Genomic DNA, 57,671 nt, shown 5'->3' with positions numbered 1-57,671 from the left:
GCTGCTGGGAGATACCCAGCAGCAGCCGGCGCGCGAGGAACGCTATGCGCAGATGCTGCGCCGGAACGAGGCCGATGGGCTGATCGTGCTCGGCCACCGGCTGCCGCCGACCGCGCGGCAGATCGTCAAGCAGCTGGGCGCCGCGGCACCGGTGGTCAACGGCTGCGAGTTCGATCCGGCGCTGGGCATCCCCAGCGTGCACATCGACAACGCCGCGGCCGCGCGCGCGGCGATGGAGCATCTCTATGCGCTGGGCCACGCGCGCATCGCCGTGGTCGGCGGTCCGCCGGACAATCCGCTGCACCAGCAGCGCCTGCAGGGCGTGCGCGCGGCGGCCAAGGCGCGTGGCCGGGTGCGCCAGCTGCGCCTGGTGCCGGGGGACTTCTCGGTGGAATCGGGGCATGCCGCGGCCAGCGCCTGGCTGGGCACCGACGATGCGCCGACCGCGGCGTTCTGCTTCAGCGACCAGTCGGCGCTGGGCGTGCTGGCGGCCTGCCGCGAACGCGGCCTGCGCGTGCCGCGCGACCTCTCGGTGGTCGGCTTCGACGACCTGGCCTCATCGCGCTATCTCACCCCGCCGCTGACCACCGTGGCCCAGCCGATGCGCGAGATCGGCGTGCGCGCGGTGCAGCTGCTGCTGGACATCCTCGCCGCGGCCGACGTGCCGCTGCAGCAGACGCTGACCTTCGAACTGATGCTGCGCGGCTCGACGGCTGCGCCTAAGGCGTAAGCGCTGCGGTGTCCAAGGGCCGCTAACCTCAGCCGCTAAAAATCTCTAGCGTTATCCCCGCGAAGGCGAAATCCGCCCCTCCCCTTTCGCGCAGCGAAGGGGGAGGCTGGGAGGGGGTTGCTCTTGCCTTTGCCTTTGCCGCGAGAAGCAACCCCTCCCCATCCCTCCCCTTGGCCTTCGGCCAAAGGGAGGGGGCAAAAACGCCCGCCGCTTCGAGACGGCTGGCGTTCTTAGACCGGGCAGGCCGCCGCCGGGGCGGCGTCGGCGGCGGTGCCCCAGCCCTGCGGGTCGGGCTGCGTGCCCAGGGTGTAGTCCAGCGTGCCGCCCTGCTTGAGCGCGTCCACGTCCATCCACACCGCCGACTGCGGCTTGCCGTTGAAGCGCACGCCCTGCACGTAGCGCGGTCCGGCCTGCGGTGCGGCGTTGCCGCGCACGGTCAGGGTGCGGCCGTTGCCCAGGTTGATGCGCGCGTTGGTGAAGCGCGGCGGGTGCAGCAGCATCTGGCCGGTGCCCGGCATCAGCGGCGAGAAGCCCAGCGTACTGAACAGATAGAACGCCGACATCGTGCCCAGATCGTCGTTGCCGGTCACGCCGTTGGGCGCGTTGGTGAACAAGGTCTGCACCGAGGACAGCACCGTGGCCGTCTTCCACGGCTGGCCGATCAGGCTGTACAGCGCCGGCACGTGCATGGTCGGCTCGTTGTTGGGGTTATAGCGGTACTGGCCGTAGTAGCTGTAGGGCCCGCCGACCCAGGCCTTGCGCGCCGCGCCCTGCGGATCGGCCACGAGCTGGTCGTAGGCGAAGAAGTCATCCAGCCGCTTGCCCATCGCCTCGCGTCCGCCCATCGCCGTGGCCAGGCCCGGGATGTCCTGCGGCACCAGCCACTGGTACTGCCACGCCGTGCCCTCATGGAAGCCGTAGTGCGAGCGCGGGTCGTAGGTGCCGGTGGGCGGAGTGAACCATTGGCCATCGGCCAGGCGCGGACGCGGGAAGCCCTGGTAGCCCGAGGCCTGTTCGTGCAGGTCAGCGTCCCAGACCTTGTGCCAGTTGCCGCCGCGCGTGCGCAGCGCGGCCGCATCGTCGCCGTGGCCCAGCCTGCCTGCCATCAGCGACAGCGCGCAGTCGCCCAGCGCGTACTCCAGCGTGGCCGAGCCGCCGTTCTGCGGGTCCACGTCCATGCCCTTGGCCGGGAAGGTGCGGTCGAAGAACACGAAGCCATTGCGCAGATAGTTCACGTTGCCCGCGCGGCCCTCGTGGCGCGAGGCCAACGGCGGCACGCCCCAGGCATTCTTGCGCAGCGCGGCCCAGGCCTGCGGCTCCAGGCCCTTGAGCGCGCCGTAGCGCCACAGGTCCACCAGGAAGGGCGTGACCGGATCGCCGGTCATGGTGTTGGTGTCGAAGTTGGCGTAGCCCCAGCGCGGCAGCCAGCCGCCCTCCGCGTCGATGGCCAGCAGCGAGCGGCCGATGTCGCGCGCGCGCTGCGGCTCGATCAGCGCCAGCAGCTGGTTCTGCGAGCGGTAGGTGTCCCACAGCGAGAAGAACTCGTAATAGGTCCAGTCCTTGGCCTCGTGGATGGCGTCGTCGTAGCCGCGGTAGCGGCCGTCGGCGTCGTTGCCGGTCATCGGCTGCAGCAGCGCGTGGTAGAGCGCGGTGTAGAACACGGCGCGGTCGTCCTTGCTGCCGCCGTCGATGCGGATCTTGGACAGCGCCTGCTGCCACAGCGCACGCGCGTCTCGGCGCATCGGCTCGAAGGCGCGCAGCTTGCCGCCCTGCATGCCCTCGCTGCGCAGGTTGACGCGCGCGCCCTCGGCATCGACGTGCGAGATCGAGGTGATCGCGGTGACCTGCTTGTTCTTGCTGGTGTCGAAGCTGACCCAGGCGCCGTTGAGCGGCTCGTACTCGCTTTCCATGCTGTCGCGCGCGCCCGGCGTGCCGCCGGCCTGGCCCCACACGCCGAAGGCCTTGAACGGGCGGTCGTACTCGATGCGGAACCAGGTCGCGTACTGATGCCCGCCGCAGAAGCTCAGCGTGGTGATCTTGCCCTCGACCACGCGATCGCCGACCACATGCACCTGGCTGCCGATCACCCGATGCTTCTGGTTGGCCTGGCCGACGTTGATCAGCACGTGGCCTTCGCCGGCGGAGGCCGGGTAGGTGTAGCGCTCGCCCGAGGCGCGGGTCAGGGCGGTGGTCTCCACCTCGATGCCGCCGTAATCGGTCAGGCGCACGCGGTAGTCGCCGGCCTGGCCGGTCGAGCCGCCCTGCGTGTAGCGCGCGCCGTACTTGGTCTGGTCGAAGACATCGTTCTTGGACGTGTCGAAGTCGCCGCCGGGGCCGATGCGGCCGGTCACCGGCAGCACCGAGACCTGGCCGCCCTGTTCCCAGCAGCCGGCGCCGGAGATGAAGGAGTGGCCGAAGCCGCGGATGCGCTCGTCGCCATCGCGCCAGCCGGCGTAGTGCGAGCCGATCGGGCTGACCTGGATCATGCCGAACGGTGCGGCGGCGCCGGGGAAGGTGTTGCCCTCATCGCGCGTGCCGATGAAGGTGTTGACCTGCGCGGCCAGGTCGTCGTCGGCGGCGCGCGCCAGCGTGCCGGTGACGGGCAGCGCCAGCAGCAGGGCCACGCAGACGGCGCGGCGGCCATGGCGCAGCAGGGCGCGGCGGCGCGCGTGGGGGGCGGCGGCCGACAGCGGCGCGCGGGTGGGGTGGTCCATCGTGCTTCCCTCGTGATCGATGCAATGGCGGCGCGCCGCGGCGGCGGAGCCAGCCAGGCGTCGGCCGGATTTAGAACGATCCAAATCGACATTTCAAGCCGATTCGGCCACAGGCGACGCAAATGTCAGCCACGCCTGCGAAAACCGGCGATCGTGTCGAAGGATGCACCGCGTCGATGCTGCGGACGCACATGGATCCAGCGCGCGTCATGCCGTCCGGCCATGGCGACGACGCCATCGCCATGCCTGACGCCGCGCCACCGACGCGGCGACTTGCGGCCGGCACCGGCCATCGCGCAGCATGGCCGGTGCTGGGCCGTTCCAGCCAGGCCCAGGGAATGCGACACATGGCCGATACCCCCCGCAGGATCACGCTCAACGACATCGCTCATGCCTGCGGGGTGTCGCGCGCCACCGTCTCGCTCGTCCTGCGCAGCAGTCCGCTGGTGCATGCCGACACGCGCGAGCGGGTCGAGGCCGAGATGCGCCGCCAGGGCTACGTCTACAACCGCGCCGCGGCTAACCTGCGCCAGCGCGTGTCCACCGCGGTGGCGCTGGTGGTCAACGACCTGGCCAACCCGTTCTTCGCCGAGTTCGCCGCGGGCGTGGACGAGGCGCTGGGCGCCAAGGGCTATGTCACCCTGCTGGGCAGCAGCGGCGAATCGGCGCAGCGCCAGCGCCAGGTGCTGGGCTCGCTGATGGAGCACAACCCGGCCGGGGTGATCCTCTCGCCGGCCGAGGGCAGCGCCTTCGCCGACCTGGAGACGGTGATCGGCCGGCACACGCCGCTGCTGGTGTTCAACCGCGAGGTGGCCGGCAGCGCGTCCAAGGGTTTCCTCTACGATTTCATCGGCCTGGACAACCGCGCCGGCGCGCGCGCGGCGACCGAACTGCTGCTGGCGCAGGGGCACCGCCGCATCGCCTTCTATGGCGGGCATGCCGACTCGAGCTCGTGCCGCCAGCGCCGCGCCGGCTATCGCGAGGCCATGGCGGCGGCAGGGCTGGACGTGCCCGATGTCTGGATGATCGAGACCGCGCCCACGCGGCTGGAAGGCAATGCCCGCGCCGGCCTGCTGTTCGCCGATGGCGCCACGCCCACCGCGGCGGTCTGCTACAACGACGCGGTCGCGCTGGGGCTGATGCTGGGCCTGGTGCGCGAGGGGCGCCAGCCGGGCGTGGACTTCGCGGTGACCGGCTTCGACGATATTCCCGAGGCGGCGGTAGGCGTGCCGCCGCTGACCACCATCAGCACCGATCCACGCGAGCGCGGCCGGCAGGCCGCGGCGATGGTGGTCGAACGCGCCGCCCACCCGGGCATGGCCCGCCGCAACAGTGTGGTGCCGGCGCTGTTGACCCAGCGTGCGAGTACTTACGGCAATGCGAAGGGGCGGCGCTGAAGCAGGGCGTACGGGATCGCCATTGGCGATGTGCGTTGCCTACAACGATTCGAAGATGCGCGAAGACGTTTCTTCCCGCCGGCCGCAGCCGTGGCCGCACGCGCTTGCGCATCAACCGGCCGCAGATGCAGTTGCACAGCGCTCCGCACCTGTGGAAATGACAGTCACTGCGCGACACTTGTAGAGCGGAGCTTGCTCCGCTGCGTTTCGGCCGGATCGTCGGGAAGGCCCAGCAGAGCAAGCTCCGCTCTACAAAGAGGCTGCGATTCGATCTGAGGGACGGTTGCTCCCACGGGGAACTTCTGCGCCACCGCCGGGCTTGCGCGACATGCGCGCGATGCACGCCTTTCAGACGAAACCCACGCGCCACGGACGTGGCAGCGTTTTCAGACCGCGGGCCTGTCCGGTGTTCGCTGCAGGGCAGCATGCCTTTTCGGAAGCGGCGTGATATTTCTACGCCGCGCCAGTTAGATCGATCCAAATGCGGGTTTCATGAACGGGCCATCGCCAGGCCTGGCTGCCCCGTCGTGGATGCGACCGCCTGGTACACGCCACCGCATCGTCGTGAAGTTCATTCAACGAGAGAGAGACGCAATGAACGACAGCTCATTCCCCAAGCGCCAGCTGCTGGCGCTTGCCATCGCCGCCAGCTGCGCGGCGGCATCCGCGCCAGGTTGGGCCCAGCAGGCCGCCACGCCCGCGCCCGCCAATGCCGCCCCGGCCAACGCGCCGCAGACCGATGCGTCCCAGACCGGCGCGCCGCAGCAGGCGACCGACCTGGACAAGGTCACCGTCACCGGCTACCGCTATTCGATCGAGCAGAGCCTGGATCAGAAGCGTGAGGCCAATGCGGTGGTCGAGGTGGTCACCGCCGAGGACGTGGGCAAGTTCCCCGACAAGAACGTGGCCGACGCGCTGCAGCGCGTGCCCGGCGTGATCATCACCCGCGACGGTGGCGAGGGTAAGAACGTCAGCGTGCGCGGCCTGTCCTCCGAGCTGACCCTGACCGAGCTCAACGGCAACTACGTGGCCAGCGCCGAGACCAACGGCGATCCCACGCGCTCGTTCAACTACACGCTGCTGCCGTCGAACATGCTCTCCAGCGCCGAGCTGTTCAAGACGCCCGAGGCGCGCCTGGACGAGGGCGGCATCGGCGGCACGGTGATCCTGCACACGCGCCGTCCGCTGGAGCAGGAGGCCAACACCGGCTTCGTCTCGGCCGAAGGCACCTGGGCCGACACGACCAAGAAGACCGACGGTCAGTTCTCCGGCTCCTACTCCTGGCACGACAAGGACGACCGCTTCGGCGTGTTCGTCGGCTACACCCAGCAGAAGCGCACCGTGCGCACCCTGGGCGTGGATACCAGCGCCTGGAACTGGTACAGCGACGACAATGAGGCCCACCCGGCCACCGACGTCAACGGCAAGCCCTCCAACTTCGACAGCTACTGGTGGGGCGAGTCGGGCTTCTACGACCAGAACGGCAAGTACTACACGAATTTCATGATGCCCAACGTCGTGAACTTCAAGTCGGAGAAGGAGGAGCGCGAGCGCAAGGGCGGGCAGATCACCCTGCAGTTCAAGCCGACCGACGATCTGACCTTCACCGCCAACTACTTCCGGTTCGACATGGACCGGAACTCGCAGACCAACACCTTGTCGGTGCCGGAGTGGAACCTGGCCCGCTATTCGGGCGACGGCAACTGGCCGGGCGGGCGCCTGCTGGACGGGCTGACCATGGACCCCAGCGGCACCGTGGTCACCGGCGCCCAGTACAGCGTGCACCCGAACAAGACCTACTACTGCAGCGAGGCGGCCGCCGCGGCCGGCGGCATGCGGCCCGGCGGCTGGGGCCCCGACGACTGCACCATCCCCACGCCGTGGCTGACCGGTTCGTACAACCGCGAGAAGGCGCGTTCGCAGATGGCCGACTTCGAGCTGGCCTGGACCAGCGAGCGGCTGGACATCGCGGTCAAGGCCGGCCGCACCTGGGCCGATGGCGGTCCGCAGGTGCAGATGACCATGCCGGTCAAGCCGCGCCTGCCCACCACGGCCGGCAGCAACGGCACCACGGTCAACGGCACCGGCGCCTACACGCTGGGCAACTACTACACCGCCTGGGATCTGACCGGCACGCCCTCGCTGCAGGTCTCGCCCGAGCTGATGAACAACCTGCGCAACGGCATCGGCGAGATCGACCTGGGCTCGACCGGTTCGTCGTGGACGCGTAACAGCACCTGGCAGAAGTTCGCGCAGAGCGACTTCACCTGGCGCGGCGAGACCGGCAGCGTGCTCGATTCGATCCAGTTCGGCATGAAGTACCGCGACGGCGGCACGCGCCGCAGCACCGGCAACAACTACTGGGTCTGCCAGGGCGCCGATCCGTCCGACTACGACAGCCGCTTCCAGAACGGCTGCGATCCGGCCGCCTCGGTGTTCCAGTCGCAGTTCCTGTATCCGGAGCAGATCGGCAACATCGCCGGTGCGTTCAACACCAACGCCTTCCCGGCGATCAACTACCCGGCCTACATCGACTATCTCAACAAGACCTACGGGCCGATGCAGACCCGGCAGGAAGACAACTTCGTCTTCAACGTCGGCGAGAAGATCTATTCGGCCTATCTGCAGGCCAACTTCCGCACCGAGCGCCTGCGCGGCAACATCGGCCTGCGTCTGGTGCACACCGACCAGCATGCCGATTCCACCGACCGGGTCGATTACTACAACGACTACTTCTTCGACGATGCGGCCGGCAATCCCGCGCCCTGCCTGCCGGGCAACCTGCCGGCGGCCGGCGCGCCGGCGGGCTCGGGCTGCGTCAGCGGCTTCACCACGCTGCCGGACAGCCAGACCAACCCGGCCAGCGGCCACATCTCCTCGTTCGTGGTCAGCTCGCTGGACCGCAGCTATGTGGACCGCCTGCCCAGCTTCAACATCGCCTACGACCTGACCGACAACCTGGTGTTGCGCGGCGCGGCGTCCAAGGTGATGGCGCGACCGAGCTACGGCGACATCGCCGCGCCCGGTGGCCTGCAGTACTACAGCCAGGAATACGTCAACGACCGGCGCCTGATCGGCGGCGGCGACGTGACCGGCTGGTACGGCTCGGGCAGCAACAAGGCGCTGGAGCCCTACAAGGCCAACCAGTACGACCTGGGGCTGGAGTGGTACTTCCATCCGGGTTCGGTCGCCGGCGTCGGACTGTTCCGCAAGGACGTGAGCAACTTCCTGCTGCCGGTGGTCCAGGACGTCACCCAGAACATCGGTGGGCAGAGCGTGGTGGTGCAGAACTACTCCACCACCGCCAGCGGCCGCGACGCGGTGTCCGAGGGCGTGGAGGTCTATGCCCAGCACACCTTCGATTTCGGCCTGGGTCTGCAGTTCAACTACACCTACAACAAGACCAACGAGGCGCCGGTCACGCTGGAGGATGGCACCGAGATCGGCAAGTCGCCGCTGGTGGGCAGCGCCAAGAACCAGACCAACCTGACGGTGTTCTACGAAACCGAGAAGCTGCTGCTGCGCGCGTCCTACAACCGGCGCGGCCAGGTGGTCGACGGGCTGGTCAGCGGTCTGAACGTGTACGAGGAGCCGTATCAGCAGATCGACCTCAACGCGGCCTACAACTTCACGCCGGCCTTCAGCCTGACCGCTTCGATCCTCAACCTGACCAAGGAAGAGACGCGCACCTACCTGGGCAACGACACCAAGGCGCGCTTCAACTCCAACGGCTATGCCGGTCGGATCGCGTTCCTGGGCCTGACCTACAAGTTCTGATGCGGGACTCCCCGCGCCTCTCCCCGGGGGCGCGGGGCTTTTTTTGGTTTTCTCCGGATTGAGGCATCTTGGTTTGGGGTGTTGCGGCTTCCTTCGGAGGGCGGATTCTCCGGCTTCGGAAGGGCAGCGGTCCGGCGGACGGTGGCCGCTTGTCCCTCAATCAGGGCATCGGCGCCCTGATTCGGGCGCTCGGCGTCCTGCCTCGCTAGGCGCGGCCCCCGCCCGCCGGCCCGCTGCCTCGTGCGTCGGGTTAGAGGGCTTCGGTTTGAGCCCCCTCCCTTGCGCGCAGCGCAGGGCAGGGATGGGGAGGGGTTGGGGCTTTACCGGGCAAGCCACAGAAGCAAAAGCAACAGCACCCCACCCCCTCAGTCGCTAGTTCGCGACTTCGAACTCCCCTTCACCTGCGGCGAAAGGGAGGGGGCAAGGCGCTTGGGCGCACGTCCGCCTAGGCCGGCGAAGAGGCCCGCTTCTTCGAGCATGATGCGGAACAGTGTCTACAGCCTCACCAACGGATACACGCATGGGTGACAACCGCATCGGCAGCGTGGTGGTGGTCGGCGGCGGCAGCGCCGGCTGGATGGCCGCCGCGGCGCTGGCCACGTATCTGGGCCGGCAGGCGCGCGTGCGCCTGGTGGAGTCCGAACAGATCGGCATCGTCGGCGTGGGCGAGGCCAGCGTGCCGCATATGCGCACCTTCAACGCGCAGGTGCTGGGCCTGGACGAGCGCGAGTTCGCCCAGCGCACGCAGGCCACGGCCAAGCTGGGCATCGCCTTCGAGGACTGGGGGCGGATCGGCGAGCGCTATGTGCACGGCTTCGGCACGATTGGCCAGTCCAAGGGGCCGCTGCCGTTCCACCAGTTCTGGCTCAAGCAGTTCCTGGGCGGACGCGCGGAACCGATTGGGGCGTATTCGCTGCAGACGGTGATGGCACCGCTGGAGCGCTTCGTGCCGGGCGTGGCGAATGCGCCGGCCGGTTCGCCGCTGGTCGACATCGCCTACGCCTATCACTTCGATGCCGGGCTCTATGCGCAGTACCTGCGCCAGGTGTCCGAGGCGCGTGGCGTGGAGCGCATCGAAGGCCGCATCGTGCAGGTGCACCAGCATCCCGAGACCGGCCACGTGACCTCGCTCACGCTGGACGGTGGGCAGCAGGTGGAGGGGGAGCTGTTCATCGATTGTTCGGGCTTCGTCGGCCTGTTGATCGAGCAGACCCTGCAGGCCGGCTACATCGACTGGTCGCAGTGGCTGCGCTGCGACCGCGCGCTGGCCGTGCCGTGTGCGCGCAGCGGGCCGATCGTGCCGTACACGCGCGCCACCGCGCGCGGCGCCGGCTGGCAGTGGCGCATCCCGCTGCAGCACCGCACCGGCAACGGCTACGTGTATTCCAGCGCCTATGTGGACGACGACCAGGCCGCCACCACGCTGCTGGGGCATCTGGATGGCGCGCCGCAGGGACAGCCGCGCCAGCTGCGCTTCACCACCGGCATGCGCCGCAGGTTCTGGCAGGGCAATGTGGTGGCGCTGGGGCTGGCGGCCGGGTTCCTGGAGCCGCTGGAGTCGACCAGCCTGTACCTGGCCCAGTCCGGCATCAGCCGCCTGCTGGCCTTGTTCCCCACGCGCGATTTCGACCCGCTGCTGGCGCAGCGCTACAACCGCGAGTCGGCGTTCGAATACGAACGCGTGCGCGATTTCCTGATCCTGCACTACCACGCCACCACGCGCGAGGACACGCCATTCTGGCGCGACTGCCGGACGATGCAGGTCCCGGAGAGCCTGCGCGAGGCGATGGAGCTGTTCGCCGCCGACGGGCGCTACTTCCGCAACGGCGAGGATTTCTTCGCGCTGCCCAGCTGGGTGCAGGTGATGCTGGGCCAGGGCATCGTGCCGCGTGGCTACCATCCGATCGTGGACGACATGCCGCAGGAGGCGCTGGCCCGCTACGTCGAAGGCACGCGCGAACGTTTGGCCGAAGCGGTGGCGGCGATGCCGACCCACCAGCAGTTCTTGGATCGTTACTGGAAGGCGGAAGCACCATGATCGAACGTGTGATGGCGAGCGCCCGGCCCGGCCTGCGGTGGTCGCGTGCCTGGCTGGCCGTGTTGCTGTGGCTGGTCGTCGCGCCCCTGCAGGCCATGAACGTGCAGGACCTGGGCGCCACGGGCCGCTGGCAGCTGCGTCTGTTGCCTGGCAGCGCGCAGGCCGCGGCGCATCCGCGGTTCACCGCGTGGCAGGCGGCGCAGGTGCCGGGCACGGTGCATACCGATCTGTTCAAGGCCGGCCTGATCGCCGACCCGTACGTCGGCGCGCCCGAGGCCGGGCTGCAGTGGATCGGTCTGGGCGACTGGGAGTACCGCCTGGTGTTCGACGCCGATGCGGCCGCGCGCCAGGCCGCGCGTACCGAGCTGGTGTTCGACGGGCTGGACACCTTCGCCGAGGTGACGCTCAACGACACGCGCGTGCTGCAGGCCGACAACGCCTTCCGCCAGTGGCGGGTGCCGGTCACCGGCCGGCTGCGCGCCACCGGCAACGAGCTGCGCGTGGTGCTGCGCTCGCCGATCGCCACGCTGCTGCCCAAGGTGCAGGCGATGCCGGTCAAGATCGCCGGCAACTATCCCTCGCCCTATGGCGATGAGCCGCGCGATGCGATGACGGCCAACTTCGTGCGCAAGCCCGGTTACCACTACGGTTGGGACTGGGGTCCGCGCTATGTCACCGCCGGCGTGTGGCAGCCGGTGCGGCTGGAGAGCTGGGACACGCTGCGGGTGGCCGACCTGCACCTGCGCCAGGACCAGGTCACCGAGCAGGTCGCCAGGCTCACCGCGCAGGCCACGCTGGAGGTGCAGCGCGCCGGCGACTACCAGGCAAGGCTGTGGCAGAGCGCGCCGGACGGCACGCGCACGCTGGCCGCGCAGCAGCGCGTCACGCTGGCGGCGGGCCAGGCGCAGCTCGCCCTGCCGGCGCAGGTGGCGCGGCCGGCGCGCTGGTATCCGGCCGGCTACGGCGCGCAGCCGCTGTACCGCTATACGCTCGAGCTGCTCGATGACCAGGGCCATGGCGTGGCGCAGGTCACGCGCCGCATCGGCCTGCGCAGCGTCGAGCTGCGCCGCGAGGCCGATGCCGGGGGCCGCAGCTTCGAATTCGTGATCAACGGCATCCCGGTGTTCGCCAAGGGCGCCAACGTCATCCCCTTCGACATGTTCGTGCCCAGGGTGACGCATGCGCAGCTGCGGCGCGTGCTGCAGTCGGCGGTGGACGCCAACATGAACATGGTCCGCAACTGGGGCGGCGGTTACTACGAGAGCGACGATTTCTTCGACATCGCCGACGAGCTGGGCCTGCTGGTGTGGCAGGACTTCATGTTCGGCGGCGGCATGCAGCCGGCCTACGATCCGGCCTTCCGCGCCAACGTGGTCGAGGAAGCGCGCCAGCAGGTGATCCGCCTGCGCAACCATCCCTCGCTGGTGCTGTGGTGCGGCAACAACGAGGAGGAGACCGCGTGGAAGTCCTGGGGCCAGGGCAAGACGCTGAAGGAGGCCGATCCGGCCTTCGCCCAGCGCGTGTGGCAGGGCTATGTGCAGCTGTTCGGCACTGATCTGCGCGAGGTGGTGGCGCGCGAAGGCGGAGGCATCGCCTACTGGGCCAGCTCGCCCAGCGATGACCTGGCCGAGCAGGCCAACATCCCCTCCAGTGGCGACATGCACTACTGGGAGGTGTGGGGCAACCCGGCCCGGCCACCGACCGCCTATCTCGACATCACCCCGCGCTTCATGTCCGAGTACGGGCTGCAGGCCTGGCCTGCGCTGCGCACCATCGACGCGTTCGCCACCAAGGCCGAGCAGGGGGTCGACACGCCGGTGATCCGCGCGCACCAGAAGTTCATGGCCGGCGAGGGCAATACCCGCCTGCTGCACTACATCGCGATGGAGTTCGGCCAGCCGCGCGACTTCCCCAGCTTCGTCCAGGCCAGCCAGGCCATGCAGGCCGAGGGCATCGCGCTGGCTGCGCTGCATCACCGCGCCAGCCGGCCGCACACGATGGGTTCGCTGTACTGGCAGCTCAACGATGTCTGGCCGGGCGCGTCGTGGTCCTCGGTCGACTGGTTCGGGCGCTGGAAGGCGCTGCAGTTCCAGGCGCGGCGCTTCTTCGCGCCGGTCACGGTGGCGGCGCTGCGCGCGCAGGGCCAGACCGAGGTGAGCGCGATCTCCGACCGCACCGCGCCGCGCACCGGCACCCTGCGCCTGCGGGTGATGGATCTGGACGGCAAGGTGCTGCGCGAGGAGCGCCGCACGCTCACGCTGGCGCCGCTGTCGGCCACGCAGGTGGCCCGCTACAGCGACGCGCAGCTGCTCGGGCAGGCCGATCCGGCGCGCACGGTGGCGGTGTTCGAGCTGCAGGTGGCCGGCGAACCGGACGCGCGCCAGGTGGTGTACTTCAAGCCGGCCTATGCGCTGGCCTGGTCGCGGGCGAAGGTGCGGGCGCGCTGGACGCAGGACGACAGCGGTCTGCGGCTGGAGCTGTCCTCGCCGCAGCTGGCGCGCATGGCCTGGATCGACTTCGGCGCGCTGGATGCGCAGGTCTCGGACAACGCGCTGACCCTGCTGCCGGGCGAGCCGGTGGTGGTGCGGGTCGCTTCCAGCGCCGATCCGGCCGCGCTCAAGGCGGCGCTGCGCGTGAGCAGCGTCGCCGATGTGGTGGGGCCGGCGCCGGCGAGCCCGAACTGATCGGCTCGGTGGGCTGCTGCATGTAGAGCGGAGCTTGCTCCGCTGGGGCCTTTTCCGCGAACTGAACGAAGAGCAGCGGAGCAAGCTCCGCTCTACAGGGAGGCTGCTGCGAGACCTTGCTTCTATGCATCAAGGCGCATGCAGCCGGTTGTAGGACACATCCAGCCAGGCGGGCTTCTCGGCGTACATCTCGCGGATCAGGCGCTTGAGCAGGCCGATCAGCGCCTCGTCCTCGTGGTGGCGGTAGCTGAGGATGATGGGCGAGGTCGCGCGCTCGTCGTCGACCAGCCGGTAGTGCAGGTCCGAGCGCTGCAGCCGCGCCGAGGCGGGGATCAGGCAGATGCCGGTCTCGGCCGCGACCAGGCCCAGGGCGGTCTGCAGCTCGCGCACCTCCTGCACCTCGGGCGGGCGCACGCCGTGGTCGCGCAGCAGCGAGAGCACGTGGTCGGCGAAGCTGGGGCGCGGATCGCTGGGGTAGACGATCAGCTTCTGCCCCTTCAACTCGGCCGGCGACAGCGGCGCGTCGTCGCCGGCCAGGGGAAAGGCAGGCGGGATCGCCACCACCAGCCGCTCCTCGCGCAGCACCAGGCGCTCGACGCTGGTGTCGCTGGTGCGCAGGCGGCCGAAGCCGATATCGATGCGGCCGCTCTTGAGCGCCTCGACCTGCTGGCCGGACATCAGCTCCACCAGCCGCACGTCGGTGTCGGGCAGCGCCTGGCGCAGGCGGCGCACCACGGTGGGCAGGCCGCCGTAGAGTGTGGAGGCGACGAAGCCGATGTTGATCACCCGGCGCTGGCCGTGGCCGACGCGGCGCGCGGCGTCCTTCATCTGCTCCACGCGGCCCAGCACCTGCTGGGCCTCCTCGTAGAACAGCCGGCCGGCGTCGGTGAGGCGGATGGGGCGGCTGCTGCGCACGATCAGGGTCACGCCCAGGTCCTCTTCCAGCTGCTGGATCTGGCGGCTCAGCGGCGGCTGGGCGATATGCAGCAGTTCGGCGGCGCGGGTGAAGTTGCGCTCGCGGGCGACGGTCACGAAGTACTTGAGCTGGCGCAGGTCCATGGGCATTCGACCAAAGTTTGGCCATGACGAAAAGGTAATGATGCGGCGCAATAAAGCAGAAGAATCGCGGCTCTAAGGCTAGATCATACCTTCAGGGTATCGATCCAGATCAAACATGTCTTGGACGCGGTGCGCGGTCGGTCCCAAGAATCCACCCCATGGAACCGCGCACCCTGTCCCCCGTCCCCACCTCCGCCGCGACGATCGAGCGGGTGGAGACGCTGCTGATCGATCTGCCCACCATCCGACCGCACCGCCTGTCGGTGGCCACCATGAGCGGCCAGACGCTGATGCTGGTGCGCCTGCACTGCAGCGACGGCGTGGTCGGGCTGGGCGAGGGCACCACCATCGCCGGCCTGGCCTATGGCGCCGAGAGCCCCGAAGGCATGAAGCTGGCCATCGACACCTATGTCGCGCCGGTCCTGCTGGGCAGCGACGCCCGCCGCGTGCAGGCGCTGATGGCGCGCGTGGGCAAGCTGGTCAAGGGCAACCACTTCGCCAAGTGCGCCGTCGAGACCGCGCTGCTGGATGCGCAGGGCAAGCGCGTGGGCCTGCCGCTGTCCGAGCTGCTGGGCGGACGCGTGCGCGACCGCCTGGGCGTGGCCTGGACGCTGGCCTCTGGCGACACCGCCCGGGACATCGCCGAGGCCGAGGCGATGCTGGCCGCGCGCCGGCACAACGTGTTCAAGCTCAAGATCGGGCGCAAGCCGGTGGCCGAGGACGTGGCGCACGTGGCCGCGATCAAGCGCGCCCTGGGCGATGCCGCCAGCGTGCGCGTGGACGTCAACATGGCCTGGAGCGAGACCGAGGCGGTGCGCGCGCTGCCGGCGCTGGCCGATGCCGGCTGCGAGCTGGTCGAACAGCCGGTGGCCTCGGCCGCGGCCCTGGCCCGGCTGATGCGCCGCTTCCCCATCGCGCTGATGGCCGATGAAGTGCTGACCGGCCCGGACAGCGCGTTCGAACTGGCCAGGGTGGGCGGGGCGGACGTGTTCGCGGTCAAGACCGAGCAGTCCGGCGGCCTGCTCGCCGCGCAGAAGGTCGGCGCCATCGCCGATGCGGCCGGCATCGAGCTCTACGGCGGCACCATGCTCGAAGGCAGCGTAGGCACGATCGCCGCCGCGCACGTGTTCGCCACCTTCCCGCGCCTGCAATGGGGCACCGAGCTGTTCGGACCGCTGCTGCTGACCGAGGAGATCCTGGCCACGCCGCTGGTCTACCGCGACTTCCATCTGGAGGTGCCCAGCGCGCCGGGCTTAGGGATCGCCCTGGACGAGGAGCGCATCGCCGCCTTCCGCCGCGACCGCAGCCGCACCACGGTCGCGCCCACCGGCACGGAGGGCTGAGCCATGCTCTTCCACGTACGCATGGATGTGAAGCTGCCGCTGGACATGGACCCGGCCCGCGCGGCCGAGCTCAAGGCGACCGAGAAGGCGCGCTTCCAGGAGCTGCAGCGCAGCGGCCAGTGGCGCCACATCTGGCGCATCGTCGGCCAGTACTCGAACGTGTCGATCTTCGACGTGGACAGCCCGGCGCAGCTGCACGAGCTGCTGCTGTCGCTGCCGCTGTTCCCCTACATGGACATCGCGGTGATGCCGCTGTGCCGCCATCCGTCCTCGCTGCACGAGGACGACCGCTAGAGATTTCGCATTCCCGCGTGCGCTCCCTGGGAGGGGACGTCACAAGGCAGCCTTCGCCACCAAGAGGAGACATCGCATGAGCGTCAGCATCTTCGCCAGCCAGGACGTGCAGGATTTCCTGCGCACCGTGGCCAATCTGGACGGCCAGGACGGCGATGCCCGGACCAAGCAGGTCCTGCACCGCATCCTGTCGGACCTGTTCAAGGCCATCGAGGACCTGGACCTCACCCCGGACGAGATCTGGGCCGGCATCAACTATCTCAACAAGCTCGGCCAGGACAACGAGGCGGCGCTGCTGGCCGCCGGTATCGGCCTGGAGCACTACATCGACATGCGCCTGGACGAGGAGGACCGCCTGGCCGGGATCAGCGGCGGCACGCCGCGCACGATCGAGGGCCCGCTGTACGTGGCCGGCGCCCCGGTCACGGTGCGCAGCGCGCGCATCGACCGCGATCCCGATCCGGACGCCGGCCCGCTGCGCATCCACGGCGTGGTGCGCGGCCAGGACGGCGCGCCGCTGGCCGGGGCGCTGGTGGAGTGCTGGCATGCCAATTCCAAGGGCTTCTACTCGCACTTCGACCCGACCGGGGCGCAGACCGAGTTCAACCTGCGCGGCACGGTCAAGACCGGGCCGGACGGGCGCTACGAGTTCCTGACCCGCATGCCGGTGGGCTATGGCTGCCCGCCGCAGGGCGCGACCCAGCAGCTGCTCAACCGTCTGGCGCGGCATGGCAACCGTCCCGCGCACGTGCACTTCTTCGTCAGCGGCGACGATCACCGCAGGCTGACCACGCAGTTCAACATCGATGGCGATCCGCTGCTGTGGGACGACTTCGCCTTCGCCACGCGCGATGGGCTGGTGCCGCCGGTGAAGACCGGCGAGGGCGGCAAGGCGCTGGGCTTCGAGACCGAGACCTACCAGGACATCGAGTTCGACTTCGACCTGCTGCCGCTGGAAGCGGGCAAGGACGTCCAGGCCGTCCACCGGCTGCGCGCCGCCGCCTGAGCACCACCCGCGGGCGCCGCCGGACGCGCCGCCCGCGCGCCCTTCAAGCCTTCGGCCCCGCGCGCGTGCGCGCGGCGCCCTTGCCATCCTCGAACGGGAGGACCCTGCATGTCCGCGATCATCGAACCCACCCACGACGTCGAGCAGCTGCTGGCCACCGCGCTGCAGGACGATCCGCAGGCCGGCGTCTTCCGCTGCCGGCGCGACATCTTCACCGACCCGGAGCTGTTCGAGCTGGAGATGAAGGCCCTGTTCGAGTCGAACTGGGTGTATCTGGCGCACGAGAGCCAGATCCCGAACAACAACGACTACTTCACCACCTACATCGGCCGCCAGCCGGTGGTGATCACCCGCGACAAGACCGGCGAGCTGCACGCGGTGATCAACGCCTGCGCGCACCGCGGCGCGATGCTGTGCCGGCGCAAGCACGGCAACAAGGGCAGCTTCACCTGTCCCTTCCACGGCTGGACCTTCAGCAACACCGGCAAGCTGCTCAAGGTCAAGGACGAGAAGACCACCCAGTATCCGCCGCAGTTCGGCGAGGGCGGCTCGCACGATCTCAAGCGCGTGCCGCGCTTCGCCAGCTATCGCGGCTTCCTGTTCGGCAGCCTGTCCGAGGACGTGCTGCCGCTGGAAGAGCATCTGGGCCAGACGCGGGTGATCATCGACCAGATCGTCGATCAGGCGCCCGAGGGCCTGGAGGTGCTGCGCGGCAGCTCGTCCTACATCTACGACGGCAACTGGAAGCTGCAGATGGAGAACGGCGCCGACGGCTATCACGTCAGCTCGGTGCACTGGAACTACTCGGCCACCATGGGCCGGCGCAAGGAGACCGGCACCAAGGCGGTGGACGCCAACGGCTGGAGCAAGAGCATCGGCGGCGTCTACGGCTTCGAGCACGGCCACATCCTGCTGTGGACCCAGTCGCTCAACCCCGAGGTGCGGCCGGTGTGGGCGCACCGCGAGGAGATCGCCCGGCGCGTGGGCGCCGAGCGCGCCGAGTTCATCACCCGGCAGACGCGCAACCTGTGCCTGTATCCCAACGTCTATCTGATGGACCAGTTCTCCACGCAGATCCGCGTGGCCCGCCCGATCAGCGTGGACAAGACCGAGATCACCATCTACTGCTTCGGCGTCAAGGGCGAGAGCGCCGAAGAGCGCGCCACGCGCATCCGCCAATACGAAGATTTCTTCAACGTCTCGGGCATGGGCACGGCCGACGATCTGGAGGAATTCCGCGCCTGCCAGCAGGGCTATGCCGGCACGGCGGCCCTGTGGAACGACCTCAGCCGCGGCGCGCCGCTGTGGGTGGAGGGGCCGGACGAGAACGCCAGGAAGATGGGCATGCAGCCGCTGCTGTCCGGCGGCCGCAGCGAGGACGAGGGCCTGTTCGTGCGGCAGCACGCGTACTGGGCGCAGGCCATGCGCCGCGCGCTGGCGCGCCAGGACGATGGAGCGGCCGCGTGAGCCACGAGATCGCCACCATCGCGGCCTTCCTGTATCGCGAGGCGCGCCTGCTCGACGATCGCCAGTGGGACGAATGGCTGACGCTGTACGCCGAGGACGTCACCTACTGGATGCCGGCCTGGGACGACGACGACCGGCTGACCGAGGACCCGCAGTCGCAGATCTCGCTGATCTATTACCCCAGCCGCGACGGTCTGGAAGACCGCGTGTTCCGCATCAAGACCGAGCGCTCCAGCGCGTCCACGCCCGAGCCGCGCACCGGTCACAACACGACCAACATCGAGGTGCTCGCCGAGCGCGGCGACGAGGTGGACGTGCGCTACAACTTCCACACGCTCAACCACCGCTACAAGGTCACCGACCACTTCTTCGGCACCTGCTACGCGACGCTGCGCCGCGAAGGCGGCGGCTATCTGATCGCCGACAAGAAGATCGTGCTGAAGAACGATTACATCCGCCAGGTCATCGACATCTACCACGTCTGAGCCGGGCGCGAAGGAGGACACCATGAGCTACCGCATCGCGTTGAACTTCGAGGACGGCGTCACCCGCTTCATCGACTGCAATCCCGGCGAGAAGGTGCTGGACGCCGCGTTCCGCGCCAAGGTCAACCTGCCGATGGACTGCTCGGACGGCGTGTGCGGCACCTGCAAGTGCCGCGCCGAGGCCGGCGCCTACGACCTGGGCGAGGACTACATCGACGATGCGCTGAGCGCCGACGAGGCCGCCGCCGGCCTGGTGCTGACTTGTCAGATGGTGCCGTCCAGCGACTGCACGATCGCCGTGCCGACGACCTCGGCGGCCTGCAAGACCGGCACCTCCCGCTTCAAGGCCGCGGTGGTGGACGTGGTGCCGCACGCGGACGCCGCGCTGGAACTGAAGCTGGAGGCGCTGGAGGGCGCGCCGGCGTTCCTGCCCGGCCAGTACGTCAACATCGCCGTGCCCGGCAGCGGCGGGCAGATGCGCTCGTACTCCTTCAGTTCGCCGCCGGGCTCGGATGCGCCGTCGTTCCTAATCAAGCGCGTGCCCGGCGGGCTGATGAGCGGCTACCTGGACAGCGCCAGCCCGGGCCAGGTGCTGGAGCTGACCGGTCCGCTGGGCAGCTTCTACCTGCGCGCGGTGACGCGGCCGGTGCTGATGCTGGCCGGCGGCACCGGCCTGGCGCCGTTCTTGTCGATGCTGGCCCAGCTCGCGCAGACCGGCAGCGCGCATCCGGTGCATCTGATGTACGGCGTCACCCGCGGCGCCGACCTGGTGCTGGTGGAGCAGCTGCAGCGCTTCTCCGAGCGGCTGGACTTCTTCAGCTTCACCACCTGCGTGGTCGATCCCGCCTCGCGCCATCCCAAGCTTGGCTACGTCACCGACCATCTGCCGGCCGAGGCGCTGCACGCCGGCGAGGTGGACGTCTATCTGTGCGGCCCGCCGCCGATGGTCGATGCGGTGCGCAACCACTTCAGCGCGGTCGCGCTGACGCCTGCCAACTTCTACTACGAGAAGTTCACGCCCAATGCGCCGGCCAGCGCGCCACAGGACCTGGCCGCGTGAGCGGACGCTTCGCCGGGCAGGTGATGGTGGTGACCGGGGCCGCGCAGGGCATCGGCCAGGGCGTGGCGCAGCGTGCCGCGGCCGAGGGCGCGCAGGTGGTGCTGGTGGACCGCGCGGACTTCGTGGACGAGGTCGCCGCGGCGATCGGCGCGCAGGCGGTGGGCTTCAACGCCGACCTGGAGACCCATGCGGGCGCGCAGGCGGCGATGGACTTCGCCGCGCGCCACTTCGGCGGCATCGACATCCTGGTCAACAACGTCGGCGGCGCGATCCGCATGCGGCCTTACGCGGCCTTCGAGCCGGCGCAGATCGACGCGGAGATCCGCCGCTCGCTGATGCCCACGCTGTACGGCTGCCACGCGGTGCTGCCGCACCTGCTGGCGCGCGGCGGCGGCACCATCGTCAACGTCTCCTCCAACGCCACCCGCGGCATCCACCGCGTGCCGTACTCGGCGGCCAAGGGCGGCATCAATGCGCTGACCCAGTCGCTGGCCATGGAGCTGGGGGAACACCACATCCGCGTGGTCGCCACCGCGCCGGGCGGCACCGCCGCGCCGCCGCGGCGGGTGCCGCGCAATGCCGAAGGCGACAGCGCGCAGGAGCAGGCGTGGATGGCGCAGGCGGTCGAGCAGGTCACCGCTTCCACCTTCCTCAAGCGCTACGCGACCGTGGACGAGCAGGTCGCGCCGATCCTGTTCCTGGCCTCGCGCGAGGCCTCCTACATCACCGGCTCGATCCTGCCGGTGGCCGGTGGCGACACCGGCTGAAGCACTCGACGCCAACGACCGCATCCACGCCACGCACGACCTGGGAGGGAACATGCCCGCGCACCACACGTACACCACCGGATACCTCATGTCGCCGATCGAGCCCGCGCACGGAGGCCGGCCATGAGCGCATCGGCGCCGCTGCGCATCGGCATCGTCGGCGGCGGCATCGCCGGCGTGGGCCTGGCGCTGGGGCTGGCGCGCCGACCGCATCTGGAGGTGCGCCTGTTCGAGTCGGCGCGCGCCTTCGGCGAGATCGGCGCCGGCGTGTCCTTCGGCCCCAACGCGGTGCGGGCGATCCAGGGCCTGGGCATGGGCGAGGCTTACGCCGAACTGGCCGATCGCACGCCGGCGCCGCATGGCGATGTGTGGTTCGAATGGCGCCGTGGCGAGGATGCGCGCCTGCTCGGCGCCACGCGCGCGCCCGGGGTCGGGCAGTCGTCCGTGCATCGCGCCGATTTCCTCGACGCGCTGGCCACGCGCCTGCCGCTGGGGATGACCGCCTTCGACAAGCGCGCGGTCGGCGTGGAGCAGGGCGACGACGCGGCCCGCGTGCACTTCGCCGATGGCAGCCACTACGAGGGCGATCTGCTGATCGCCGCCGACGGCATCAAGTCGGCGCTGCGCGCCGAGGTGCTGCGGCCGCTGGGGCAGGCGCCGGTGGCGCCGCGCTTCACCGGCACCTGCGCCTATCGCGGCATGATCGAAAGCGAACGCCTGCGCCGGGCCTTCATCGCCGCCGGCGTGGACACGCATCTGGTCGATGTGCCGCAGATGATCCTGGGGCTGGACGCCCACATCCTGACCTTCCCGGTCAAGCAGGGGCGGCTGATCAACGTGGTGGCCTTCGTGTCCGACCGCAGCGATCCGGACCCGCAGTGGCCGCAGGGCCAGCCCTGGGTGCGCGAGGCCAGCCGCCGCGAGATGCTCGAGGCCTATGCGCACTGGGGCATCGCCGCGCGCACGCTGCTCGAATGCATCGACGCGCCCACGCACTGGGCGCTGCACGAGGGGGCGCAGCTGTCGCGCTACGTGCACGGCCGCCTGGCGCTGATCGGCGATGCCGCCCACGCCATGCTGCCGCACCAGGGCGCCGGCGCCGGCCAGGGGCTGGAGGACGCCTACTTCTTCGCCCGGCTGCTGTCCGACCCCGCGCTGACGCGGGCGCAGCTGCCGGCGCTGCTGGAGGCCTACGACACGATCCGCAGGCCGCGCGCATGCCGGGTGCAGCGCACCTCGTGGGAGGCCGGCGAGGTCTACGAACTGCGCGATCCCAAGGTCGGCAGCGACGACGCGGCGCTGGGCGCCACGCTGGCCTCGCGCTTCGACTGGATCTGGAACCACGACCTGGACGCCGAGGTGGAACAGGCGCGCCAGGCCATCAACACCGTCGCGGCCTGAGGGGACGCAGGCCGCGACGCCATCAACGCCGCGCTGCGCCTGCCTGTCGGCAGGCCGGCGCGGTCAACCCGCACGTGTCATTGGTCTTCGGAGGGAGGAGACATGCACAGCGTCGACGTGAACCAGGCAATCGAACGCGGCCGCTTCGGCCGGCTGCAGTGGACGGTGGTGGCCCTGTGTGGGCTGCTGCTGGTGGTGGATGGCTACGACGTGTTCATCGCCGGCACGGTGCTGCCGACGCTGATCAAGGAATGGGGATTGACCAAGCCCGAGGCCGGCGTGCTGCAGGCCTGGGCGCTGTTCGGGATGATGTTCGGCGCGCTGATCTTCGGCTCGCTGGCCGACCGCTTCGGCCGCAAGAAAGGCGTGGTGATCAGCTTCCTGCTGTTCACCGTGGCCACGCTGCTGACCGGCTTCGCCCAGGACCCGACCCAGTTCAAGGTGGCGCGCTTCTTCGCCGGCATGGGCTGCGGCGGGCTGATGCCCAACGCGGTGGCGCTGGTCAACGAGTACTCGCCCAAGCGGCTGCGCGGCACGATGGTGGCGCTGATGTTCAGCGGCTACTCGGTCGGCGGCATGGTCTCGGCCGGGCTGGGCATCTGGATGATCCCCAACCTGGGCTGGCGCCCGATGTTCTGGATCGCGGTGCTGCCGCTGCTGTTCCTGCCGCTGGTGTGGTGGAAGCTGCCCGAGTCGCTGGGCTTCCTGATCCGGCGGGGCGAACAGGCGCAGGCGCGCGCCATCCACGCGCGTCTGCCCGGCGCCACGCCGCTGGGGCCACAGGACGTGCTGGTCTACGACGCACCGGGCGGGGCGACGGCGTCGGTGGCCGAGCTGTTCCGCGGCGGCCGCGCGCTGCGTACGCTGATGCTGTGGACGGCGTTCTTCTGCTGCCTGCTGCTGGTCTTCCTGCTCAGCTCGTGGCTGCCCAAGGTCATGCAGGAGGCCGGCTACGCGGAGAAGGCCAGCCTGCTGACCCTGTTCTCGCTCAACTTCGGCGGCATGGCCGGCGCGATCCTGGGCGGGCGCCTGGGCGACCGCTTCGGCCTGCCGCGGGTGGTGGTGGCGTTCTTCGTCGCGGCCACGCTGTCCATCGCGCTGATCGGCTTCAACCTGCCGGTGGCGGCGCTGTTCACGCTGGTCTTCGTCGCCGGCGCGGCCACCATCGGCACGCAGATCCTGCTCTACGCCAGCGTAGCCCAGCTCTACGAACTGTCGATCCGCTCCACCGGCCTGGGCTGGGCCTCGGGCGTGGGCCGCATCGGCGCGATCGTCGGGCCGACGCTGGGCGGCGTGCTGCTGGCCAGGGAGCTGCCGCTGCAGCAGAACTTCCTGATCTTCGCCATCCCTGCGGCGGTGGCCACGCTGGCGACCCTGGTCTACGCGCTGGCCAGCCAGCCGGCGGCCGCCGCGCCCCGCGTGGCCGTGGCCGACGCGCCCTGACCATGCGTGCGGCGCTGCGCCAGCTCGGTCGCGATGCCTCCCTGTCGGCGGTCCTGGCCGGGGTGGTGGCCACGCTGATCTCGTTCGCCGGGCCGCTGGTGATCGTGGTCCAGGCCGCGGCCGGGCTGCCGGCGCCGCTGCTGGCCTCGTGGGTCTGGGCCATCTGCATCGGCAGCGGCGTGCTGGGGATCGTGCTGAGCCTGCGCCATCGCGTGCCGGTGGTGATCGCCTGGTCGATTCCCGGCTCGGTGCTGCTGGTCAGCCTGCTGCCCACGGTCGACTACGCGGTGGCGATCGGCGCCTACCTGGTGGCCAGCGCGCTGCTGCTGGTCATCGGGCTGTCCGGCGCCTTCGACCGGATCGTGGCGCGGCTTCCGCCGGCGATCACCGCGGCGATGCTGGCCGGGGTGCTGTTCGGCTTCGCCACCAAGGCCTTCGTCGGCATGGCCGCGCAGGTGTGGCTGGTGCTGGCGATGTTCGCGGCGTTCTTCGTCGGCCGGCGCTGGTTCGCGCCCTATGCGGTGATGGCGGTGCTGGTCACCGGCGTGCTGGTGGCGGCGCTGTGCGGGCAGTTGCAGGGGCCGCTGCCGACGCTGGCGCTAACCGCGCCGGTGTGGGTCGCGCCGCGCTTCGAGTGGCAGGCCATCGTCGGCCTGGGCCTGCCGCTGCTGGTGGTGGCGCTGACCGGGCAGTTCCTGCCGGGCATCGCCGTGCTGCGCACGGCCGGCTATGCGCGGCCGGCGGCCAGCACGCTGCTGGTGTGGTCGGGCGCGGCCTCGGCGCTGATGGCGCCGTTCGGCTGCCATGGCCTCAACCCCGGCGCGGTCACCGCCGCGCTGTGCACCGGGCCGGAGGCGCATCCGCGCGCCGAGCGGCGCTATGTGGCCGGGGTCTCGGGCGCGCTGGCCTACCTGCTGCTGGGCAGCGTCGCCGGCACCGTGGTGGCGTTGTTCTCCACCTTGCCCAAGGAACTGGTCGCCACGCTGGCCGGGCTGGCGCTGTTTCCGAGCATCGCCCACGCGCTCAGCACCGCGCTGGCCGCGCCGCGCGAGCGCGACGCGGCGCTGGTGACCTTCATCGTCGGCGCCTCGGGCATGTCGTTGCTGGGGCTGGGCGCGGCGTTCTGGAGCCTGGTCTTCGGCCTGGCCGCGCATCTGCTGCTGGCGTGGCGGCGCCCGCGTGTGCTGGTGGGCGTCGAACAGCCGCGCTGAGCCCAGCGCACGTTGTCTTGGCCCGTCCCGCTCCGTGCGCGGCGCGACGGGGAGGTCTTGCCGCACGCCTGTCATCGCGCGCCCGCTGCCGGGTCGCGCCCGTGCTTCATCACACCTGGTTTGGGGAGAACCATATGCCGTCATCCATCGTCACGCCGCGCCGCGCCACCCTGGCCTGCGCGCTCGCTCTTGCCCTCTCTGCGCCGGGCCTGGCCCAGGCGCAGAACACCACCGATGCGCGCCAGGACGCGCGCATCGCCCAGCTGGAAAGCGAAGTCCTCGCGCTCAAGCAGATGGTCGAGCAGCAGCAGACCCAGCTGGTCGATGCCCGCACCCGCCTGGCGCAGGCCACCGCGCCTGGCGCACCGCCGCTCAAGGGGCCGGGCGTGCAGGCCAGCGGCGCGCTGCCGCCGGCGCTGACCTCGGCCACCGCGGCCGGCACCGTGGCCCCGGCCACCGCGCCGGGCAAGGCGCCGATCCAGAACACCGCCATCGTCGCCAGCGGCGACAGCCACTTCAGCTTCGGCGGCTTCATCAAGCTGGACATGCTCTCGACCTGGACCAGCGACGGCCCGATCGCCGACAGCACGCCGGGGCGGCTGTTCTATTTCCCCGCGGCCACGCCGGTGGATGCCGGCCCCGGCAAGCAGTACGCCGACTTCCATGCGCAGTTCTCGCGGGTGTGGTTCGGCGTGGACCGCGTCACCGACGCCGGCGACAAGCTCAAGGGCTATGTCGAGTTCGACTTCTTCGGCGGCGGCAACAACAACGTGGGCAACGAGAAGTTCTCCAACGGCTATCCGCCCACGCTGCGCCACGCCTACGTGCAGTGGAACCACTGGCTGGCCGGCCAGACCTGGACCAATCTGATGGACCTGGGCTCGCTGCCGGAGACGGTGGACTTCGTCGGCATCGTCGACGGCACGCTGTTCGCGCGTCAGGCGCAGATCCGCTACACCACCGGCAACTGGTCCTTCTCGCTCGAGAACCCGCAGACCTGGTACCAGAACCGCAGCCCGACCCAGATCAGCTCCGGCGAGAACGATCTGCCCGACCTCACCGCGCGCTGGACGACCAAGGGCGACTGGGGCCACTTCACCGTGGCGGCGCTGGCCCGCCAGCTGCGCACGGCCGACGACAGCACCTCCGGCTTCGGCCTGAGCGTGGCCGGCTCGATCAAGGCCGGGCCGAAGGACCTGCTGCAGTACACGGTCAGCGGCGGGCCCGGGCTGGGGCGTTACATCGGCTTCGGCCTGATCCCCGATGGTTACATCGACACCGCCGGCCGGCTCAAGGCGCAGGACGGCTATGCGGGCTTCGCCGCGTGGCGCCACAACTGGACCGCCAACCTGCGCAGCACGCTGGCCTACTCGGCCGCCTACATCGCCGTGGACGAGCGGGCGGTCGGCGTGCAGGCCACCGAGCGCACGCAGTCCTGGCGCGTGAACCTGATCTACTCGCCGTTCCCGCGGCTGGACGTGGGCGCCGAGCTGAGCTGGGCGCGGCGCGATCTGGGCAACGATGCCGAGGGCGAGCTGGGCCGCGTGCAGACCACGGTCAAGTACACGTTCTGAGCACGCGCGGGTCGGCGCTGGCCGATGCTGCGAACAGGGTGGCGCGCCGCTATCACAGCGCGCCACCGATGCTTACCTGCACATCGAACGAGGCACCGCCGTCATGGCGGTCGCCGCATCGAGGGCGCCGTCCTAGCGCGGTCGATGCTTGCCGCGCGGCTTGGCAGGCCCGGGCAGGGTGAGCCGGTAGACCAGCACGCGGTTGTCGTTGTCGAAGGCCGAATCGCAGCCATGGCCCTGCATCACGCAGCGGCGGGCGATGAAGTCGTTGTCGTTGCCGACCAGCAGCAGCCAGTCGTCCGGCCGCGCCGGGTCCAGCGCCGGCAGCAGCGCCATGGCTTCCCATTTCTCCGACATCAGGCCGGGGTGTGGGCCCGCGGCGACGTCGAGGTCCAGGCCGACCTGCGCCAGCCGGTCCGGGTCGAGCAGGTTGATCAGCTCGGTCCAGCGCATGGGCTTGATGCCGGGCTTGAGCGCCGTGGACGCGGGCGATGCCAGCAGCGAGGTGTCGCCGCGCTCGTAGCGCGAGCCGGCCAGATTGCTGGCCCCGGCAGTGTCGACCAGCAGGATCGACTTGTAGACGACCGGCTCGGGCTTGTCCGCGCCCAGCCCGGCGCCGTCGCGGGCCAGCAGCAGGAAGCGCGTGTCGTCCAGCACGCGCAGTTCGCTCTGCGCCGCGGTGCGATCGGCCGGCTTGCCGTTGCCCTTGTGCGTGTAGATCGGCAGCTGCACCACGTAATGGCCGATCGGCCGCTTCGGCAGCGCGTGCCCGGAGACGTCGTAGACCAGCACGCGCGTGTCGCGGCGGCCGGCGTGTTCGCCCGCGGCGGTGTCCTGCACCAGCGCGCTCTGCAGCGCCACGAACAGGCGCGTGCCATCGGGCGACAGGCCCAGGCCCTCGACGCCCTGGTTGTTGCGGCGCCCGTGCTGCGGCGCCTGCAGCGAGCCGAATGCGGGCAGCCCATCGCGGCGCGGCGCGATCCCCGGCGGCGGCTCGATCACCCCGCGCAGGCGCCCGGCCGGGTCGAAGTAATAGACGTTGGCCGTGTACTCGTCGCCGATGTAGAAGTGTCCGTCGGCGGTGAACTGCAGCGACTCGGCATCGAGCGAGATCTTGCCCGCGCCAGGTCCGCTGGCCGGCGAGGGCAGGGTGAAGCCGCCCTGCACCACGGTGTGCGCGCCGGGGTCTGCGCCGGTGAAGGGTTGGCCTTCGAAGTCGCGCAGCGTCAGCCCGCCATCGGGCACCAGGATCAGCGTCTCGCCCGCCGTCTGGCCCGCGCGCGGCAGGCGCAGCGTCATGCTCAGGCGTTCGAGACGGCCGGCGTAGTCGTAGAACAGGCCGGCGTCCGGATCGTTGCGGCCGCGGTCGGGCAGGGTCCACAGCACGCCCTCGTAGCCATCGCGCGTGCGCCGCCACTGGCCGGCCTGCACGCCCAGCGAGGAGAACGACCCCAGCGTGTCGCCCATGAAGTCCAGCGTGCCGGCCGGCACGCGCCCGGCGGCGACCAGGCCGTGATCGACATAGGTCCTGCCGTCGAATTGCACCGCATGCGGCGGCGGTGTGGTGGCCAGGTGCGGCGTGGTGAAGCTCGCCGTGCCGGCCGCGGCCGCCAGCAGCCAGGGCGCCAGACTCATGCGCGCACCCGCGTGCGGGAGCAGGACGTTGCGTGGACTGCGGAACAACAGCGGAATGCAGGCATGGCAGGATCGGAAGAAGAAGAGGGCAGCGAGGCGGCCACGGCCGCACGGCGCGAGCGTAGCAGCCGCCCGCGCCGCGCCGCATGACCGCAGCGCCCTGGCCGCGACGCATCGGCGCACAGTAAAACGCCCCGGCAGAGAGAGGGGCCGGGGCGTCTTGGGGATTGGCTCGCGCGATCTTGGGAGCCTTGCGGCTTCCGCGACGCGGAAAGGATCGCGCACCAACTGCCGGGGTTTTGCTCTGGACGGCACTCCCGGCTAATCCGTCTGTCGCCTCGCGCAGGTCCTGGCCGTCGATCACGCACCGCGCCGGACCTGCGGGCACAGGATGGCGAGCGCGTGCGTCGCCGATGTGACGGTCGGACGATGGTTTGGTTGCAGCCGGCCGCGCGCGCTGATGGCGCGCTCACGGCCGCGCGTGCAGGCTGGCCGTACTGAAGTCCCCCAAGGTGCGCTCCAATGGAAGAACCCCGCAAGCACTGGCGGTCCGGCAAGGTCGAGGACACGCCGTTCCGCGTGGAGATCTGGAGCCACGACGGCAAGACCATGATCAAGTCGCTGCAGATCGACGATCTACCGCCCGAGCTGTACGGCGACGACGAACTGCACGTGGCCGATGCCGAGGCCGCCTTCGCCAAGGCCGAGCGCATGGTGGCCGAGCAGCTGCAGCAGCGGCGCCAGATCGAGCAGGACCAGGCCGAACTGGGCCGCGCCCCGGACGCCGACTGACGCCCGAGTCGCGATCGCCGCGCGCCTCCGCAGGTGCGGCAGAACCTGCCGAGACGGCACAATGGGCGCCCTCCGTCCGCGGGACGCGGCGCCGCATCGGCGTCGCCGTGCCGGACGCCCTTCCTCCCCGGGATCCACGCCGGCCATGCGCCTGACCGACTCCGCCGTGCCGCGCTTCGACTGCGACGCCCCCCTGATCGAAGCACATGGCCGCTGTTTTGCACCCGACGGCCGAGCTGGCGCAGGCATGCGGCGGGTGCGCGCGTGATCGATCGCCTGCCGCGGCTGGACCGTATCGATCTGAACATCCTGGCCGAGCTGCAGCGCCAGGGCCGGATCACCAACGCCGACCTGGCCGACCGGGTCGGCCTGTCGCCCAGCCCGTGCCTGGCGCGGGTCAAGCGCCTGGAGCGCGCCGGCTACATCGCCGGCTATGGCGCGCGGCTCGACCTGGCCAAGCTGTTCCGCGTGCAGGTGGTCTATACCTCGGTGACCCTGGACAACCACCGTCGCGAGGACTTCGACACCTTCGAGGCCGGCCTGCGCAGCGTGGAGGAGCTAACCGAATGCCACCTGGTCAGCGGCGGCTTCGACTACCTGCTCAAGTTCGTGGTGCGCGACGTGGCCCACTACCAGGCGCTGGTCGAGGGCCTGCTGGATCGTCACATCGGCATCAGCAAGTACTTCTCCTACATCGTGATCAAGTCGCCGATCCTGCGCGGCGAGGTGTCGGTGAAGTCCTTGGCCTGAGCGCCGCGTTGAGCCGCGGTTGGGGTGTGGGTCGGCAGGATCTGCTGCATGATAGATGCGGAAATTCTTCGGGAAATCGCCGATAATTCTTGCGCCAAGAGCTTCCTTCCCGAATGAGCGCGGCAGCATGTGCCGCGCAACCGCGCCAGACCTCAAGCTTTCATCGCGCAGGGGTGGCGAACGCGGCCAATCTGCCGGAGGGGTTCGGGTAAGGTTTTCTCCGTTGGCCGCGATGGGCCTGACGAACGACAAGGTGAGGCCATGCGTGTGCTGGTGATGGGAAGTGGCGTGATCGGCACGACCACCGCGTGGTACCTGGCCCAGGCCGGGTTCGAGGTGTGCGTGGTCGATCGCCAGCCCGGCCCGGCCCTGGAGACCAGCTTCGCCAACGCCGGCCAGATCTCGCCGGGCTATGCCTCGCCGTGGGCGGCGCCGGGCGTGCCGGCCAAGGCCTTCAAGTGGCTGTTCCAGAAGCATGCGCCGCTGGCGATCAAGCCTGGCCTGGACCCGCGCCAGTACAGCTGGCTGCTGCAGATGATGGCCAACTGCACCAGCGCGCACTACGCGCGCAACAAGGCGCGCATGGTGCGCCTGTCCGAATACAGCCGCGACTGCCTGGACGAACTGGTCGCCGCCACCGGCATCGCCTACGAGGGTCGGCGCCTGGGCACCATCCAGCTGTTCCGCACCCAGGCCCAGCTGGACGGCGCGGCCAAGGACGTGGCGGTGCTGGACGAGTACGGCGTGCCGTACGAGCTGCTCGACCCGGCCGGCATCGCCCGCTACGAGCCGGCGCTGGCCGCCGCGCCGGTGGCCCTGGTCGGCGCGCTGCGCCTGCCCAACGACCAGACCGGCGACTGTCACCTGTTCACCCGGCGGCTGGAGGCGATGGCGCGCGAAGCCGGGGTGGAGTTCCGCTACGACACGCGCATCGAGGCGATCGAGGCCGACGGCCGCCGGATCACCGGCGTGCGCCTGGACGGCCGGCTGGAGACCGCCGACCGCTACGTGCTGGCCCTGGGCAGCGAGTCGCCGCGACTGCTGGCGCCGCTGGGCCTGGACCTGCCGGTGTATCCGCTCAAGGGTTATTCGCTGACCCTGCCGATCCTTGAGCCGGCGATGTCGCCGGTGTCCACGATCCTGGACGAAAGCTACAAGGTCGCCGTGACTCGCTTCGATGCGCGCATCCGCGTGGGCGGCATGGCCGAGGTGGCCGGCTACGACCACGTGCTCAACCCGCAGCGCCGCGAGACGCTGGAGCTGGTCGTGCGCGACCTGTATCCGCAGGGCGGTGCGCTGGAGCAGGCGCAGTTCTGGACCGGGCTGCGCCCGGCCACGCCGGACGGCACCCCCGTGGTCGGGGCCACGCCGCTGGACAATCTCTACACCAACACCGGGCACGGCACGCTGGGCTGGACCATGGCCTGCGGCTCGGGCCGCTACCTGGCCGACCTGATGGCGGGCCACGCACCGGCGATCGACACCGAAGGCCTGGACATGTCCCGTTACCGCAACAGCGCCGCCCGCGGCGCGGCCGCCTGATGCGCCCGGCCCGTGCACTGATCGACCTGGGCGCGCTGCAGGACAACTACCTGCTGGCCAAGCGCCTGGGCGGCGGCAAGGCCGTGGCGGTGGTCAAGGCCGACGCCTACGGCCACGGCGCGGTGCGCTGCGCACGCGCGCTGACCGGCATCGCCGACGCCTTCGGCGTGGCCTGCCTGGAGGAGGCCATCGAGCTGCGCGAGGCCGGCATCGAGACGCCGATCCTGCTGCTGGAAGGCTTCCTCGAGGCGGCCGAACTGCCGCTGATCGATCGCCACCGGCTGTGGACCGCGGTGGCCTCGCCCTGGCAGCTGCAGGCGCTGGCGCGCTACAGCCCGCAGCAGCCGCTGCACGTGTGGCTGAAGCTGGACAGCGGCATGCACCGCCTCGGCCTGTCGCCAGCGCAGTTCGTCGAGGCCTTGGCCGCGCTGCAGCGCGATCCGAAGATCGCCTCGGTCGTCGCGATGAGCCACCTGGCGCGCGCCGACGAGCTGGACAGCGACTTCAGCGAGGTCCAGCGGCGCGTGTTCGAACAGGCCACGGCCGACTTCGCCGGGCCGACCAGCTTCAACAACTCGCCGGCGCTGCTGGGCTGGCCCGGCATCCGCAGCGACTGGGTGCGCCCCGGGCTGATGCTCTACGGCGCCAGCCCGTTCGCGCTGGACGCGGGGCCGGCGCACCCGCTGCGGCCGGTGATGCAGCTGGAATCGGCGCTGATCGCCGTGCGCGACCTGCCGGCCGGCGAGTCGGTCGGCTATGGCGCGCGTTTCACCGCGCCTGTGCCGATGCGCATCGGCGTGGCCGCGATGGGCTACGCCGACGGTTATCCGCAGCGGGCGCCCAACGGCACCCCGGTGCTGATCGATGGCCAGAGCACGCGCGTGATCGGGCGCGTGTCGATGGACATGCTGACCGTGGACATCACCGATCTGCCCGGCGCCGATGTCGGCAGCCGCGTGACCTTCTGGGGCGCATCGCCCACCGCGGCCCGGATCGCCGAGACCTGCAGCACCAGCCCCTATGCGCTGCTGTGCGGCCTCAAGCGCGTGCGCCGCGAGTATCTCGATGCCGCGGCGGGATCCGCCGCACGCGTGGCGTCTACGGCGTCGGCGTCCGGCTGAGCGCGGCGCACGCTTCGGCGGTTTGGCGCGCGTCACGTCTTGCGGTCTTTCGCGCTTCGAACCTCGCCATAGTCCAGGTCCCGAAGCTCGTCATCTTTCAAGCGTCCTGGCTCGCCATCTTTCAAGCCTCCAAGTCGTCATCCCCGCGAACGCGGGGATCCAGCGACTCCATTCGTCATGCTCGCAAGGCACTGGATCCCCGCGTTAGCGGGGATGACGAAGGAAGGATGTTTGCCATATCTAGCACGCTCTTCGGTGCACGGCGGATCATCGGAATCGTCGCTCCCGCGAAGGCGGGAGCCCATGGACGTCGCGCGATCCGGACGAACTTCCCTGGATCCCCGCCTTCGCGGGGATGACGCCTTCAAGTCCAGTTGCTGAGCGCGGATCTCTTTATGCCCGCGCGGATTCCAATCGCCCGGCTACCGCCAGGGCAGGCAGACCGGCTAACGCGTCTCGGCCAGCTCGAACATCCGCATGACCTCGCAGAAGCCGGCCTGCACGGCGGCGCGTTCGCCCGGCGGCAGGTCGCGGGTGGCGGCAGCCAGCAGCTTGATCGCCCAGGTGCGCTGATCGTCGCGGCTGCTGCGCGCGAAGCCAGCCAGCTGCGTGGCGGCCGTGGACACACGTTCCTGTACGAGTTCGCGTTGGATCGGCATGGTTCCCCCTGCAGGGCCGCTCCCCAGCGGCCCGGCCATCCTAGCGCGGCCGCGCCGACGATCAAGCCGCTGGACCCGGGACCATTGTGACGGCGCGCCCGATGTCGTCCCAATGACCGCGGCAAGGCCAAAAACGGACATGCGCTGTCCGCTGTCGGCCTCCGATTTTTTGCGCAGTTGGCGAGGAAGGCGCGGCACGGGCGCAGGGTCCGCTTCGGCAACTGCGCAAAACCCCAGACCGGCCTCTGACCCGAAACCCTTAAGAATCCGTTATTTGGTGCATGCGCACCCGTGTGGTGCGCAATGACACATCCGGGCCCGGATGTGCATCTTGCGGCGCAGCATGTAAGCGGTTGCAACTCCTGATACGGTGCCGCCCGCCAACGAACCCAAGGCCCGGAAGAGGAGAGCTTCCAGTGCCAAACGCCATAGCCAATCCGCACGCCACGCACCAATTTGATGCTGCACTGCAGCAGGCCGCCGGGTCCCGGACGGGCGGTCGTTCCCTGTGTGTCACCGCCGGCACGTCGCGTCGATGAACGTCACGATCAAGGACGTCGCCCGCGCCGCCGAGGTGTCCGTGGCCACCGTGTCGCGTGCCCTCAACGGGCGCCAGTACGTGGCCGACGAGGTGCGGGCCCGCATCCTGCAGGTGGCCAGTGAGCTGCGCTACAGCCCGCACCATGCCGCCCGCGCGCTGAGCAGCCGCCGCACCCACACCATCGGCGTGGTCCTGCCCGACCTGTACGGCGAATTCTTCTCCGAGCTGATGCGCGGCATCGATCACGCCGCGCGCGAACGCGGCCTGCACCTGCTGGTCTCCAGCTGCCACGGCAGCCTGGCCGAGCAGCGCGATGCGCTGCGCGCCACGCCCGGGCGGGTGGACGGCGTGCTGGTGATGTCGCCGTTCCTGGGCAGCGTCGAATCCCTGGACGAGGCCCTGGCGCCGGACGTGCCGGCGGTGCTGATGAACTGCGCCGGCAGCCCGCGCGCGGCCGTGCTCAACGTGGACAACCACGGCGGTGCCTTCGCCATGACCCGGCACCTGCTGGACGTCGGCCATCGCCGCATCGCCTTCATCGCCGGGCCCGAGGACAACTTCGATGCCCGCGAGCGCCTGCGCGGCTACTGCGAGGCACTGGCCACGGTCGCCGACGCGGCCGAACCCTGGGTGGTGCAGGGCAACTTCGACGAGGCCTCCGGCTATGCCGCGGGCGAGGCCTTCGCCGCCGGCGAGCGCCCCGATGCGGTGTTCGCGGCCAACGACATGACCGCGCTGGGCTGCCTGTTCGCCCTGCGCAAGGCCGGCCTGCGCGTGCCCGAGGACATCGCGGTGGCCGGCTTCGACGACGTGCCGATGGCGCGCTACGTCAACCCGGCGCTGACCACCATGCGCGTGGACATCGCCAGCCTCGGCGCGCGCGCCCTGCATCTGCTGCTGCAGCACCCGGCGCTGGGCGAGTCCGGCACGCCGGTCGATACCGCCCCGCTGATCCCGCACCTGGTCGTGCGCGACTCCAGTGCCACCCCGGAGCGCCGCATGGCCTGACCCCTCCGTCCAGCCGCTGTCTTCTTCCCGCTTTCCCGCACGACACGTCCCACAAGAAAAACACGCGATCCGACTGCCCTAAGGAGGGCACCGTCATGAAGAATAAGCACGCCATCTCCCGCTCCCCGTCCCGCAGCATCCTGGCCATCGCACTGGCCGGCTGCATGGTCGCCTCGGTGCCTGCGTTCGCGCAGTCGTCCAACGCCACGCTTCGCGGCAAGGCCGAAAGCGGCGCGGACGTCACCGCCACCAACACCGCCACCGGCCTGAGCCGTCGCGTGACCGCCAGCGCCGACGGCAGCTACGCCCTGGTCGGCCTGCCGCCGGGTACCTACAAGATCCAGGCCGGCGGCGTGGAAAAGACCGTCACCCTGGCCGTGGCCACCTCGGTCAGCCTGGACATGCAGGCCGCGGACGCGGCGCCGGCCGGCGACGCCAAGGAGCTGGACACGGTGCGCGTCAAGGCGCCGCCGCTGCAGGAGGTCAAGACCTCCGAGGTCGGTACCAACGTGTCGCTGCAGCAGATCAACTCGGTCCCGCAGCTGACGCGCAACTTCCTCGAGTTCGCCGACACCGTGCCGGGCATGCAGTTCACCACCGACTCCTCGGGCCATAGCGATATCCGCGGCGGCGCGCAGCAGACCTCGGCGGTCAACGTCTACATCGACGGCGTGGGCCAGAAGAGCTACCTGTTCGGCGGCGTGTCCGGTCAGCAGCAGAGCGCGGGCAACCCGTTCCCGCAGCTGGCCATCGGCGAGTACAAGGTCATCACGTCCAACTACAAGGCCGAGTTCGACCAGGTCGGTTCGGCGGCGATCGTGGCGGCGACCAAGTCGGGCACCAACGAGTTCCACGGCGAAGTGTTCGGTCGCATGACCAACTCCGACTGGCGCAAGCCGACCCCGGCCGAGGAGCAGTCCGCCGGCGGCAAGCAGAAGACCCACCAGAACGAGTACGGCTTCGCGCTGGGCGGTCCGATCATCCAGGACAAGATGCACTTCTTCGTTTCCTACGAAGGCAAGGGCTTCGAGATCCCGGCCGACCCGGTGGCGGTGATCGACAACAATTCGCTGTCCTATGCCGATGACCTGCCGGCGTCGGTGCAGGCCAAGTATGGCCCGATCACCCGTCCGTTCAAGGAAGACCTGTACTTCGGCAAGATCGACTGGGAGATCGGCGACAACGATCGCCTGGAGCTGACCGCCAAGGTGCGTCGTGAGGACAGCATCGACACCATCGGCGGCAACACCACCGCGCAGGCGGCCAAGATCAACAACAACAAGGAAGACCGCTACGACCTGAAGTGGGAGCACTACGGCGAGGGCTTCTTCAACGAAGCGCGCGTGACCTACGAGGACGTGCTGTTCAACCCCACCGCCAAGACCATCGGCAGGCAGAGCGTCTACACCGCCGGGCAGAATCAGGACCGCGTGCTGATCTTCGACGACGCGACCTCGGGTCTGTCGATCCAGCGCAAGGGCCAGAAGGGCCCGGCGTTCCAGGACGACCTGACGTTCAACAGCTTCAACTGGAACGGCGACCACGTCATCAAGATGGGCGTCAAGTACAAGGACGTGGAGCTGACCCAGAGCGAGAACTCCATCGTCAATCCGGCGTTCTACTATGCGGTGACCGATGGCGCCGGCACCGCCGCGATTCCGTATCAGGTCATCTTCAACCAGCCGTACGAAGGCTTCTCGCCGTCGGTCACGACCAAGGACAAGCAGATCGGCCTGTACATCCAGGACGACTGGGACGTCAACGACAAGCTGCAGCTGAACCTGGGCGTGCGCTGGGATTACGAGAAGGTGCCCTCGTATACGGATTTCCAGACGCCGCAGGCCGTCATCGACGCGATCAATTCGCAGGATCCCAACGCCCCCGCCGGTCAGACCTTCGCTCAGACCATGGCCAAGGGCGGCGTGGACATGAACGACTACATCAGCACCGGCAAGAACCGCAAGGCGCAGAAGGGCGACATCGCCCCGCGCCTGGGCTTCTCGTACGACTTCAACGCCGACCAGCGCTGGGTGATGTTCGGTGGCGCCGGCCGCAGCTACGACCGCAACCTCTACGACTATCTGGGCCTGGAGCAGGTCAAGGGCGCGCTGTCGCAGTACACGGTCAAGTTCATCGAGTCCGGGTCCTGCACGACCCTGGTGCCGCAGCAGTGCGTGAACTGGAACCCGTCCTACCTGTCCGGCATCGATGCCGTCTCGGGCCTGGTGGTCGACCCGACCTCGCGTACGGGCACCGAGGTCGACATGCTCAACAACGACCTCAAGACGCCGTATTCGGACCAGTTCTCGCTGGGCCTGCGTCACCAGATGGGCGACTGGAACACCTCGGCCACCCTGGCCTACGTGCACAGCAAGGACGGCTTCGCTTTCACCCTGGGTTCGCGCTATCCGGACGGCAGCTTCTGGCAGAACGGCAGCCAGCCGTGGGGTCATAACGCCGAAGGCCTGGGCACCATCATCCTGGGCGACAACGGCATCGAGACCAAGACCAAGCAGGTGCTGCTGTCGGCCGACAAGCCGTACACCAAGGAATCGGGCTGGGCCTTCTCGGCGGCGTATACGTTCTCCGACGCCAAGGGCAACCGCGGCGGCGACGAGCACTACTCGTTCGATGCGGCGACCATCCATGACTATCCGTACATCAGCCTGCAGTCGGTGCCCAAGCACCGCCTGGTGCTGACCGGGACCTACGACCTGCCGTGGGAGATCAGTCTGTCCGGCAAGTTGACGCTGGCCACCACCCAGCCTCTCAACGTCGCGGTCACGCCGGACAACTGGGATGCTCCGGCTGGCCCGGCCTATGTCACGGCGCTGAAGGATCTGCCCGGTCAGAAGTTCCTGGTGGGCGGCCCGATCTTCGGCACCCGTCAGTTCGACCTGTCCGCGTCCAAGGACATGCATGTCACCGAGAACGTCACCGTCCAGGTGCGCGCGGACGTGATCAATGTCTTCAACTGGGACAACCTGAGCAGCTACTTCATCGACTACGGCTCCGGCGGCGTGTATTCGCCCGTGGTCACCTACAACGACACCAACACCGCGGTCAGCTACACCTCGCCGCGGACGGTGTTCCTGAGCGCGCGCGTGATCTGGTAAGTGCGCTAGTGTTGGCATCGAAGTAAGGACAGGGCCCGCGCAAGCGGGCCTTGTCTTGTGAGGACATGGGGAGCGCGCACGTGGCATCAGAGAGCATCGCCAGCATCGTGGTGGTCGGCGGGGGCGCGGCCGGCTGGTCGGCCGCCGCGGCCTTGATCCGCCATCTGCCCCATTGCCGGGTCCAGCTGGTGGAATCGGAGGAGATCGGCATCGTCGGCGTGGGCGAGGCCACCGTGCCGAACGTGCGCTACTTCAACCGGCAGGTCCTGGGGCTGGAGGAGGGGGAGTTCGTCCGGCGCACGCAGGGCACGTTCAAGCTCGGGATCGAGTTCCGCGACTGGCGCCGGCCCGGAGATGCCTACATGCATGGCTTCGGGGCGGTCGGTTACGACATGGGGCCGCTGGCCTTCCATCAGCTCTGGCTGCACGAAGTCCGCGCGGGGCGGGCCGATGCCGATATCGGGCGCTACGTCCTGCAGAACCTGGCCGCCCGGCAGGGGCGCTTCATGACCGCGCCCGCCGATGCGCCGGCGGGCTCTCCGTTGGCCGATATCGCCTATGCCTACCACTTCGACGCCACGCTCTACGCCGGCTATCTGCGCGAGCGGGCCGAGCGCCAGGGCGTGGTCCGCGTAGAGGGACGCGTGGTCGAGGCGACGCTGCGCGCGCAGGAGGGATTCGTCGAGGCCGTCGTGCTGGCCGACGGTCGCCGCATCGAGGGCGACCTGTTCATCGATTGCTCCGGCTTCCGCAGCCTGCTGCTCGGCGAGGCCCTGCAGGTGCCCTGGGTGGACTGGAGCCACTGGCTTCCCTGCGATCGCGCCGTGGCCGTGCCCTGTGCGCCGGCCGGGCCGCCCGAGCCCTTCACCCGCTCGACCGCACGGACGGCGGGCTGGCAGTGGCACATCCCGCTGCAGCATCGCGTCGGCAATGGCCACGTCTACAGCAGCGCCTTCATGGACGATGCGACCGCCACCGAGCAGCTGATGTCCAGCCTGGAAGGGCCGGCGCGCGCCGAGCCGCGCCTGCTGCGTTTCGCCACCGGGCGGCGCGCGCGCTTCTGGGAGCGCAATGTGGTGGCGATGGGGCTGGCCAGCGGTTTCATGGAGCCGCTGGAGTCCACCAGCATCCTGCTGGTCCACAACGCGGTGCTGCGCCTGCTCGACGTCTTCCCCGACAGGACCTTCGATCCGGCCCTGCTGCGGCGCTACAACGAGACGACCGTGTTCGAATGGGAGCGCATCCGCGACTTCCTGATCCTGCACTACAAGGCGACCGAGCGCGACGACAGCGCCTTCTGGCGGCATTGCGCCGCCATGGCGATCCCCGATTCGCTGCAGCAGGTGATCGACCTGTTCGCCGGCAGTGGGCGCTATCACCGCAACGGCGAGGAGTTCTTCTCCACCAGCAGCTGGGTCCAGGTCCTGCTCGGACAGGGCATCGTCCCGCAGCGGGAGCATCCCCTGCTGGCGGCCATCCCCGAGCCGCAGATCCAGCAGTTCGTCGGTCGCGTCGCCCAGGTCCTGGACAACTGCGTCGCCGCGATGCCGCCGCACGAGCATTTCATTGCGCGGACCTGCGCCGCACCGCCGCCATAGGGGTATTCAGTCGGCTGGCCGCTGACGCATGACGGCCAGGCTAAAAGCCAAAGGAGAAAGTGGCGCAATGAAAGTGAGGAGACAGTTGACTGCTCTGCTTTCCGCAGCCATGGCATTGCTATTCGTCGGCTTGGTCGCGTCAAACCATCGCGATGAACGGACATCCATTACAAGTGCTTTTTCCGAGGTCTCGCGAGATCAAGGCGTCTCGTTGGCTATCGGGAAGTCTGCGATGGCGACACAAGGGGCGCTGCCGTCGGCAGACCTTCATGGCAGGTACGATCTCGTACGCAGGTGTATCGCCTACTTCCAGTTCGGGGCTCTCATGGAGCGGAGGAAAAACGATCCCGATTTTGGATTGAACAACCCAGCCGCGATGGAGATGCTTCCGGTAAGCGAGCAGGAGCGTCTGATCAGGAACAAGGCGATCGTGGAAGAAGGTGATCAAGCATGCGAGAAATATAGAGGACCAGCCTACGCTGAGCTTTTGCGTGCCGTGTATGACGTGTCTGCGAAGCTGGCCGATGCCGGAGATCTTCGTGCCGCAACCTGCTTTATTGAAGCGTCATGGGGCACGCCGGTCGATCCTTCGGCCGAGTATGTGGCGCTCGCGCGAGCGTACAAGGCGAATGCGAAAAGATACGCGGATCAAGGCATCATGCGCGGCGACTGGCGTAGCGCCATAGCAGCTTTCGATGCTGGGCAGGCAGAGCATGGAATAACAACGCTGATTGGATACTCGATCGCAGAGAAATATGCGCTGGCGCGCTTGCTTCAGATGGGATCATCGGATCCTGACCAGAGCGCGCGTTACGCGTATGACGCTGAAGTGTTGGCGAGCACGATGACTGCGGCCGATCTTGCACGCGAGGACGTTCGCGCGCGCCAGTTGTACGGCACTCGTTTTCGTGGGAAGCCAATGCCCGATAGCGCTCTTTCACAGGGTTGCGAAATCTGATGACGGTAAGAAGGACTGTGGTGAGTTGTCGATCTCTTGCAGCTGTGGCCGGCGGGTGAGAGACATCGAGGTGGCCTTCGGGTCCCACATCCAGTGTGCTTGCGGAACTTTCTTGATACACGGCTGTCCGGATGTCGCTTCCAGTGTGCCGGCGCCATGTAGGTTCGCTTCGCTCCTTGCATCTGGACGCATTCGTGAATTGGTCCGGCCACCCGGCGCCGTAGAGGCTAGGTAGAAGGCAGGCTGGCAGGTGTTTGGCGTCAACTGAACCGGCATTGGCATCTGCACGCAACGTGCAGTGCGTTAGAGGCATCATGAGCGTCCGACCCAAAGCGGCAGGTGTGCGTCATGGCCAGCGATGAACCGAACGTCCCCGGCGTCGAGGACTACGAGGCCGCCGCCGGCGGCTGGGGCGCGCTGCGCGCGGTGGCCAAGGCGCTGAAGGATCAGATGGACGTGCCGCGCGAGACCTCGGCGCTGCGGCGGGTCAACCAGCCCGATGGCTTCGACTGTCCGGGCTGCGCCTGGCCCGATCCGGCGCATACCTCGTCCTTCGAGTTCTGCGAGAACGGGGCCAAGGCGGTCAGCTGGGAGGCCACCGCCAAGCGCGCGCCCCCTGAGTTCTTCGCTCGGCACCGCGTCAGCGAGCTGTGGGCGTGGAACGACCACCAGCTCGAGGACGCCGGTCGCCTGACCGAGCCGATGGTCTACGACCACCAGAGCGACCGCTACCTGCCGATCGGCTGGGACGAGGCGTTCGAGCGCATCGGGCGCGCGCTGCGTGCACTGCCTTCGCCGGACATGGCCGAGTTCTATACCTCGGGGCGCGCGTCGAACGAGGCCGCGTTCCTGTACCAGCTGATGGTGCGCGAGTTCGGCACCAACAACTTCCCCGACTGCTCCAACATGTGCCACGAGGCCACCAGCGTGGGCCTGCCGCAGTCCATCGGCGTGGGCAAGGGCACGGTGACGCTGGAGGACTTCGATCACTGCGACGCGCTCTTCAGCTTCGGCCACAACCCGGGCACCAATCATCCGCGCATGCTCACCACGCTGCGGGCGCTGGCCAAGCGCGGCGTGCCGATCATCGCGGTCAATCCGCTCAAGGAGCGCGGCCTGGAGCGCTTCGTCTCGCCGCAGCATCCGACCGAGATGCTGACCAACCACGGCACGCAGATCGCCCAGGCCTACTACCAGGTCAAGGTCGGCGGCGACGCGGCCATGCTCAAGGGCATGATGAAGTGGCTGCTGCAGGCCGATGCGGACGACATCGCGGCCGGCGGCACGGGGCTGCTCGACCGCGCCTTCATCGGCGAACACACCGAGGGCTTCGAGGCGCTGCGCGCGGACATCGAGGCCACGCGCTGGGAGGACATCGTGCAGGCCTCGGGCCTGGCCCGCGCCGACATCGAGGCCGCGGCCCAGGTCTATGCCAAGGCCGAGCGCGTGATCCTGTGCTACGGCATGGGCATGACCCAGCACCTGCGCGGCACGCAGAACGTGCACCTGATGGCCGACCTGCTGCTCCTGCGCGGCAACATGGGCAAGCCCGGCGCCGGCATCGCGCCGATCCGTGGCCATTCCAACGTGCAGGGCGACCGCACGGTCGGCATCACCGAGAAGCCCACCCAGGCGCTGCTCGACGGCATCCAGGCCAAGTACGGGTTCTCCTTCCCACTCAGCCATGGGCACGACGCGGTAGAGGCGATGAAGGCCATCCGCGACGGCCGCTCCAAGGCCTTCGTCGCGCTGGGCGGCAACCTGGCCGTGGCCATGCCCGATCCGCAGGCCTGCTTCGCCGCGATGCGTTCGCTGGACCTGGCCGTGCATATCGCCACCAAGCCCAACCGCTCGCATCTGATCCCGGCCAGGGAGACCTTCCTGCTGCCGTGCCTGGGTCGCACTGAGCGTGACGAGCAGGCCGGCGGCCCGCAGTCGGTGACGGTGGAGGATTCGATGTCGATGGTGCACGCCTCGCAGGGCACGCTGACGCCGGCGTCGGAGCAACTGCGCTCGGAGCCGGCGATCATCGCCGGCATGGCCCGCGCGCTGCTGCCGCACAGCAAGGTCGACTGGGCGTGGCTGGTCGAGGACTACGACCGCATCCGCGACGGGATCGAGGCGGTGTTCCCGATCTTCCGCGACTACAACCAGCGCATCCGCACCCCGGGCGGGTTTCGCCTGCCAGTCGGCGCCTCGGTGCGCGACTGGGGCGGGCCGGGCAAGAAGGCGCAGTTCCTGGTCGTCGAAGGGTTGGCCGAGGACGCGCCGGTGGCGCAGCTGGGCCTGCTGACCCTGACGACGCTGCGCGCGCACGACCAGTACAACACCACGCTCTACGGCCTGAGCGATCGCTACCGCGGCGTGCACGGGCGGCGCGACGTGGTGTTCCTCAACGCCGAAGACCTGGCCATGCTGGGGCTGGAGCAGGGCGATCTGATCGACGTGGCCTCGCGCCTGCCCGGCGCGAACGGCGAGGACCACACCGTGCGCGGCTTCACCGCAGTGGCCTACGACATCCCGCGCGGCTGCGCGGCGATGTACTACCCGGAAGGCAATTGCCTGGTGCCGCTGGAGAGCTACGACCGGCAGTCCGGCACGCCGACCTACAAGTCGGTGCCGGTCAAGGTCAGCGCCGCGGCCTGAGGGCGGGTGCTGCGCACCGCCGGAGCGGCGCTCAGTCGAAGCGCCAGCCGCCGTCGGGATCGCGCGGATAGACCTCCACGCGTGCGCCGGCGGGCAGCGCGTCGGCGTCGGGCGCCAGCGTCGCCCAGGCGTTGGCCTGCAGCAGCGAGGCGATGCGGAAGGACTCCTGCCCGGCTAGCACGCGCACGCGCAGCGTGCCGTCCTCGTCGTGGCTGACGCGCGCCTTGAGAAAGCCGCGCAACACCCCGCGCCCGCGCACCGGTTCGGCAAGGCGGGCCAGCAGCGGTCGTTCGGGCGGCCTACCCAGCCAGTGCCGCAGCAGGGGCACGGCGAAGAAGCGAAATCCCAGCACGGTGGCGACCGGATTGCCCGGCAGCCCCAGCAGCAGCGGCCCCTGCGCCAGGCGCGCGGCCAGCAGCGGTTTGCCCGGGCGGATGGCCACGCCCTGGAACAGCAGCTGCGCACCGGCCGTGCCCAGCGCCGCCGGAACGAAGTCGTGCACGCCGGCCGAGACCGCGCCGGTGGTCAGCACCAGATCGGCCTCGACCGCGACCTCGGCCAGCGCGGCGGCGAACTGCGCCGGGTCGTCGCCCAGGGTGCGGCAGGCCAGCACGCGCGCGCCGAGCTCGGTCAGCGCGGTCTGCAGGAAGGGGCCGTTGCTGGCGCGGATCTGGCCCGGCCGCAGCGGGGCGTCGGCATCGGCGACGAGTTCGTCGCCCGTGGACAGGATCGCCACGCGCGGCGCGCGCCCGATCTGGATCTGCCCGATCCCGGCCGCGGCCAGCAACATCCGCAGCGTGGCATCGACCGGCGTGCCGGCCGTGGCGATCGGGTCGCCGGGCTGCAGGTCGCTGCCGGCGCGGCGGATGTGACGCGCCGGTGCGAGGTCTTCCAGGACGCGCATGCGCGCCGCGTCCAGGCGTTCGGTGCGCTCGTAGGGCACCACGCTGTCCGCGCCGGGCGGTAGCGCCGCGCCGGTCATGATCTCCCAGGCCGCGGCCGGCGCCTGCGGCGGCGCGTCGCCGGCGACCACGCGTCCGGCGATCGGCCACACGCTGCCGGCGGCGATGGCCCGGCCATCGCTGCGCAGCGCGTAACCGTCCATGGCGGCGTTGTCGAACGGCGGCAGCGCCGCCTGCGCGCGCACCGCTTCAGCCAGCACGCGCCCGGCCGCCTCGTCGGTGGCGCAGGCTTCGGCCGGCAGCGCGCCGGCCGAGGCGATCAGCCGGGCCAGCGCGGCTTCGTAGGACAGCAGGCCTTCGCCCGCGCAGGGATCAGCCATGCCGCACCTCGCCGCGCAGCCGCGCCAGGTCCTCGGGCGTGTTGGCGTTGTCCAGCACCTGCGCCGCCTGCGGCGCGAGCAGGCGCACGTCGTCGGCGTCCAGTGCGCGGCGCAGGCCGAAGTGTCCGCCCTCGACCTGGCGGCGCAGGCGCTGCAGCGCGGGCAGGGCCCAGAGCGCGCACAGCGGCTCGGGCAGGCCGTCGCCGGCGCTGCGGAAGGCCACCGCACCGTCGCCCGGGACGAAGGCCGCGGTCAGCCGCTGCAGCGTGGCCGCCTCGAGCCCCGGCAGGTCGCAGGCGATGACCAGCCACGCGGCCTGGGGCGCTGACGCATGCGCGGCGAGCAGGCCGGCGGCCGGGCCGATGCCGTGATGCCGATCGAGCAGCTGCGGGAAGCGCGCCCGCAGCGGGTCGTCCTGCTGGTCGGCGCGCACCGACACCAGGCAGCGCTGCACCTGCGCCTGCAGCAGGGAGAAGGCGACCTCAAGCTGCGGCTGGGTGCCGTAGACCAGGGCCGCCTTGTCGCGGCCCATGCGCCGGCTCGCGCCGCCGGCCAGGACCAGGCCGTGCAGTGCGAGGGGGGCGTCGGTCGAGGCAGGCCGAGGCGTGGTCATCGCGACCGATGTTAGCGCCGGCGGCCCGGCGCGCCTGTGGCCCGTGCTTGCGTTCGCGATGTCGCTTCCACGCGCCGGCTCATGAGCGCATCACCATGCGATTGCGGCCGCCGGCCTTGGCGTCGTACAGGGCCAGGTCGGCCAGATGGATCAAGGTGGCCGGGCCTTCGTCCTCGCCCATGCGGCTCGGCCACAGCGCCACCGCGCCGACGCTGATGGTGACCACGCTGGCGCTGTAGCTCTCGGCGTGGGGGATCTTCAGCGCGCGCACGTTGCGGCACACGGCCTCGCCCATCGCGCGCAGGGCGTCGGCATCGCAGCCGGGCAGGACCAGGGCCAGCTCCTCGCCGCCATAGCGCGCGGCCAGATCGCCCTGTCGCCGCGCGCTCTGCTTGAGCACCTGCGCCACCCGGGTGAGACAGACGTCGCCGGCCTGGTGGCCGTAGGTGTCGTTGAAGTTCTTGAAGTGGTCCAGATCGGCCAGCAGCAGCCCCAGCGGCGTGCCCTCGCGGCGCGCGCGGGCCCATGCGTCGGCCAGCGTCTCGTCCAGGGCGCGGCGATTGGCCAGGCCGGTCAGGGCGTCGGTACGCACCAGCGTCTCGAGCTGGTCCTGCGCCGCCTGGCGCGCCAGCAGCTGGCGACGCAGCCACTCGCCCAGCCCGGCCAGCAGCACCACGGTGAACAGCGTCAGCAGCGCGTGGGTGCGCACCGAGCCGCGCCAGGCGGCCAGGGCCTCGTCCTCGGACAGCGCCGCCACGGCGATCAGCGGGAAGCCCTCGACGTGCTGGAAGCCGCTGATCCGCCGGGTGTGGTCCAACGGCGACACGTAGGCCAGCGAACCGGCCGGCGCGCCGCGCAGCCGCGCGAACAGGTCGCTGTGCGAGAAGTCCTGGCCGACGGCATTGAGTTCGGGCGAGCGCGCGCAGACCAGCCCCGCATCGTCGAGCAGGGTGATGGCGCCATGCCGGCCGACGTCGAAGCCGCGGTAGTGCTCGGCGAAATACGCCGAGCGGATGCTCGCCAGCACCACGCCGGCGAACTGCCCGCGCGCATCGTTGTAGCGGCGGCTGACGGTGAGGATCCACTGGTTGTCCGAGCGGCTGCGCACCGGCGGGCCTACCCACGGCAAGGTGTCGTCCACCGCCTGGTGATGCTTGAAATAGGCCCGGTCGCCGTTGTTCATGTTGGGCGGCAGGTGGTCCAGCGACGAGGCGATCCAGCGGCCCTGCGCATCGTAGACGAACAGGCCATGGATGCGGCCCGAGCGGCGCGCTTCGTCGCGCAGGTAGCCGTCCAGCTGGGCCAGGTCGCGCGGCGTGGCGCCCTCGATGCGCAGGTTCTCGACGATGCCGGACAGCACGCCGTCGGCCACCAGCATCGAATCCCCGGCGTGCTGGCTGACCGAACGCGCCAGGTTGCCCGCGTCCGAATAGATCTGTTCGGTCGCCTCGCGCCGGGTCTCCAGCCCGTGCCAGTACTCGGCCCCGGCGAACAACAGGCACACGGCCAGCACGAATGCGCGCAGCAACTCGGGCAGCCATCGCCGGCGTGGTGGGTCGGACATGCTCATTCCCGGTGGCCCCCCTCCCGGGCGCGCGCGGTGGTGTGATTGCGACTCACGCCGTCCCGGCGCCAACATCTTCCACCACGAATCTTGCCCCAGACCCGGCCGAGATGGGATGAAGGGCGCCCGGCTCTCTAGCGCGCCAGCTGCTGGCGCAGCATGCCCAGCAGGGCCTGCCGGTTGTATGGCTTGGGCAGGAACCTGGCGTTGGTCGGGAAGTCGCGGAACGAGCCCTCGGCATGGCCGGAAGTCAGCACCACCGGGATCTGCGCATCCAGATCGGCCACGCGCCGGGCCAGCTGGATGCCGTCCATGCCGCCGGGCATGTTGATGTCGCTGAAGACCAGATCGAAGGCGGCACCGCTCTCCAGCAGTTGCAGCGCCTGGTTGCCGCCGTTGGCCTGCGTGACCTGATAGCCCTCGGCTTCGAGGATCAGGGCCGCGATCTCGCGCGCACCCGCGTCATCCTCGACGATGAGGATCATTGGGATAGGAGCCATGTGACGCGGAAAACCTGAAGACCCGAGTAAGCCGAATAATCGTCACAGCGCTGTGAAAGGGGGGTGACCTCGGCTAGGCTGGGGTGGTGCCCGCCGCAGCAGTTACGGCGGGGAGCGTTGCGGAGTTCCCATGCCAGCCTTTTCGCGAGACCACTACCGTCAGATCGTCGAGCTGTCCGGTGACAGCATTTTCGAACTCGATGGCGGCGGCCGCGTGGTCTCGGTTAACCAGCGTGGGCTTGAGCTGCTGGAGGCCTACGGCCGTCACGACGTGGTCGGCCGGCACTGGCACGACCTGTGGACGCCGGCGATGCGGGCGATCGCCCGCGAGGCCGTGCGCCTGGCCTGCGTGGGCCAGCGCAACGAGTTCCAGGGCGCCATCCAGACCCTGCGCGACCAGGAGCGGATCTGGTCGGTGATCGTCAGCCCGCTGGCGCTGGACCGCGGCCAGCCGGTGCTGCTGCTGGCCATGTGCCGCGACGTCACCGATCGCCTGCGCTCCGAACACGCGCTGCGCCTGATCAACGAGAGCCTGACCTCGCAGCTGCAGGGCGCCGAGCTGCGCGAGCTGGTGACCGCGCGCCACGCCGACTTCCTGGAATCCTCGCTCACCCAGACCCAGGAGCAGGCCGAGGCCGAGCGCCATGCCGCCGAGGCGCTGCGCGGGCAGGTGGACATCGCCGAGGCCGCGCGCAGCCTGGCCGAGCGCGCGCGTGATTCGGCCGAGCTGGCCTCGCTGCAGGCGCAGAAGGGCGAGGCGGTCGGCCAGCTGGTGGCCGGCATCGCCCACGACTTCAACAACATGCTGCAGACCGCGGTGGCGGCCATCAGCGTGGTCACCGACACGCCCGAGCAGCTCACCCCGCTGCAGCGCAAGCTGCTGGGGCGCGGGCAGGAGGCGCTGCATCATGCCTCGATGCTGGCGCGCCGGCTGCTGGCGTTCTCGCGCCGGCATCCGCCGCGCTTCGAGGCGCTGGACCTGCGCGAGGTGGCCACGTCCATGGCCGAGCTGATGCGCCAGTCGCTGGGCCCGGACATGGTGCTGGTGGTCGAGCCCGCGCCGCAGGCGTTGATCACCCAGGGCGATCCGCACGCCATCGGCCAGGCGGTGATGAACCTGTGCATCAACGCCCGCGATGCCTGCCAGAACCGCGGCCAGATCACCGTGTCCTTCTCGCACCAGTCCATCGCCAGCGATGGCGCCACGCCCTCGCGCGCCAGCGGCCAGTACGTGGTGCTGTCGGTGGCCGACACCGGCACGGGCATGGACCAGGCCACGCTGTCGCGGCTGTTCGAGCCCTACTTCACCACCAAGCCCGAGGGGGAGGGCACCGGCCTTGGCCTGGCGCAGGTCTATGCGCTGATGCGCCACAGCGGCGGCTTCATCGATGTCGATACCGCGCTTGGGCGCGGCACGGTCATGAGCCTGTGGTTTCCCCAGGCCGAGGGCGCCGGCGCCCTCGCGCAGGCCACGCACGCGGCCTGCGCGGGCGCGTAAAGCACGACGGCCGCTTGCGCGGCCGTCGTTGCTTGAAGGATGCGGACGCTTACTGCGCCTTGGGCACGCCGATGGCCTTGACGTCGTCGTCGCTCAGGCGGGTATTGGCGTCGGCGCTGAGCAGGGCGTTGACGTCCTGCAGGTCGGCCGCGTCCAGCGTGCCGGCGGCGGCTTCCAGCAGCAGGCGGTTCTGCAGGAAGTTGTACTTGGCCAGCGAGTACTGCTGCTGCGCGGAGACCAGGTTGTTCTGGTTGGTCAGCACGTCCAGCACGGTGCGGGTGCCCACTTCCAGGCCGACCTGCGAGGCGTCGTAGGCGCTGCGCGCGGAGACCACGGCCGAACGACGGGCCTCGATCTCGCTGATGCCGGCCTCCAGCACCTGGTAGGCGTTGCGCGTGTTGCGCACCACCGCGCGGCGCTGCTGTTCGAAGGCATCCTGGGCCGAATCGCGCTGGGCGACGGCCTGGCGCACCTGCGATTGCGTGGCGCCGCCGGAGAAGATCGGCACGTTCAGGGTCAGGCCGATCGAGCGCGAGTCGTACTCGCCGCGGCGCGAACCGTCCGTGCCGGTGTCCGAGTCGCCGCCCCAATTGGCGCTGCGGCCGTAGCTGCCGCTCAGGCTCAGGGTCGGCAGATGGCCGGCGCGGGCCGCGCTGATGCCGGAGTCGGCCGACTGCACCTGCAGCTGCAGCGACTTCAGCTGCGGATTCTGCGCCAACGCGGTGTCGACCCAGCCATCGGCGCTGTATTGCGAGGGCAGCTGCGGCTTGAAGTCGTCCGGCAGGCCGCGCAGGTTGGTCACCGGCTGGCCGGTGATCTCGGTCAGGGCCTCGTAGGCGTCCTTGAGCGCGTTGCGCTGGGTGATGACCGTGGCGCGCGCGCTGTCGTAGGAGGCGCGGGCTTCGTGCACGTCGGTGATCGGGGCCAGACCCACGTCCAGACGCTTCTGCGCGTAGTCGAACTGCTTCTGGAACGCGGCCTGCGCGGCCTCGGCCGAGGCCAGCGTCTCGATCGCGATCAGCACGTTGAAGTAGGCCGCCGAGGTGCGCGTGATCAGCGAGTCGTTGGCCGAATCCAGGTCGAAATCCGCCGCCTGGCTCAGCGCGCGCTGCGAGTTGACCCGGGCGTAGTCGCCGAAGTTGATCAGGCTCTGGTTCACCGTCACGGCGTAGTCGCGCGAGCGCGGGCTGTCGATCCACTCGCCGCCATGGGTGACCTTGGAACTGGAGCGCCCGAGCGAGGCGGTGCCGTTGACCTGCGGCAGCAGCGTGGCGCGGGCCTGGACCACCCCTTCCTTCTGCGACAGGCGCGCGGCCTCGGCCTGGGCCAGGGTCGGGTCGCCGTTGCGGGCCATTTCATAGGTCTGCATCAGGTCGGTGGCCGAGGCGGCCGAGGGCAGCGCCAGCGCGACGGCGAGAACGAGGGGGAGACGGCTCATCGTGGGAGTTCCTTGAAAGTTTGTGCCAAGCGCTTAGAAGACGAACGCAGGGACCGGCGCGGCGCCGACCAGATAACCCAGCGCATCGGTCTCGAACAACGATTCGATGCGCGCGCCGCTGGTGTCGTTGTGCACCAGCACCGCTTCCATGGCCGGCGAGCGGCCGCGCACCACGAACAGGCGTCCGCCCGGACGCACCAGTTCCATGAAGCCCAGCGGCAGGGTGTCCACCGCGGCGGTGATGCAGACCGCGTCGAACTTGCGGTCGGTGGTCCAGGCCAGCGCGTCGGCGGTTTCGATGCGCACGTTGCTGCCCAGCCCCGCGGCCTGCAGGTTGGCCTGGGCGAAGGCGGCCAGCTCGGGGTGCAGCTCCAGGCTGACCACTTCGCGGCCCAGCGCGGCCAGGCAGGCGGTGAGGAAGCCGCTGCCGGTGCCGATTTCCAGCACATCCTCGCCGGGCTGCACGTCCAGCGCCTGCAGGACGCGGCCTTCGACCACCGGCTTCATCATGCGCTGGCCGTGGCCCAGCGGCAGTTCCAGATCGGCATAGGCCACCGCGCGGTGCGCCGGCGGCACGAAGGCCTCGCGCGGCAGGGTGGCCAGCGTGTCCAGGACGCGGGGTTCCAGTACGTCCCAGGGACGGATCTGCTGTTCCACCATGTTTTCGCGGGCTTGGGCGTAGTTGATCGTCATGGGCATGCTCGGGGGGCGTGTCGGTGTACCGGGGCGGGCATTCTAGCGGCGCGCGGCACGGCAGGCGTGCTGAGCATCGCCGCCGCACCCGGGGTGGACGCAGTGCCGGAAGTCACCGGACCGGAAGTCATGGCCGGGCCGTGGCGGCTCGGGTTCAGCGGCGGGCATAGGCGCGCAGGAACATGTCCACCGTGTTATCCAGGTGACGGTCGATCTCGCCCGCTTCCAGCCGACCCAGCAGGCCGCACATCATGCGGCCGTAGATCTCGCCCTTGAGCAGGGTGAAGAACTGGCGGGCGGCCACGTCGATGTCCTCGATGTCCAGGTGCCCCTGCGCGACCTGTTCGCGCAGCAGCCCGGCGAAGATGTCGTGGGTGCGCTTGGGGCCGGACTCCCAGAAGATCTGGCGCAGGTGCTCGTCGGCCTGGGTGCTGGCCAGCAGCATGCGGTAGGTGTTGATCGCCTGCTCGCTGGTGACCATGGCGAAGAAGCCTTCGGCGATCTGCCGCAGCTGCGCGCGCACGCCGACATCGCCCTGCACCTTGAAGGTGGCATCGGGCAGCAGCTCCTCGCACAGGTTGCGGATCGCCTCGGAGAACAGCGACTCCTTGTCGCCGAAATGGCTGTAGACGGTCAGCTTGGACACGCCGGCCTCGGCCGCGATGCGGTCCATGCTGACGCCGGCGAAGCCCTCGCGCGCGAACAGCGCCTTGGCCGCCTCGAGGATCGCCGCGCGCTTGGCCAGGTCCTTGGGACGGCCCGGGCCTGACGGCGTCGTGCTGCGGGAGGAGTCGGAAGACACGGGGAGCGGAGCCTGCGGGACCATCGCGCAATACTAGACTAGACGGTTCGATATTTACAGTCCGGGCGCGCCGTCGCGGACGCGCCCGTCATCGTTGCGTCAGCTTGCCCGACTGCCCCGGGGGCCGGCGGGACCGGCCCCCGGGACGGGGATCAGGCGCGCAGGCCGGCCGGCTGGCGTTCGAGCTGGGCCAGCACGGCCTCGGTCGCCTGCGCGGTGCTCAGCGCCTGGCCGGGGCCGGCCAGGTCGGCGGTGAAGGCGCGCGCGTCCAGGGCGGCGTCCACGGCCTGCTCGATGCGCTGGGCCTCGGCTTCCAGCCCGAGCGAATGGCGCAGCAGCAGCGCGGCCGAGAGGATGGTGGCGTAGGGGTTGGCGATGCCCTTGCCGGCGATGTCCGGGGCCGAGCCATGGATCGGCTCGTACAGGCCGACCCGGCTCTGGCCGAGCGAGGCCGACGGCAGCAGGCCCAGCGAGCCGGCCAGCATCGAGGCCTCGTCGGTGAGGATGTCCCCGAACATGTTCTCGGTGACGATCACGTCGTACTCGCGCGGCTTGGACAGCAGGTGCATGGCCATCGAATCGACTAGCTGGTGCTCCAGGGCGATGTCCGGGAACTCCTCGCGGCCGACCCGCGCGGCCACCTCGCGCCACAGGCGCGAGGTCTCCAGCACGTTGGCCTTGTCCACCGAGGTGACCTTGCCGCGGCGCGCGCGGGCCAGGCCGAAGGCGCTGCGCAGCACCCGCTCCACCTCGGCCACCGAATAGCTGCACAGATCGCTGGCCGCTTCGGCGGTGCGGGTCTTGTCGCCGAAATAGATGCCGCCGGTCAGCTCGCGCACGACCACGATGTCCACGCCGGCCAGCAGGTGCGGCTTGATCGGCGAGGCGTCCAGCGCGGCCGGGTGCGGCCGCACCGGGCGCAGGTTGGCGAACAGGCCCAGCGCCTTGCGGATCGCCAGCAGGCCCTGCTCGGGCCGGATCTTGGCGTTGGGGTCGGACCACTTGGGCCCGCCGACCGCGCCCAGCAGCACCGCGTCGGCCTGCTGGCAGGCGAGGGTGGTGGCCTCGGGCAGCGGCACCCCGTGGCGGTCGATGGCGACCCCGCCGATGTCGTGCTCGGCGAAGCGGAAATCGTGGCCGTGCTGTTGGGCCACGGCCTTGAGGACGGCGACGGCCGCGGCGGCCACTTCCGGGCCGATGCCGTCGCCGGGCAGGACGACGATGTCAGCGTGCATGGGCGGCCTCGTAGCGGGCGATGTCGGGGACGCGGGCCAGCAGATAGCCCAGCTGGTCGACGCCTTCGAGCAGGCAGGTCTGCGAGAAGCCGTCCAGCGGGAACGCATAGACGCGCCCGTCGGGCGTGCGCAGCTCGCGCGCGGCCACATCGATGGTCAGCTCGTCGTCGGGACGCTCCATCAGCGTCTGCACGTCGGCCTCGGCCAGCACCACCGGCAGCAGGCCGTTCTTGAGGCTGTTGCCGCGGAAGATGTCGGCGATCTCACTGGACACCACGGCCTGCAGGCCCAAGTCGGTCAGCGCCCAGGGCGCGTGCTCGCGCGAGGAGCCGCAGCCGAAGTTGCGCCCGGCCAGCAGGATCGAACGCCCGGCGTTGTGCGGCTGGTTGAAGGCGAAGTCCGGATTGGGCGTGCCGTCGGCCTTCCAGCGCCAGTCGTTGAAGGCGTTGCGGCCCAGGCCGGCGCGCTCGGTGGTGGACAAGAAGCGCGCCGGAATGATCTGGTCGGTGTCGATGTTGGTCGAACGCAGCACGACGGCCCTGGAGGTGATGGTGCGGATACCTGCCATCACGCGGCCTCCTCGCTGCCGCCCAGCGCGAAATCGGCCGGCACGTCGGTGACCTCGGCGGCGGGCAGCGCCTCGGGCGCGGGCGCTTCCTGGCGCGGGCGCAGCGGCGTGTCGCGCACGCTGCGGGCCAGCGCGCTGGCCACCGTGGCGGTGAAGGCCACGTGCGCGGCCTGGTTGGATTCGGGACTGGGCATCAGGCCACTTCCTTGGATTCGGTTGCTGCGAACAGATCACGCACATCGCTGACGTGGCCGTTGACCGCGGCCCAGGCCGCGCTCAGCGGCGAGGCGAGCAGGGTACGCGAGCCGGGGCCCTGGCGGCCCTCGAAATTGCGGTTGGAGGTGGACACGGCCAGCTCGCCCGGCGCCACCAGATCGCCGTTCATGGCGATGCACATCGAGCAGCCCGGCTCGCGCCACTGCGCGCCGGCGGCGCGCACGATGGCGTCGATGCCCTCGGCCTCGGCCTGGCGCTTGACGATCTCCGAGCCCGGCACCACCAGCATGCGCACGCCCTCGGCGACCTTGCGCCCGGCCAGCACGCGGGCGACCTCGCGCATGTCGCGCAGGCGGCCGTTGGTGCACGAGCCGACGAACACCACGTCGACCTTGGCGCCTTCCACGCGCTCGCCCGCATGGAAGCCCATGTAGTCCAGGCCCTTCTGCGCGGCCGCGTCGTTGGCGGCGGGGATGGCCGCATCGACCGCGATCGCCGTGCCCGGGTGCGTGCCCCAGGTCAGGGTCGGGCGGATGTCGGCCGCGTCGATCACCACTTCGGCATCGAAACGCGCGCCCGCATCGCTGCGCAGGGTCTTCCAGTAGGCGACCGCGGCGTCGAAGTCGGCGCCCTTGGGCCCACGCGGGGTGTCCGCGACATAGTCGAAGGTGATCTGGTCGGGCGCGACCATGCCGGCGCGCGCGCCGGCCTCGATGGACATGTTGCACAGGGTCATGCGCTGCTCCATGTCCATCGCCTCGATGGTCGAGCCGCGGAACTCCAGCACATGGCCGGTGCCGCCGTTGACCCCGATCACCCCGATGATGTGCAGCACCACGTCCTTGGCGCCCACGCCCGGGGCCAGCGGCCCGTCGACCGTGATCGACATGGTCCGCGGCTTGCGCTGCAGCAGGCACTGGGTGGCCAGCACATGGCCGACCTCGCTGGTGCCGATGCCGAAGGCCAGCGCGCCGAACGCGCCGTGCGTGGAGGTGTGGCTGTCGCCGCAGACGATGGTCATGCCGGGCTGGGTGAAGCCCTGCTCGGGGGCGATGACGTGGACGATGCCGCGGTTGGCCGAGCCCATGTCGAACAGCTCGATGCCGTACTGCGCGCAGTTGGCTTCCAGCGTCTGCACCTGCTTCTCGGCCGCGGCGGTGTAGTAGGGCAGCCGGCCATCGGCGCCGGCCGGCAGGGTCGGCGTGGAATGGTCCATCGTGGCCTTGGTCCGGTCCGGGCGGCGCGGCGCCAGGCCGCGCGCGCGCAGCTCGGTGAAGGCCTGCGGCGAGGTGACCTCGTGGATCAGGTGCAGGTCGATGTACAGCACCGCGGGCGCGGTGTCGCTTTCGGGAACCACGACATGCGCGTCCCACAGCTTGTCGAACAACGTACGGGGGGCGGAACTCATTGCGGATGGCCTTGCGTTGAATGCGGGGTCGGGGAGCGGCGCGCGCTGAAGCGCAGGCGCACGTAATCGGCGTGCCACTGGCCGGCGGCATCGCACAGCGCCGGGCGCAGCAGCGCCTCGGTGTCGGCCAGCACACGGCTGCGGGTGTCGGCGTTAAGGCCGCTCAGGAAGGGATCGGCGAAGGTCTGCAGCCAGCCGGCGATGCCGGTGGGCAGCGGCGTCGGGCGCGGGATCAGCGCGATCTGCGTGACTTCGAAGTCATGCTGCGCCAGCCGCGCGGCGTACTCCTCGGCCGTGGGGAAGAACCAGGCGAAGGCCGGCGCGCCGGCGCCGTTGGCCTGCAGCGCCGCGCGCAGCGCGGTGGTGATCGCTGCCACGTTGCCATGGCCGCCGAACTCGGCGACGAAGCGCCCGCCGGGCTTGAGCGCGTGGCGCACGCCGGCCAGCACCGCGTCGGGCTGGCGCATCCAGTGCAGCGCGGCGTTGCTGAAGACCGCATCGAAGTCGCCCTCGAAGGTCAGGGCGTGCCCGTCCATCACGCGCGCATCGATGCCGCGTTCGACCGCAGCGGCGACCAGCTCGGGCGAGGCATCCACACCCACCACGTCCGCACCGGCCTGGACCAGCTGCGCGGTCAGCACGCCGTCGCCGCAGCCCAGGTCCAGGATGCGCTCGCCGGGCCGGGCATCGAGCAGCGCCGACACCGAGGCGCCCAGCGCCGGCACGAAGCCGGCGTTGCGCGCGTAGCGGGCCGCATCCCAGGCCTGGCCTGCCGCGGAGGCGGCGGGGTGCGTCGCCGCGTTCATGCCGCGGCGGCTTCGCTCGGCGCCGGGGCGTGCTGGCGCTGGCGCAGCAGGCGGTTGGCCACGTCCAGCCAGGCCAGCGCGCTGGCCTCGATGATGTCCTTGGACGTGCCGGTGCCTTCGTATTCCAGGCCGTCGGCGCGGACCGACAGGCTGGCCTCGCCACGCGCGTCGGCGCCGATGCCGACGCTATGCACCTGGTAGCTGTCCAGCTCCAACTTGACGCCGGTGGCGGCCGAGAGCGCGCCGAACAGCGCGTCGACCGGGCCATTGCCCTGCGCCGTCTCGGCCACGCGGTTGCCTTCCGGATCGGACAGTTCGACCAGCGCGTTGGCGCGGCCGCCGACATCGGAGATGGTCATCGAGGCCAGGCGATAGCCATCGCTGACCGCGGCATCCTGCATCAGCATCTGCAGGTCGGCATCGCCGACCACGCGCTGGCGCTCGCACAGGCCCTTGAACTGCTCGAATACCAGCTTCAGCTCGTCCTCTTCCAGCAGATAGCCCAGCGCGCGCAGGCGCGCATCGACCGCGGCGCGGCCGCTGTGGCGGCCCAGCACCATCTGCGTGTCCGGCCAGCCCACGTCCTGCGGCCGCATGATCTCGTAGGTGCCGCGGTGGCGCAGCATGCCGTGCTGGTGGATGCCCGACTCGTGGGCGAAGGCGTTGGTGCCGACCACCGCCTTGTTGCGCTGGACCGGCATGCCGATCAGGCGCTGCAGCAGCTGCGAGGTCGGCACGATGCGCGGGGTCTGGATGCCGGTGTCCAAGCCGTAGAACGCGTTGCGGACCTTCAGCGCCATGGCGATCTCCTCGATGGCGCAGTTGCCCGCGCGCTCGCCGATGCCGTTGATGCTGCCCTCGATCTGGCGCGCGCCGGCCTCGGCGGCGGCCAGCGAGTTGGCCACGGCCAGGCCCAGGTCGTTGTGGCAGTGCGCGCTGAAGATCACCTTGTCGGCGCCGCTGATGTCGGCCACGCCGGCGATCACGCGGCGGAACATGTCGCCGATCTCCTCCGGGGTGGTGAAGCCGACGGTATCGGGCAGGTTGATGGTCCGCGCGCCGGCGGCGATGGCGGTGCGGGCGACCTCGATCAGGTAGTCGATCTCGGTGCGGGTGGCGTCCTCGGCGGAGAACTCCACGTCATCGACATAACCGCGCGCCAGGGTCACGTGCCGGTGCACCGACTCGAGCACCTGCTCCTTGCTCATGCGCAGCTTGTGCTCGCGATGCAGCGGGCTGGTGGACAAAAAGACGTGCAGGCGCGGGTTGGCGGCCGCTTCCAGCGCGCGGGCGGAGATCTCGATGTCGCCGGCCAGGCAGCGCGACAGCACCGCCAGGGTCGGCGTGCGCACCTCGCGGCCGATCAGGGCCATGGCCTGGCGGTCGGATTCGGAGCTGGCCGGGAAGCCGGTCTCGATGATGTCCACGCCCAGCTCGGCCAGGGCGCGGGCCATGACCACCTTCTGCTGCGGGGACATGCTGCAGCCCGGGGACTGCTCGCCATCGCGCAGGGTGGTGTCGAAAATTCGGACGGTGTCGGTGGATACGGCGGTGTTCATACGAAGGGATCCTCTACGGCGACGGCCGTGCGGATGGCCGTGGGACGGCGCGGGGTCTGGAAGGCGATGCGGCGTGCGGCGCGGCGCGCGGGGCGCGGCGCCAACGGGACGGAAAGGGCGAGGGCGAGGATCATGCCGCCACCCCGGTCACGGCCGTGGCCGGCGGGTCGATGCAGATGGCGACCGACTCGCAGTCGTACACCTTCTCCAACTGATGGCGCAGGGTCTCCATCGGACGGGTGCCCTCGATGTGCATGCCCAGCTCCCAGCGGCCATCGGCGCGCGGCACGGCATGCACCGCGCGCGGGGCGAAGCCGCGGCGCTCGACCATGCCGATCACGCGCACCAGGGCGCCTTCGGCCGGGCTCACGATCAGATCAAGCCGGTATTGCATGGGACTTGGGCTCCGGTGCGGCTTTGGCGGGGTTGGATTCCAGCATCGAGCTGTTGGCGTGGTTGGGCGGCACCAGCGGCCAGACGTTGGCCTTGATGTCGATGCTCACGTGCAGCAGCGCCGGGCCGGGCGTGGCCAGCAGCTCGGCCAGGGCGTCGTCGACCTGCTCGCGCGCGGCGATGTGCCGGGCCGGGATGCCGAACACGCGGGCAAGCGCAGCGAAGTCCGGGTTGTCGGACAGGTCGATCTCGCTATAGCGCTCGGCGAAGAACAGCTCCT

General features: G+C 69.9%; 45 protein-coding genes (2 of these 45 only partly in view). 26 read left to right on the top strand and 19 right to left on the bottom strand.

Translation table 11 applies throughout. The annotated features are described in order from the left end of the window. Positions 1-730: the 3' portion of a LacI family DNA-binding transcriptional regulator gene (locus MWN52_RS15030; protein WP_131659033.1), read on the top strand. The gene continues 275 nt to the left of window position 1, outside the view; only the last 730 of its 1,005 coding nucleotides appear in the window; its start codon lies off the left edge, out of view; it ends in the stop codon at positions 728-730. Between the two features lie 230 nt (positions 731-960). Here the strand turns inward: MWN52_RS15030 and MWN52_RS15025 are convergent, their stop codons facing one another. Then, on the bottom strand, positions 961-3,444 hold the full coding sequence (locus tag MWN52_RS15025; RefSeq protein ID WP_345783495.1) for a GH92 family glycosyl hydrolase: 2,484 nt from the start codon (positions 3,442-3,444) through the stop codon (positions 961-963). Between the two features lie 347 nt (positions 3,445-3,791). On the opposite strand from MWN52_RS15025, the gene MWN52_RS15020 reads away from it, so the two are divergent. The 4 genes from MWN52_RS15020 (at position 3,792) to MWN52_RS15005 (ending at position 13,340) form a co-directional block, all read left to right on the top strand. Next, complete coding sequence (locus MWN52_RS15020; protein ID WP_286575280.1) at positions 3,792-4,841, top strand: LacI family DNA-binding transcriptional regulator; 1,050 nt, start codon at positions 3,792-3,794, stop codon at positions 4,839-4,841. A gap of 594 nt (positions 4,842-5,435) precedes the next feature. Beyond that, a complete protein-coding gene (locus MWN52_RS15015) occupies positions 5,436-8,618 on the top strand; it encodes a TonB-dependent receptor (protein ID WP_130528345.1) in 3,183 nt (1,060 codons plus the stop codon). Between the two features lie 520 nt (positions 8,619-9,138). Beyond that, complete coding sequence (locus MWN52_RS15010) at positions 9,139-10,656, top strand: tryptophan halogenase family protein (RefSeq protein ID WP_286575279.1); 1,518 nt, start codon at positions 9,139-9,141, stop codon at positions 10,654-10,656. Positions 10,657-10,667: 11 nt separating this feature from the next. Beyond that, on the top strand, positions 10,668-13,340 hold the full coding sequence (locus tag MWN52_RS15005; RefSeq protein ID WP_425608132.1) for a beta-mannosidase: 2,673 nt from the start codon (positions 10,668-10,670) through the stop codon (positions 13,338-13,340). Positions 13,341-13,469: 129 nt separating this feature from the next. On the opposite strand, the gene MWN52_RS15000 is transcribed toward MWN52_RS15005, so the two are convergent. Next, positions 13,470-14,399 carry a LysR family transcriptional regulator gene (locus MWN52_RS15000; RefSeq protein ID WP_130524331.1) on the bottom strand — a complete coding sequence of 310 codons (930 nt, stop codon included), beginning with the start codon at positions 14,397-14,399 and terminating at the stop codon, positions 13,470-13,472. 158 nt (positions 14,400-14,557) lie between these two features. On the opposite strand from MWN52_RS15000, the gene MWN52_RS14995 reads away from it, so the two are divergent. From MWN52_RS14995 to MWN52_RS14945, 11 genes are all read left to right on the top strand, one after another. Continuing rightward, the gene (locus MWN52_RS14995) at positions 14,558-15,742 is read left to right on the top strand and encodes a muconate/chloromuconate family cycloisomerase (RefSeq protein WP_286575275.1); all 1,185 of its coding nucleotides are present in this window, start codon (positions 14,558-14,560) and stop codon (positions 15,740-15,742) included. Between the two features lie 3 nt (positions 15,743-15,745). Further along, positions 15,746-16,036, top strand: a complete 291-nt coding sequence (gene catC / locus MWN52_RS14990) for a muconolactone Delta-isomerase (protein WP_130528348.1) — start codon at positions 15,746-15,748, stop codon at positions 16,034-16,036. Between the two features lie 76 nt (positions 16,037-16,112). After that, positions 16,113-17,042: a catechol 1,2-dioxygenase gene (gene catA / locus MWN52_RS14985; protein ID WP_130524328.1), complete on the top strand. Its 930-nt coding sequence runs from the start codon at positions 16,113-16,115 to the stop codon at positions 17,040-17,042. 108 nt (positions 17,043-17,150) lie between these two features. Beyond that, the gene (locus MWN52_RS14980) at positions 17,151-18,509 is read left to right on the top strand and encodes a Rieske 2Fe-2S domain-containing protein (protein WP_131659026.1); all 1,359 of its coding nucleotides are present in this window, start codon (positions 17,151-17,153) and stop codon (positions 18,507-18,509) included. Next, a complete protein-coding gene (gene benB / locus MWN52_RS14975; RefSeq protein ID WP_130516934.1) occupies positions 18,506-18,994 on the top strand; it encodes a benzoate 1,2-dioxygenase small subunit in 489 nt (162 codons plus the stop codon). The genes MWN52_RS14980 and benB overlap by 4 nt, the downstream gene beginning before the upstream one ends. 22 nt (positions 18,995-19,016) lie before the next feature. Continuing rightward, a complete protein-coding gene (gene benC, locus MWN52_RS14970) occupies positions 19,017-20,054 on the top strand; it encodes a benzoate 1,2-dioxygenase electron transfer component BenC (RefSeq protein ID WP_286575270.1) in 1,038 nt (345 codons plus the stop codon). After that, the gene (gene benD / locus MWN52_RS14965; protein WP_286575269.1) at positions 20,051-20,821 is read left to right on the top strand and encodes a benzoate diol dehydrogenase BenD; all 771 of its coding nucleotides are present in this window, start codon (positions 20,051-20,053) and stop codon (positions 20,819-20,821) included. Before benC ends, benD begins: the two co-directional genes overlap by 4 nt. A gap of 123 nt (positions 20,822-20,944) precedes the next feature. After that, on the top strand, positions 20,945-22,222 hold the full coding sequence (gene salA / locus MWN52_RS14960; protein ID WP_286575267.1) for a salicylate 1-monooxygenase: 1,278 nt from the start codon (positions 20,945-20,947) through the stop codon (positions 22,220-22,222). A 102-nt stretch (positions 22,223-22,324) separates the two neighbouring features. Beyond that, positions 22,325-23,665 (top strand): MFS transporter, encoded by a 1,341-nt coding sequence (locus MWN52_RS14955; protein ID WP_130524323.1) that lies wholly within the window; start codon positions 22,325-22,327, stop codon positions 23,663-23,665. Positions 23,666-23,667: 2 nt separating this feature from the next. Further along, on the top strand, positions 23,668-24,876 hold the full coding sequence (locus tag MWN52_RS14950) for a benzoate/H(+) symporter BenE family transporter (RefSeq protein WP_286575265.1): 1,209 nt from the start codon (positions 23,668-23,670) through the stop codon (positions 24,874-24,876). Between the two features lie 134 nt (positions 24,877-25,010). Continuing rightward, positions 25,011-26,450 (top strand): DcaP family trimeric outer membrane transporter, encoded by a 1,440-nt coding sequence (locus MWN52_RS14945; protein ID WP_286575263.1) that lies wholly within the window; start codon positions 25,011-25,013, stop codon positions 26,448-26,450. A 132-nt stretch (positions 26,451-26,582) separates the two neighbouring features. On the opposite strand, the gene MWN52_RS14940 is transcribed toward MWN52_RS14945, so the two are convergent. Further along, positions 26,583-28,085: an esterase-like activity of phytase family protein gene (locus MWN52_RS14940; RefSeq protein ID WP_286575262.1), complete on the bottom strand. Its 1,503-nt coding sequence runs from the start codon at positions 28,083-28,085 to the stop codon at positions 26,583-26,585. Positions 28,086-28,607: 522 nt separating this feature from the next. Between MWN52_RS14940 and MWN52_RS14935 the strand changes: the two genes are divergently transcribed. From MWN52_RS14935 to alr, 4 genes are all read left to right on the top strand, one after another. Next, complete coding sequence (locus tag MWN52_RS14935; protein ID WP_286575261.1) at positions 28,608-28,877, top strand: hypothetical protein; 270 nt, start codon at positions 28,608-28,610, stop codon at positions 28,875-28,877. Between the two features lie 264 nt (positions 28,878-29,141). Beyond that, complete coding sequence (locus MWN52_RS14930; protein ID WP_130524318.1) at positions 29,142-29,627, top strand: Lrp/AsnC family transcriptional regulator; 486 nt, start codon at positions 29,142-29,144, stop codon at positions 29,625-29,627. 261 nt (positions 29,628-29,888) lie between these two features. Continuing rightward, positions 29,889-31,169 carry a D-amino acid dehydrogenase gene (locus MWN52_RS14925; RefSeq protein WP_130535646.1) on the top strand — a complete coding sequence of 427 codons (1,281 nt, stop codon included), beginning with the start codon at positions 29,889-29,891 and terminating at the stop codon, positions 31,167-31,169. Further along, entirely contained in the window at positions 31,169-32,290 is a 1,122-nt protein-coding gene (alr, locus tag MWN52_RS14920) for an alanine racemase (RefSeq protein ID WP_286575258.1), read from the top strand. The genes MWN52_RS14925 and alr overlap by 1 nt, the downstream gene beginning before the upstream one ends. Before the next feature lie 446 nt (positions 32,291-32,736). On the opposite strand, the gene MWN52_RS14915 is transcribed toward alr, so the two are convergent. Next, positions 32,737-32,949, bottom strand: coding sequence for a hypothetical protein (locus MWN52_RS14915; RefSeq protein ID WP_130516958.1), 213 nt, complete (start codon positions 32,947-32,949; stop codon positions 32,737-32,739). Between the two features lie 535 nt (positions 32,950-33,484). Here MWN52_RS14915 and MWN52_RS14910 point away from each other — a divergent pair. The 5 genes from MWN52_RS14910 (at position 33,485) to MWN52_RS14890 (ending at position 42,816) form a co-directional block, all read left to right on the top strand. Continuing rightward, positions 33,485-34,498: a LacI family DNA-binding transcriptional regulator gene (locus MWN52_RS14910; protein WP_286575256.1), complete on the top strand. Its 1,014-nt coding sequence runs from the start codon at positions 33,485-33,487 to the stop codon at positions 34,496-34,498. Between the two features lie 95 nt (positions 34,499-34,593). Beyond that, positions 34,594-37,614, top strand: coding sequence for a TonB-dependent receptor (locus tag MWN52_RS14905; RefSeq protein ID WP_286575253.1), 3,021 nt, complete (start codon positions 34,594-34,596; stop codon positions 37,612-37,614). Between the two features lie 80 nt (positions 37,615-37,694). Continuing rightward, positions 37,695-39,212: a tryptophan halogenase family protein gene (locus MWN52_RS14900; RefSeq protein WP_286575251.1), complete on the top strand. Its 1,518-nt coding sequence runs from the start codon at positions 37,695-37,697 to the stop codon at positions 39,210-39,212. Positions 39,213-39,240: 28 nt separating this feature from the next. Next, on the top strand, positions 39,241-40,170 hold the full coding sequence (locus MWN52_RS14895; RefSeq protein ID WP_286575249.1) for a hypothetical protein: 930 nt from the start codon (positions 39,241-39,243) through the stop codon (positions 40,168-40,170). A 348-nt stretch (positions 40,171-40,518) separates the two neighbouring features. Then, entirely contained in the window at positions 40,519-42,816 is a 2,298-nt protein-coding gene (locus MWN52_RS14890; RefSeq protein ID WP_286575247.1) for an FdhF/YdeP family oxidoreductase, read from the top strand. A gap of 31 nt (positions 42,817-42,847) precedes the next feature. On the opposite strand, the gene MWN52_RS14885 is transcribed toward MWN52_RS14890, so the two are convergent. The 4 genes from MWN52_RS14885 to MWN52_RS14870 form a co-directional block, all read right to left on the bottom strand. Further along, on the bottom strand, positions 42,848-44,098 hold the full coding sequence (locus tag MWN52_RS14885) for a molybdopterin molybdotransferase MoeA (protein WP_286575246.1): 1,251 nt from the start codon (positions 44,096-44,098) through the stop codon (positions 42,848-42,850). Further along, positions 44,091-44,711, bottom strand: a complete 621-nt coding sequence (locus MWN52_RS14880; protein ID WP_286575245.1) for an NTP transferase domain-containing protein — start codon at positions 44,709-44,711, stop codon at positions 44,091-44,093. The genes MWN52_RS14885 and MWN52_RS14880 overlap by 8 nt, the downstream gene beginning before the upstream one ends. A gap of 79 nt (positions 44,712-44,790) precedes the next feature. Beyond that, positions 44,791-46,275, bottom strand: coding sequence for a GGDEF domain-containing protein (locus MWN52_RS14875; RefSeq protein ID WP_286575243.1), 1,485 nt, complete (start codon positions 46,273-46,275; stop codon positions 44,791-44,793). A gap of 134 nt (positions 46,276-46,409) precedes the next feature. Then, positions 46,410-46,775: a response regulator gene (locus MWN52_RS14870; RefSeq protein ID WP_130516977.1), complete on the bottom strand. Its 366-nt coding sequence runs from the start codon at positions 46,773-46,775 to the stop codon at positions 46,410-46,412. A gap of 130 nt (positions 46,776-46,905) precedes the next feature. On the opposite strand from MWN52_RS14870, the gene MWN52_RS14865 reads away from it, so the two are divergent. Then, complete coding sequence (locus MWN52_RS14865) at positions 46,906-48,273, top strand: PAS domain-containing sensor histidine kinase (protein WP_286575241.1); 1,368 nt, start codon at positions 46,906-46,908, stop codon at positions 48,271-48,273. A 49-nt stretch (positions 48,274-48,322) separates the two neighbouring features. Here the strand turns inward: MWN52_RS14865 and MWN52_RS14860 are convergent, their stop codons facing one another. From MWN52_RS14860 to ilvG, 11 genes are all read right to left on the bottom strand, one after another. Further along, positions 48,323-49,711, bottom strand: a complete 1,389-nt coding sequence (locus MWN52_RS14860) for a TolC family outer membrane protein (RefSeq protein ID WP_286575240.1) — start codon at positions 49,709-49,711, stop codon at positions 48,323-48,325. 33 nt (positions 49,712-49,744) lie between these two features. Beyond that, positions 49,745-50,404: a protein-L-isoaspartate O-methyltransferase family protein gene (locus tag MWN52_RS14855; protein WP_130516983.1), complete on the bottom strand. Its 660-nt coding sequence runs from the start codon at positions 50,402-50,404 to the stop codon at positions 49,745-49,747. Positions 50,405-50,558: 154 nt separating this feature from the next. Next, positions 50,559-51,230, bottom strand: a complete 672-nt coding sequence (locus MWN52_RS14850; protein ID WP_286575237.1) for a TetR/AcrR family transcriptional regulator — start codon at positions 51,228-51,230, stop codon at positions 50,559-50,561. A gap of 128 nt (positions 51,231-51,358) precedes the next feature. Continuing rightward, the gene (leuB, locus tag MWN52_RS14845) at positions 51,359-52,441 is read right to left on the bottom strand and encodes a 3-isopropylmalate dehydrogenase (protein ID WP_286575236.1); all 1,083 of its coding nucleotides are present in this window, start codon (positions 52,439-52,441) and stop codon (positions 51,359-51,361) included. Further along, entirely contained in the window at positions 52,431-53,009 is a 579-nt protein-coding gene (gene leuD / locus MWN52_RS14840; RefSeq protein WP_130554003.1) for a 3-isopropylmalate dehydratase small subunit, read from the bottom strand. The genes leuB and leuD overlap by 11 nt, the downstream gene beginning before the upstream one ends. Continuing rightward, the gene (locus MWN52_RS14835) at positions 53,009-53,203 is read right to left on the bottom strand and encodes a hypothetical protein (RefSeq protein WP_286575233.1); all 195 of its coding nucleotides are present in this window, start codon (positions 53,201-53,203) and stop codon (positions 53,009-53,011) included. Before MWN52_RS14835 ends, leuD begins: the two co-directional genes overlap by 1 nt. Continuing rightward, positions 53,203-54,633: a 3-isopropylmalate dehydratase large subunit gene (leuC, locus tag MWN52_RS14830; protein WP_286575232.1), complete on the bottom strand. Its 1,431-nt coding sequence runs from the start codon at positions 54,631-54,633 to the stop codon at positions 53,203-53,205. Before leuC ends, MWN52_RS14835 begins: the two co-directional genes overlap by 1 nt. Continuing rightward, entirely contained in the window at positions 54,630-55,439 is an 810-nt protein-coding gene (locus MWN52_RS14825; protein WP_286575231.1) for a class I SAM-dependent methyltransferase, read from the bottom strand. Before MWN52_RS14825 ends, leuC begins: the two co-directional genes overlap by 4 nt. Beyond that, positions 55,436-56,998, bottom strand: a complete 1,563-nt coding sequence (locus MWN52_RS14820; RefSeq protein WP_131659006.1) for a 2-isopropylmalate synthase — start codon at positions 56,996-56,998, stop codon at positions 55,436-55,438. Before MWN52_RS14820 ends, MWN52_RS14825 begins: the two co-directional genes overlap by 4 nt. Positions 56,999-57,128: 130 nt before the next feature. Next, positions 57,129-57,392, bottom strand: coding sequence for an ACT domain-containing protein (locus MWN52_RS14815; RefSeq protein WP_130535661.1), 264 nt, complete (start codon positions 57,390-57,392; stop codon positions 57,129-57,131). After that, on the bottom strand, positions 57,376-57,671 hold the 3' end of the coding sequence (ilvG, locus tag MWN52_RS14810; RefSeq protein ID WP_286575230.1) for an acetolactate synthase 2 catalytic subunit. It continues 1,429 nt past the right edge of the window; only the last 296 of its 1,725 coding nucleotides appear in the window; its start codon lies beyond the right edge, outside the window — the gene reads right to left on this strand; the stop codon is at positions 57,376-57,378. Before ilvG ends, MWN52_RS14815 begins: the two co-directional genes overlap by 17 nt.

It is taken from the genome of Pseudoxanthomonas winnipegensis (assembly GCF_030322905.1).
In the GTDB taxonomy this organism is placed as follows: Bacteria; Pseudomonadota; Gammaproteobacteria; order Xanthomonadales; family Xanthomonadaceae; genus Pseudoxanthomonas_A; species Pseudoxanthomonas_A winnipegensis.
The sequence above is the reverse complement of the archived record's forward strand: the minus strand, read 5'-3'. Positions and strand labels throughout refer to the sequence as shown.

What these genes read in the sequence shown, in the direction of transcription:
- MWN52_RS15025 (WP_345783495.1), bottom strand. Translation starts at nt 3,444, where the DNA reads ATGGACCACCCCACCCGCGCGCCGCTGTCGGCCGCCGCCCCCCACGCG.
- MWN52_RS15020 (WP_286575280.1), top strand. Translation starts at nt 3,792, where the DNA reads ATGGCCGATACCCCCCGCAGGATCACGCTCAACGACATCGCTCATGCC.
- MWN52_RS15015 (WP_130528345.1), top strand. Translation starts at nt 5,436, where the DNA reads ATGAACGACAGCTCATTCCCCAAGCGCCAGCTGCTGGCGCTTGCCATC.
- MWN52_RS15010 (WP_286575279.1), top strand. Translation starts at nt 9,139, where the DNA reads ATGGGTGACAACCGCATCGGCAGCGTGGTGGTGGTCGGCGGCGGCAGC.
- MWN52_RS15005 (WP_425608132.1), top strand. Translation starts at nt 10,668, where the DNA reads ATGGCGAGCGCCCGGCCCGGCCTGCGGTGGTCGCGTGCCTGGCTGGCC.
- MWN52_RS15000 (WP_130524331.1), bottom strand. Translation starts at nt 14,399, where the DNA reads ATGGACCTGCGCCAGCTCAAGTACTTCGTGACCGTCGCCCGCGAGCGC.
- MWN52_RS14995 (WP_286575275.1), top strand. Translation starts at nt 14,558, where the DNA reads ATGGAACCGCGCACCCTGTCCCCCGTCCCCACCTCCGCCGCGACGATC.
- catC (WP_130528348.1), top strand. Translation starts at nt 15,746, where the DNA reads ATGCTCTTCCACGTACGCATGGATGTGAAGCTGCCGCTGGACATGGAC.
- catA (WP_130524328.1), top strand. Translation starts at nt 16,113, where the DNA reads ATGAGCGTCAGCATCTTCGCCAGCCAGGACGTGCAGGATTTCCTGCGC.
- MWN52_RS14980 (WP_131659026.1), top strand. Translation starts at nt 17,151, where the DNA reads ATGTCCGCGATCATCGAACCCACCCACGACGTCGAGCAGCTGCTGGCC.
- benC (WP_286575270.1), top strand. Translation starts at nt 19,017, where the DNA reads ATGAGCTACCGCATCGCGTTGAACTTCGAGGACGGCGTCACCCGCTTC.
- salA (WP_286575267.1), top strand. Translation starts at nt 20,945, where the DNA reads ATGAGCGCATCGGCGCCGCTGCGCATCGGCATCGTCGGCGGCGGCATC.
- MWN52_RS14955 (WP_130524323.1), top strand. Translation starts at nt 22,325, where the DNA reads ATGCACAGCGTCGACGTGAACCAGGCAATCGAACGCGGCCGCTTCGGC.
- MWN52_RS14950 (WP_286575265.1), top strand. Translation starts at nt 23,668, where the DNA reads ATGCGTGCGGCGCTGCGCCAGCTCGGTCGCGATGCCTCCCTGTCGGCG.
- MWN52_RS14945 (WP_286575263.1), top strand. Translation starts at nt 25,011, where the DNA reads ATGCCGTCATCCATCGTCACGCCGCGCCGCGCCACCCTGGCCTGCGCG.
- MWN52_RS14940 (WP_286575262.1), bottom strand. Translation starts at nt 28,085, where the DNA reads ATGAGTCTGGCGCCCTGGCTGCTGGCGGCCGCGGCCGGCACGGCGAGC.
- MWN52_RS14935 (WP_286575261.1), top strand. Translation starts at nt 28,608, where the DNA reads ATGGAAGAACCCCGCAAGCACTGGCGGTCCGGCAAGGTCGAGGACACG.
- MWN52_RS14925 (WP_130535646.1), top strand. Translation starts at nt 29,889, where the DNA reads ATGCGTGTGCTGGTGATGGGAAGTGGCGTGATCGGCACGACCACCGCG.
- alr (WP_286575258.1), top strand. Translation starts at nt 31,169, where the DNA reads ATGCGCCCGGCCCGTGCACTGATCGACCTGGGCGCGCTGCAGGACAAC.
- MWN52_RS14915 (WP_130516958.1), bottom strand. Translation starts at nt 32,949, where the DNA reads ATGCCGATCCAACGCGAACTCGTACAGGAACGTGTGTCCACGGCCGCC.
- MWN52_RS14910 (WP_286575256.1), top strand. Translation starts at nt 33,485, where the DNA reads ATGAACGTCACGATCAAGGACGTCGCCCGCGCCGCCGAGGTGTCCGTG.
- MWN52_RS14905 (WP_286575253.1), top strand. Translation starts at nt 34,594, where the DNA reads ATGAAGAATAAGCACGCCATCTCCCGCTCCCCGTCCCGCAGCATCCTG.
- MWN52_RS14895 (WP_286575249.1), top strand. Translation starts at nt 39,241, where the DNA reads ATGACGGCCAGGCTAAAAGCCAAAGGAGAAAGTGGCGCAATGAAAGTG.
- MWN52_RS14890 (WP_286575247.1), top strand. Translation starts at nt 40,519, where the DNA reads ATGGCCAGCGATGAACCGAACGTCCCCGGCGTCGAGGACTACGAGGCC.
- MWN52_RS14885 (WP_286575246.1), bottom strand. Translation starts at nt 44,098, where the DNA reads ATGGCTGATCCCTGCGCGGGCGAAGGCCTGCTGTCCTACGAAGCCGCG.
- MWN52_RS14880 (WP_286575245.1), bottom strand. Translation starts at nt 44,711, where the DNA reads ATGACCACGCCTCGGCCTGCCTCGACCGACGCCCCCCTCGCACTGCAC.
- MWN52_RS14875 (WP_286575243.1), bottom strand. Translation starts at nt 46,275, where the DNA reads ATGTCCGACCCACCACGCCGGCGATGGCTGCCCGAGTTGCTGCGCGCA.
- MWN52_RS14870 (WP_130516977.1), bottom strand. Translation starts at nt 46,775, where the DNA reads ATGGCTCCTATCCCAATGATCCTCATCGTCGAGGATGACGCGGGTGCG.
- MWN52_RS14865 (WP_286575241.1), top strand. Translation starts at nt 46,906, where the DNA reads ATGCCAGCCTTTTCGCGAGACCACTACCGTCAGATCGTCGAGCTGTCC.
- MWN52_RS14860 (WP_286575240.1), bottom strand. Translation starts at nt 49,711, where the DNA reads ATGAGCCGTCTCCCCCTCGTTCTCGCCGTCGCGCTGGCGCTGCCCTCG.
- MWN52_RS14855 (WP_130516983.1), bottom strand. Translation starts at nt 50,404, where the DNA reads ATGACGATCAACTACGCCCAAGCCCGCGAAAACATGGTGGAACAGCAG.
- MWN52_RS14850 (WP_286575237.1), bottom strand. Translation starts at nt 51,230, where the DNA reads ATGGTCCCGCAGGCTCCGCTCCCCGTGTCTTCCGACTCCTCCCGCAGC.
- leuB (WP_286575236.1), bottom strand. Translation starts at nt 52,441, where the DNA reads ATGCACGCTGACATCGTCGTCCTGCCCGGCGACGGCATCGGCCCGGAA.
- leuD (WP_130554003.1), bottom strand. Translation starts at nt 53,009, where the DNA reads ATGGCAGGTATCCGCACCATCACCTCCAGGGCCGTCGTGCTGCGTTCG.
- MWN52_RS14835 (WP_286575233.1), bottom strand. Translation starts at nt 53,203, where the DNA reads ATGCCCAGTCCCGAATCCAACCAGGCCGCGCACGTGGCCTTCACCGCC.
- leuC (WP_286575232.1), bottom strand. Translation starts at nt 54,633, where the DNA reads ATGAGTTCCGCCCCCCGTACGTTGTTCGACAAGCTGTGGGACGCGCAT.
- MWN52_RS14825 (WP_286575231.1), bottom strand. Translation starts at nt 55,439, where the DNA reads ATGAACGCGGCGACGCACCCCGCCGCCTCCGCGGCAGGCCAGGCCTGG.
- MWN52_RS14820 (WP_131659006.1), bottom strand. Translation starts at nt 56,998, where the DNA reads ATGAACACCGCCGTATCCACCGACACCGTCCGAATTTTCGACACCACC.
- MWN52_RS14815 (WP_130535661.1), bottom strand. Translation starts at nt 57,392, where the DNA reads ATGCAATACCGGCTTGATCTGATCGTGAGCCCGGCCGAAGGCGCCCTG.